This window comes from Brevundimonas sp. UBA7838, assembly GCF_002500885.1.
Classification (GTDB): Bacteria; Pseudomonadota; Alphaproteobacteria; order Caulobacterales; family Caulobacteraceae; genus Brevundimonas; species Brevundimonas vesicularis_C.
Genome location: NZ_DLTK01000094.1, coordinates 1 through 56354, shown reverse-complemented (window position 1 = coordinate 56354; position 56354 = coordinate 1). Strand labels below are relative to the sequence as shown.

General features: G+C 64.9%; 56 protein-coding genes and 3 tRNA genes (1 of these 59 running past the window's edge). 12 read left to right on the top strand and 47 right to left on the bottom strand.

Going from position 1 to position 56354, the window contains the following annotated elements; translation table 11 throughout:
* The 9 genes from dxr to dnaE form a co-directional block, all read right to left on the bottom strand.
* Positions 1-366: the start of a 1-deoxy-D-xylulose-5-phosphate reductoisomerase gene (gene dxr, locus B3T77_RS08300; RefSeq protein WP_292078797.1), read on the bottom strand. 831 nt of this gene lie to the left of the window's left edge; only the first 366 of its 1197 coding nucleotides appear in the window; its start codon is at positions 364-366; its stop codon lies off the left edge, out of view.
* Complete coding sequence (locus tag B3T77_RS08295) at positions 363-1181, bottom strand: phosphatidate cytidylyltransferase (protein WP_292078794.1); 819 nt, start codon at positions 1179-1181, stop codon at positions 363-365. The genes dxr and B3T77_RS08295 overlap by 4 nt, the downstream gene beginning before the upstream one ends.
* Positions 1181-1954 (bottom strand): polyprenyl diphosphate synthase, encoded by a 774-nt coding sequence (uppS, locus tag B3T77_RS08290; protein ID WP_017503963.1) that lies wholly within the window; start codon positions 1952-1954, stop codon positions 1181-1183. Before uppS ends, B3T77_RS08295 begins: the two co-directional genes overlap by 1 nt.
* 37 nt (positions 1955-1991) lie before the next feature.
* A complete protein-coding gene (gene frr, locus B3T77_RS08285) occupies positions 1992-2549 on the bottom strand; it encodes a ribosome recycling factor (protein WP_055809105.1) in 558 nt (185 codons plus the stop codon).
* A gap of 39 nt (positions 2550-2588) precedes the next feature.
* On the bottom strand, positions 2589-3323 hold the full coding sequence (gene pyrH, locus B3T77_RS08280; RefSeq protein WP_045811327.1) for a UMP kinase: 735 nt from the start codon (positions 3321-3323) through the stop codon (positions 2589-2591).
* A 126-nt stretch (positions 3324-3449) separates the two neighbouring features.
* Positions 3450-4391 (bottom strand): translation elongation factor Ts, encoded by a 942-nt coding sequence (tsf, locus tag B3T77_RS08275; protein ID WP_055753506.1) that lies wholly within the window; start codon positions 4389-4391, stop codon positions 3450-3452.
* A gap of 111 nt (positions 4392-4502) precedes the next feature.
* The gene (rpsB, locus tag B3T77_RS08270) at positions 4503-5366 is read right to left on the bottom strand and encodes a 30S ribosomal protein S2 (protein WP_017503967.1); all 864 of its coding nucleotides are present in this window, start codon (positions 5364-5366) and stop codon (positions 4503-4505) included.
* A 228-nt stretch (positions 5367-5594) separates the two neighbouring features.
* A complete protein-coding gene (locus tag B3T77_RS08265) occupies positions 5595-6191 on the bottom strand; it encodes a DUF4142 domain-containing protein (protein WP_292078781.1) in 597 nt (198 codons plus the stop codon).
* An 87-nt stretch (positions 6192-6278) separates the two neighbouring features.
* On the bottom strand, positions 6279-9743 hold the full coding sequence (dnaE, locus tag B3T77_RS08260) for a DNA polymerase III subunit alpha (RefSeq protein ID WP_292078779.1): 3465 nt from the start codon (positions 9741-9743) through the stop codon (positions 6279-6281).
* 385 nt (positions 9744-10128) lie between these two features.
* On the opposite strand from dnaE, the gene msrA reads away from it, so the two are divergent.
* Positions 10129-10752 carry a peptide-methionine (S)-S-oxide reductase MsrA gene (gene msrA / locus B3T77_RS08255; protein WP_292078777.1) on the top strand — a complete coding sequence of 208 codons (624 nt, stop codon included), beginning with the start codon at positions 10129-10131 and terminating at the stop codon, positions 10750-10752.
* Here the strand turns inward: msrA and B3T77_RS08250 are convergent, their stop codons facing one another.
* From B3T77_RS08250 to B3T77_RS08125, 26 genes are all read right to left on the bottom strand, one after another.
* Positions 10753-11457 carry an ABC transporter ATP-binding protein gene (locus B3T77_RS08250; protein WP_292078775.1) on the bottom strand — a complete coding sequence of 235 codons (705 nt, stop codon included), beginning with the start codon at positions 11455-11457 and terminating at the stop codon, positions 10753-10755.
* A complete protein-coding gene (locus B3T77_RS08245) occupies positions 11450-12736 on the bottom strand; it encodes a lipoprotein-releasing ABC transporter permease subunit (protein ID WP_292078773.1) in 1287 nt (428 codons plus the stop codon). The genes B3T77_RS08250 and B3T77_RS08245 overlap by 8 nt, the downstream gene beginning before the upstream one ends.
* Complete coding sequence (proS, locus tag B3T77_RS08240; RefSeq protein WP_292078771.1) at positions 12733-14049, bottom strand: proline--tRNA ligase; 1317 nt, start codon at positions 14047-14049, stop codon at positions 12733-12735. Before proS ends, B3T77_RS08245 begins: the two co-directional genes overlap by 4 nt.
* 77 nt (positions 14050-14126) lie before the next feature.
* Positions 14127-14393, bottom strand: coding sequence for a DUF1467 family protein (locus B3T77_RS08235; protein WP_055753501.1), 267 nt, complete (start codon positions 14391-14393; stop codon positions 14127-14129).
* A gap of 9 nt (positions 14394-14402) precedes the next feature.
* A complete protein-coding gene (locus B3T77_RS08230; RefSeq protein WP_292078767.1) occupies positions 14403-14741 on the bottom strand; it encodes a DUF3088 family protein in 339 nt (112 codons plus the stop codon).
* 40 nt (positions 14742-14781) lie between these two features.
* Positions 14782-15690, bottom strand: coding sequence for a hypothetical protein (locus B3T77_RS08225; RefSeq protein ID WP_292078765.1), 909 nt, complete (start codon positions 15688-15690; stop codon positions 14782-14784).
* Between the two features lie 56 nt (positions 15691-15746).
* Positions 15747-17420: a ribonuclease J gene (locus B3T77_RS08220; protein ID WP_017503979.1), complete on the bottom strand. Its 1674-nt coding sequence runs from the start codon at positions 17418-17420 to the stop codon at positions 15747-15749.
* Entirely contained in the window at positions 17421-18200 is a 780-nt protein-coding gene (locus tag B3T77_RS08215; protein WP_292078805.1) for a type III pantothenate kinase, read from the bottom strand.
* A complete protein-coding gene (locus B3T77_RS08210; RefSeq protein WP_082503565.1) occupies positions 18197-18946 on the bottom strand; it encodes a biotin--[acetyl-CoA-carboxylase] ligase in 750 nt (249 codons plus the stop codon). Before B3T77_RS08210 ends, B3T77_RS08215 begins: the two co-directional genes overlap by 4 nt.
* Before the next feature lie 4 nt (positions 18947-18950).
* Positions 18951-20393 carry an NADH-quinone oxidoreductase subunit NuoN gene (gene nuoN / locus B3T77_RS08205; protein ID WP_292078759.1) on the bottom strand — a complete coding sequence of 481 codons (1443 nt, stop codon included), beginning with the start codon at positions 20391-20393 and terminating at the stop codon, positions 18951-18953.
* A 9-nt stretch (positions 20394-20402) separates the two neighbouring features.
* Complete coding sequence (locus B3T77_RS08200; protein ID WP_165116613.1) at positions 20403-21887, bottom strand: NADH-quinone oxidoreductase subunit M; 1485 nt, start codon at positions 21885-21887, stop codon at positions 20403-20405.
* Positions 21888-21891: 4 nt separating this feature from the next.
* Positions 21892-23979, bottom strand: coding sequence for an NADH-quinone oxidoreductase subunit L (nuoL, locus tag B3T77_RS08195; protein ID WP_292078755.1), 2088 nt, complete (start codon positions 23977-23979; stop codon positions 21892-21894).
* Between the two features lie 2 nt (positions 23980-23981).
* Positions 23982-24287, bottom strand: coding sequence for an NADH-quinone oxidoreductase subunit NuoK (gene nuoK, locus B3T77_RS08190; protein WP_292078754.1), 306 nt, complete (start codon positions 24285-24287; stop codon positions 23982-23984).
* Positions 24287-24913, bottom strand: a complete 627-nt coding sequence (locus tag B3T77_RS08185) for an NADH-quinone oxidoreductase subunit J (protein ID WP_017503986.1) — start codon at positions 24911-24913, stop codon at positions 24287-24289. Before B3T77_RS08185 ends, nuoK begins: the two co-directional genes overlap by 1 nt.
* 73 nt (positions 24914-24986) lie before the next feature.
* On the bottom strand, positions 24987-25478 hold the full coding sequence (gene nuoI, locus B3T77_RS08180; RefSeq protein WP_017503987.1) for an NADH-quinone oxidoreductase subunit NuoI: 492 nt from the start codon (positions 25476-25478) through the stop codon (positions 24987-24989).
* The gene (locus B3T77_RS08175) at positions 25478-25657 is read right to left on the bottom strand and encodes a hypothetical protein (protein WP_165116611.1); all 180 of its coding nucleotides are present in this window, start codon (positions 25655-25657) and stop codon (positions 25478-25480) included. The genes nuoI and B3T77_RS08175 overlap by 1 nt, the downstream gene beginning before the upstream one ends.
* The gene (gene nuoH, locus B3T77_RS08170) at positions 25657-26730 is read right to left on the bottom strand and encodes an NADH-quinone oxidoreductase subunit NuoH (RefSeq protein WP_039247406.1); all 1074 of its coding nucleotides are present in this window, start codon (positions 26728-26730) and stop codon (positions 25657-25659) included. Before nuoH ends, B3T77_RS08175 begins: the two co-directional genes overlap by 1 nt.
* A 3-nt stretch (positions 26731-26733) precedes the next feature.
* Positions 26734-28779, bottom strand: coding sequence for an NADH-quinone oxidoreductase subunit NuoG (nuoG, locus tag B3T77_RS08165; RefSeq protein ID WP_292078748.1), 2046 nt, complete (start codon positions 28777-28779; stop codon positions 26734-26736).
* On the bottom strand, positions 28779-29168 hold the full coding sequence (locus B3T77_RS08160; RefSeq protein WP_292078746.1) for a hypothetical protein: 390 nt from the start codon (positions 29166-29168) through the stop codon (positions 28779-28781). Before B3T77_RS08160 ends, nuoG begins: the two co-directional genes overlap by 1 nt.
* Before the next feature lie 2 nt (positions 29169-29170).
* On the bottom strand, positions 29171-30484 hold the full coding sequence (gene nuoF / locus B3T77_RS08155) for an NADH-quinone oxidoreductase subunit NuoF (RefSeq protein ID WP_039247403.1): 1314 nt from the start codon (positions 30482-30484) through the stop codon (positions 29171-29173).
* 5 nt (positions 30485-30489) lie between these two features.
* Positions 30490-30753 carry a hypothetical protein gene (locus B3T77_RS08150; RefSeq protein ID WP_017503994.1) on the bottom strand — a complete coding sequence of 88 codons (264 nt, stop codon included), beginning with the start codon at positions 30751-30753 and terminating at the stop codon, positions 30490-30492.
* A complete protein-coding gene (gene nuoE / locus B3T77_RS08145) occupies positions 30753-31430 on the bottom strand; it encodes an NADH-quinone oxidoreductase subunit NuoE (protein WP_292078742.1) in 678 nt (225 codons plus the stop codon). The genes B3T77_RS08150 and nuoE overlap by 1 nt, the downstream gene beginning before the upstream one ends.
* Positions 31427-32605: an NADH-quinone oxidoreductase subunit D gene (locus B3T77_RS08140; RefSeq protein WP_156355926.1), complete on the bottom strand. Its 1179-nt coding sequence runs from the start codon at positions 32603-32605 to the stop codon at positions 31427-31429. The genes nuoE and B3T77_RS08140 overlap by 4 nt, the downstream gene beginning before the upstream one ends.
* A gap of 86 nt (positions 32606-32691) precedes the next feature.
* A complete protein-coding gene (locus tag B3T77_RS08135) occupies positions 32692-33321 on the bottom strand; it encodes an NADH-quinone oxidoreductase subunit C (RefSeq protein ID WP_055809080.1) in 630 nt (209 codons plus the stop codon).
* Positions 33318-33947 (bottom strand): NuoB/complex I 20 kDa subunit family protein, encoded by a 630-nt coding sequence (locus B3T77_RS08130; protein WP_087119131.1) that lies wholly within the window; start codon positions 33945-33947, stop codon positions 33318-33320. Before B3T77_RS08130 ends, B3T77_RS08135 begins: the two co-directional genes overlap by 4 nt.
* Complete coding sequence (locus tag B3T77_RS08125) at positions 33917-34294, bottom strand: NADH-quinone oxidoreductase subunit A (RefSeq protein ID WP_017503999.1); 378 nt, start codon at positions 34292-34294, stop codon at positions 33917-33919. The genes B3T77_RS08130 and B3T77_RS08125 overlap by 31 nt, the downstream gene beginning before the upstream one ends.
* 205 nt (positions 34295-34499) lie before the next feature.
* On the opposite strand from B3T77_RS08125, the gene B3T77_RS08120 reads away from it, so the two are divergent.
* From B3T77_RS08120 to B3T77_RS08110, 3 genes are all read left to right on the top strand, one after another.
* Positions 34500-36131, top strand: a complete 1632-nt coding sequence (locus B3T77_RS08120; protein WP_292078738.1) for an AbgT family transporter — start codon at positions 34500-34502, stop codon at positions 36129-36131.
* Between the two features lie 96 nt (positions 36132-36227).
* Positions 36228-36304, top strand: a tRNA-Asp gene (locus B3T77_RS08115).
* Positions 36305-36384: 80 nt separating this feature from the next.
* A tRNA-Asp gene (locus tag B3T77_RS08110) sits at positions 36385-36461 on the top strand.
* Positions 36462-36545: 84 nt separating this feature from the next.
* Here B3T77_RS08110 and B3T77_RS08105 read toward each other — a convergent pair.
* A complete protein-coding gene (locus B3T77_RS08105) occupies positions 36546-37796 on the bottom strand; it encodes a glycosyltransferase (protein WP_292078735.1) in 1251 nt (416 codons plus the stop codon).
* A 311-nt stretch (positions 37797-38107) separates the two neighbouring features.
* On the opposite strand from B3T77_RS08105, the gene B3T77_RS08100 reads away from it, so the two are divergent.
* A complete protein-coding gene (locus tag B3T77_RS08100; RefSeq protein WP_292078733.1) occupies positions 38108-41401 on the top strand; it encodes an autotransporter outer membrane beta-barrel domain-containing protein in 3294 nt (1097 codons plus the stop codon).
* 58 nt (positions 41402-41459) lie between these two features.
* On the opposite strand, the gene B3T77_RS08095 is transcribed toward B3T77_RS08100, so the two are convergent.
* From B3T77_RS08095 to lon, 3 genes are all read right to left on the bottom strand, one after another.
* Positions 41460-41536: transfer RNA gene (locus B3T77_RS08095), tRNA-Val, on the bottom strand.
* Positions 41537-41570: 34 nt separating this feature from the next.
* Positions 41571-41846, bottom strand: a complete 276-nt coding sequence (locus tag B3T77_RS08090; protein ID WP_017504003.1) for an HU family DNA-binding protein — start codon at positions 41844-41846, stop codon at positions 41571-41573.
* Positions 41847-41950: 104 nt separating this feature from the next.
* Positions 41951-44347 carry an endopeptidase La gene (gene lon, locus B3T77_RS08085; protein WP_292078730.1) on the bottom strand — a complete coding sequence of 799 codons (2397 nt, stop codon included), beginning with the start codon at positions 44345-44347 and terminating at the stop codon, positions 41951-41953.
* A 280-nt stretch (positions 44348-44627) separates the two neighbouring features.
* Between lon and B3T77_RS08080 the strand changes: the two genes are divergently transcribed.
* Genes B3T77_RS08080 through B3T77_RS08070 form a run of 3 tightly spaced genes read left to right on the top strand, consistent with a single transcriptional unit; the run spans position 44628 to position 45153 of the window.
* Complete coding sequence (locus B3T77_RS08080) at positions 44628-44756, top strand: hypothetical protein (protein ID WP_255353885.1); 129 nt, start codon at positions 44628-44630, stop codon at positions 44754-44756.
* Between the two features lie 59 nt (positions 44757-44815).
* Complete coding sequence (locus B3T77_RS08075; RefSeq protein WP_292078727.1) at positions 44816-44962, top strand: hypothetical protein; 147 nt, start codon at positions 44816-44818, stop codon at positions 44960-44962.
* Complete coding sequence (locus tag B3T77_RS08070; protein ID WP_292078725.1) at positions 44959-45153, top strand: hypothetical protein; 195 nt, start codon at positions 44959-44961, stop codon at positions 45151-45153. Before B3T77_RS08075 ends, B3T77_RS08070 begins: the two co-directional genes overlap by 4 nt.
* Positions 45154-45224: 71 nt before the next feature.
* Here the strand turns inward: B3T77_RS08070 and clpX are convergent, their stop codons facing one another.
* The gene (clpX, locus tag B3T77_RS08065) at positions 45225-46493 is read right to left on the bottom strand and encodes an ATP-dependent Clp protease ATP-binding subunit ClpX (RefSeq protein ID WP_055755232.1); all 1269 of its coding nucleotides are present in this window, start codon (positions 46491-46493) and stop codon (positions 45225-45227) included.
* Positions 46494-46687: 194 nt separating this feature from the next.
* Here clpX and B3T77_RS08060 point away from each other — a divergent pair, with 194 nt between their 5' ends.
* Positions 46688-47335, top strand: coding sequence for an HAD-IB family hydrolase (locus tag B3T77_RS08060; protein WP_292078723.1), 648 nt, complete (start codon positions 46688-46690; stop codon positions 47333-47335).
* Between the two features lie 3 nt (positions 47336-47338).
* On the opposite strand, the gene B3T77_RS08055 is transcribed toward B3T77_RS08060, so the two are convergent.
* The 4 genes from B3T77_RS08055 to tig form a co-directional block, all read right to left on the bottom strand.
* Complete coding sequence (locus B3T77_RS08055; protein WP_066625462.1) at positions 47339-47659, bottom strand: hypothetical protein; 321 nt, start codon at positions 47657-47659, stop codon at positions 47339-47341.
* Positions 47660-47731: 72 nt separating this feature from the next.
* Positions 47732-48379 (bottom strand): ATP-dependent Clp protease proteolytic subunit, encoded by a 648-nt coding sequence (locus tag B3T77_RS08050; RefSeq protein ID WP_292078719.1) that lies wholly within the window; start codon positions 48377-48379, stop codon positions 47732-47734.
* A gap of 93 nt (positions 48380-48472) precedes the next feature.
* Positions 48473-49378 (bottom strand): hypothetical protein, encoded by a 906-nt coding sequence (locus B3T77_RS08045; protein ID WP_055755228.1) that lies wholly within the window; start codon positions 49376-49378, stop codon positions 48473-48475.
* A gap of 104 nt (positions 49379-49482) precedes the next feature.
* The gene (tig, locus tag B3T77_RS08040; protein ID WP_292078716.1) at positions 49483-50829 is read right to left on the bottom strand and encodes a trigger factor; all 1347 of its coding nucleotides are present in this window, start codon (positions 50827-50829) and stop codon (positions 49483-49485) included.
* Between the two features lie 191 nt (positions 50830-51020).
* Between tig and B3T77_RS08035 the strand changes: the two genes are divergently transcribed.
* Positions 51021-51722 carry an MBL fold metallo-hydrolase gene (locus tag B3T77_RS08035; RefSeq protein ID WP_292078714.1) on the top strand — a complete coding sequence of 234 codons (702 nt, stop codon included), beginning with the start codon at positions 51021-51023 and terminating at the stop codon, positions 51720-51722.
* Positions 51723-51740: 18 nt separating this feature from the next.
* On the opposite strand, the gene B3T77_RS08030 is transcribed toward B3T77_RS08035, so the two are convergent.
* Positions 51741-52034, bottom strand: a complete 294-nt coding sequence (locus B3T77_RS08030; protein WP_292078710.1) for a hypothetical protein — start codon at positions 52032-52034, stop codon at positions 51741-51743.
* A 103-nt stretch (positions 52035-52137) separates the two neighbouring features.
* Between B3T77_RS08030 and B3T77_RS08025 the strand changes: the two genes are divergently transcribed.
* Together B3T77_RS08025 and B3T77_RS08020 are read left to right on the top strand one after the other, a co-directional pair.
* Positions 52138-52299, top strand: coding sequence for a hypothetical protein (locus B3T77_RS08025; RefSeq protein WP_197458470.1), 162 nt, complete (start codon positions 52138-52140; stop codon positions 52297-52299).
* A gap of 116 nt (positions 52300-52415) precedes the next feature.
* Complete coding sequence (locus B3T77_RS08020) at positions 52416-52637, top strand: general stress protein (RefSeq protein WP_039243609.1); 222 nt, start codon at positions 52416-52418, stop codon at positions 52635-52637.
* 83 nt (positions 52638-52720) lie between these two features.
* On the opposite strand, the gene egtB is transcribed toward B3T77_RS08020, so the two are convergent.
* Positions 52721-54880: an ergothioneine biosynthesis protein EgtB gene (egtB, locus tag B3T77_RS08015; protein ID WP_292078800.1), complete on the bottom strand. Its 2160-nt coding sequence runs from the start codon at positions 54878-54880 to the stop codon at positions 52721-52723.
* A gap of 102 nt (positions 54881-54982) precedes the next feature.
* Positions 54983-56194 carry an acyl-CoA dehydrogenase family protein gene (locus B3T77_RS08010; RefSeq protein ID WP_292078702.1) on the bottom strand — a complete coding sequence of 404 codons (1212 nt, stop codon included), beginning with the start codon at positions 56192-56194 and terminating at the stop codon, positions 54983-54985.
* Positions 56195-56354: the final 160 nt, after the last annotated feature.

The following is a 56354-nucleotide window of genomic DNA, read 5'->3' as shown; positions in this document are numbered from 1 at the left end:
GGTCGCGCCCGTTCCCGCCGCCGCCCAGGCGGACTTCAAACCCGCCGCTCCGACGATGGACGCCATGATCCAGTCGGCAGGTCGCGTCGCCGCCTCAACGATGGCGGCGTCGCCGGCGGCGACAGTGACGTCCGTGCCGGACAAGGCGTCGCGCAGTTCGCCCAACCGCGCAGGATCCGCCGTCACGGCCAGCTTGGGCCGCCAGCGTTTGGCCTGCTCGGCCAGTTTGGCGATATTGGCGCCGCCCGTCAGGGCCTCGACCTCGAACGCGCCCGTGCCCGTCGCCTCGGCTTGAGCCATCAGGTCCAGCGTGGAAGCGCCGACCGATCCGGTCGCGCCAAGCACGGTGATGCGACGCCGGATCACGCCCCACGCTCCAGCATCAGGACGATCAGTCGGCCCGCCGCGACGACGACGACCGCGAACATCAAACCATCGACACGGTCCAGCAGGCCGCCGTGGCCGGGAATGGTGTTGCCCGCATCCTTGACCCCGAACCGTCGCTTCAGCGCCGATTCCCACAGGTCGCCCGCCATGGTCGCCAAGGCCGCGGCAAAGCCCAGCACAGCCCCCCAGACGACGCTCAAGGCCCCCATATTGACCCAGGCCGTCATGACGGCGCCCGCAACCGCGCCGGCCGCAACGCCGCCGATGAACCCGGACCAGGTCTTGTTTGGCGAGAAGCGCGGCCACAGCTTGGGGCCGCCAAGGGTGGATCCCGCCAAATAGGCCACGATGTCGGCCGACCAGGCGACGGCGAACACCAGCACGGTCCAGTGCAGTCCGATCAGACTGTCGACGTCACGCAGCCACATCAGCAGGACCGAAGGCCAGCCGAGATAGAGCACGCCATAGGCGGCATCCAGCGCCTCCTGCCCTCGGCTGCGCGCGTAGACCCCGGCCGCGACTGCGCCGAACACCAGCATGATGAAGGCGACGGACATGGCGCCGAAATGGGCGCTGATCACCGCCGCCACAACGCCGAAGCTGACCGCGCCGCCCATCACGCGGCGTGCATGCGGCGCACTCATCGCCGCCCATTCGAACGCGAGGACGACGCTGGCGACGATCATCAGCGCCAGGAACCACACGCCGCCGCCCCACGTCGCAGCGACGGCAGCGGGCGCCAGCACGACGGCGGACGCAGCCCTGAGGGCGATATCCCGACCCTTGACCGCCATCAGGCTGTCGCGCGCTCAGGCGCGATCACGCGTCCGCCGAAACGGCGATCGCGCTGACCAAAGGCCGAGATCGCCTCAGCCAAGGCCTTTGGGCCATAGTCGGGCCACAGAATATCCTGGAAGACGAGTTCGGCGTAGGCGGCCTCCCACAACAGGAAGTTCGAAAGCCGCTGCTCGCCCGACGTACGTACGATCAGGTCAAGCGGCGGCGAGCCCGCCGTGGCCAGGCCCGAGGTCAGGATCGCCTCGTTGAAAGGCTCGACCGTCTCGCCCGCCAGCACCCGCTCCATATGGCGACGCGCCGCGTCCACCAGATCCGCACGACCGCCATAGTTGAAGGCGACCTGCAACAGAAATCGGTCGTTATGGGCGGTCTGGGCCTCGGCCCGTTCGATGATGGCGGCGATGTCGGCCGGCAGTCCTTCGCGTCGTCCCAGGATCTTCAGCCGGACGCCGGCCTTGGTCAGCCTGGCCAAATCGCTGGCGACGTAGGAGCGCACCAGCCCCATCAGGTCCGACACCTCGTCCTCGGGCCGGCTCCAGTTCTCGGTTGAGAAGCCGAACACGGTCAGGCAATCGATGCCGAGATCCGGCGCCGCCTGGATCGTGCGCTTCAGCGCCTGGACGCCTTCGCGATGGCCAAGGGCGCGCGGCAGGCCGCGGGCCTTCGCCCAGCGTCCATTGCCGTCCATGATGATGGCGACGTGGCGCGGGCCGTCCTGACCCTGCTTGTCTGGGCTTTGGCCTGAAGGCGCGGCGCGGTCTGCCGTCATCTGTCGTGCGATCCCTTCCGGACCCAGCCGTTTCGCCTCAGACCTGCATGATCTCTTGTTCCTTGGTCTTCAAGGTCTCGTCGATGCGCTTGATGGCAGCGTCGGTGTCCTTCTGGACCTCGGTCTCCATCTTCTTTTGCTCGTCCTGGCTGATCTCGCCGGCCTTCTCGGCCTTCTTCAGATCGTCGTTGGCGTCGCGGCGGACGTTGCGAACCGATATCTTCTGCTGCTCGGCATATTTGCCGGCCAACTTGACCAGGTCCTTGCGGCGTTCCTCGGTCAGAGGCGGCACCGGAATGCGCAGGGTCTGGCCGTCCACGATCGGGTTCAGGCCCAGATTGGCGTTGCGGATCGCCTTTTCGACGGCGACCACCATGCCCTTGTCCCAGACGCTGACGCTGATCATGCGCGGCTCGGGCACGCTGATCGCGGCGACGGCGGTCAGCGGCGAGGCCGAGCCGTAGGCTTCGACCCGCACGGGCTCCAGAAGACCGGCATTGGCGCGGCCGGTGCGCAGACCGCTGAACTCTTCCTTCAGAGCAGCGACGGAGCGATCCATGCGATCGCGATAGGTCTTCAGGTCAGGCTTTGCCATGGTCTTGGTCTCTCTTGTCTTTCCTGGTCAGGCGAACGTTCAGGCGACGTCCTGAATGACCGTGAACGTGCCTTCGCCGGTCAGGGTCCGGCGCAGCGAATTGTCTTCCCGAATGGAGAAGACCACGATCGGTATGCCCGTGTCGCGCATCATGGCGATGGCCGAGGCGTCCATAACGCGCAGATCCTTGGCCAGCACATCCTGATAGGACAGCGTCTCATACCGCGTCGCGTCGGGATCCTTCTTCGGGTCGGCGGTATAGACCCCGTCCACACTGGTGCCCTTCAGCAGCGCGTCGCAGCCCATTTCCGCCGCACGTAGCGCCGCGCCCGAGTCCGTGGTGAAGAACGGTGCGCCCACGCCGGCGGCGAAGATCACGACCCGGCCCTTTTCCAGGTGCCTCAGGGCGCGACGGCGGATGTAGGGTTCGGCGATGGCCGCCATCGGAATGGCGCTCTGCACGCGGGTCGAGACGCCGATCTTCTCCAGCGCCGACTGCATGGCCAGGGCGTTCATGATCGTCGCCAGCATGCCCATATAGTCGGCCTGGGCGCGCTCCATGCCGGCCGCCGCCTTGGACAGACCGCGGAAGATGTTGCCGCCGCCGATGACCAGGCAGATTTCCACGCCCTCGGCCGCGACGTCCGCGACGGCCTTGGCTACAGCATCGACCGTCTTCATGTCGACGCCGAACGACTGGTCGCCCATCAGCACCTCGCCCGACACCTTCAGCAGGACGCGTTTGTAGCGGAAGGTCGAGGGGGCGTCGGGCATGCGGGAAGGTCCGTTTGACTGCGGCGCCATTGAATCAGGCGGCTTCTTATAGACGAAAGGCGCGCCGGCCATCAAAGCCGAACGCGCCCTTCTGATACAAAACCCTCACGAATGAGGGGAATGTTTTTAGTTGCCGCCCATCATGGAGGCGACTTCCGACGCGAAGTCGGGGCCTTCGACCTTCTCGACGCCTTCACCCAGCGCCAGGCGGACGAAGCCCGCCAGGTGCAGGTTGGAGGAGCCCAGTTCCTTGGCCGAGTTGGCGACCAGTTGTTCGATGGTCACGTCCGGATCCATGACGAACGGCTGCTTGGACAGCACCACGTCCTTCTGGAACTTGTTGATCTGGCCTTCCACGATCTTGGCGATCATGGCTTCCGGGCGACCTTCTTCCTTGGCTTTTTCGGTCAGAACGGTGCGTTCCTTCTCGATGGCGGCGGGGTCCAGGTCGTCGGTGTTCAGCGACAGCGGCGCGGTGGCGGCGACGTGCATGGCGATCTTGCGGCCCAGTTCGCGAAGCGCGGTCTTGTCGCCCTCGCCTTCCAGAGCCACCAGCACGCCGATACGACCGACGCCCGGCGAAACCGCGTTGTGGACGTAGGTCGAGACGACGCCTTCCGACACCGACAGGCGGGCGGCGCGGCGCAGTTGCATGTTTTCGCCGATGGTGGCGATCATGTTGGTCACTTCGTCCTGGACCGTCTTGCCGGCTTCCAGTTCGGCGCCGTGCAGGGCCTCGACCGAGTGGTGCTCCAGACCCAGTTGGGCGAACGACTTGGCGGCGTTCTGGAACAGCTCGTTGCGGGCGACGAAGTCGGTTTCGGCGTTGAACTCGATGGCGGCGGCGACTTCGCCCTTGCCGTCTTCCTTCGACGCGACGGCGACCAGACCCTCAGCGGCGACGCGGTCGGCCTTCTTGGCGGCCTTGGACAGGCCCTTGGCGCGCAGCCAGTCGATCGCTGCTTCGATGTTGCCGTCGTTTTCGACCAGCGCCTTCTTGCAGTCCATCATGCCGACGCCCGAACGCTCGCGAAGCTCCTTCACGAGGGCGGCAGTGATCTCGGCCATGTTCTTCTCCTTGGGGGATTTCGTATGTGGGAACGGCCGGACTGATTTAGCCCGGCCGTGTGTCAGTTCGTCAGGCGGCGCTCAAGAACGCGAACGCCGCCCGGCGGGCGATCAGCCCTCGGCCTTCTCGGTTTCTGCAGCCGGCTCAGCAGCGGCTTCCAGTTCGGCGGCAGCGCCTTCCGTGCCGGCCGGCGCGGCTTCGGCTTCAGCCTTGGGGGCCGAGGCTTCACGCAGCATCGGCTCGACCGGAGCTTCCGAAGCGCCCAGGTCGATGCCCGAGGCCGAAGCGCCGGCGGCCAGACCGTCCAAGACGGCGTCGGCGATCAGGTCGCAGTAGGTCTGGATGGCGCGGGCGGCGTCGTCGTTGCCGGGGACCGGATAGGTGATGCCGTCCGGATCCGAATTGGTGTCCAGGATGGCGATGATCGGGATGTTCAGCTTGCGGGCTTCCTGGATCGCGATCGCTTCCTTGTTGGTGTCGATCACGAACATGATGTCCGGGATCGAACCCATGTCCTTGATGCCGCCCAGCGACAACTCGAGCTTGTCCTTCTCGCGCTGCAGGTTCAGCAGCTCTTTCTTGACGCGGCCTTCGCCGCCGTTTTCCAGAATGCCTTCCAGCTCACGCAGACGAGCGATCGAGCCCGACACGGTGCGCCAGTTGGTCAGCGTGCCGCCGAGCCAACGATTGTTCATGTAGTACTGGGCGCAGCGCTTGGCGGCTTCCGCGACCGGCTCTGCGGCCTGGCGCTTGGTGCCGACGAACAGAACGCGACCGCCCTTGGCGGCGACTTCGCGCACGGCCACCAGAGCCTGGTGGAACAGCGGCATCGTCTGCGACAGGTCGATGATGTGGATGTTCGAGCGCGAGCCGAAGATGTAGCGGTCCATCTTCGGGTTCCAGCGGTGCGTCTGGTGGCCGAAGTGGGCGCCGGCTTCAAGCAGGGTGCGCATCGAGAATTCAGGCAGAGCCATGATCGTTCAGTCCTTTTTCCGATCAAACGTGGCGCGGGGGATTAAAGGTCTGAAAGACCCTCGGAATGGTGCGGATCGGGATGTCTCCCCGAAGCGCGCCTCTCCCGCGTTGCGAAATGCGGGGGCCATGTAGGCCGGATGGGCCGCAATAGCAAGCGCAGCCCTGCAAATGCGGAAAAAGGCGGCCCCTTTCGGGACCGCCTTTAGTCAGCAACGCGACGGCTGCTTTTACTTCATCGCGTCCAGCAGGGTCCGGGCGCGGTCGCGGTGTGCAGTGACGGGCGTCACCAGTTCGCGCGCCAGGGTGGCCAAGGCGGGCGCTTCGGTGTTGTCGGCAAAGCCGTTCAGCAGCGTCAGCGTCTCGTTGTGGGCGGCGACTTGTTGGTCCAGATAGACCTTGTCGAAGTCGTCCGGCGTGGCGGCGTTCAGATTGTCGATCAGGCCCTTGCGGCGTTCGTCCAACGTCGTAGGGATGGCGACGTTCGGCGCAGCGGTCGCCTGAGCGGCGGCCAGTTTCTTGCCGGCGGCGGTGTGATCCTTGGTGATCATGGCGGCCAGAGCCTTCACGTCCGCATTCTTGGACTTGGCTGCGGCGATCTTGGCGGCTTCCAGCTCATACATGTTGCCGGTGCCCAGGCCGGTGACGAAACCGTCGACGGTGTTGGCGCCCATGGTTATGGCCGAGGTCTGGCCCACGACACCGGACGTGGCGTCTTGGGTGGCGTTGACCGCTTCGCCGGTGTTCTGGGCGGCGCTGTCGCCACCCTGGTTGCAGGCGGCGAGAAGGGCCAGCGAGGCGACGCTGGCGATGGCGAGATATTTCATTGGAACAGTCTCCCTATGGACTGACCAAACCCATCACGCGTCCGTGAGGTTCCGAAAAATCAAAAGCTTGACCATATCCGCGAGGGTTTAGGCGTCCTCCAGCATGACGACGCCCGGCGCTGACTTCAACGCGCCGCGCAGGGCGCCGTCCAGGCGATAACGACCGGGGATCTTGACCTCCACCTCGCGCCCCTGCTCGAGGCCTGCGATCATCAGCGACACCTCCCCGCCCTTGCCGATCGCGCCTGATCGCGCGCGTTCCAACCGCGCCTTCAGCGCCTCGGCGTCAGCGCTGCGAGCCGAGACATGGATGCGAAGGCCGATGTTGGCGTCGTCCAGCAGATTATCCATCTGGGACGCGTCGTCGCCGAAGAAGCGCACCTCCCCCTCCGACGACTTGGCGCGCACCCGCACCATGACCGAGGCGCCGGGCTCCAGCACCTCGCGGCATTTGCGCAGTTGTTCGGGCGGGAACAGGCATTCGAACTCGCCAGTCGGATCCGAGAAGGTCACGAAGGCGAACTTCTCGCCCGTCCGCGCGCTGGCCCGCTCCTGTTTGCGACGAACGACACCCGCCATCTGGAACGCCTCGTGTCCGGACTCAGCCAGCGGAATCGCTTCGGCGACGAAGGTGACGCGCTTGCGCTTTAGGGCTGAGGTCATCTCGTCCAGGGGGTGGCCCGACAGATAGAAGCCGACCGCCGACAGTTCGTGATCCAGCCGCTCCGGACCGACCCAGGGTTCGACGCTCTTCAGACGCGGGCGCGCGGCATGGGCCTGGTCGCCGCCGAACAATGACACCTGAGACGAGGCGCGTTCGGCCGCCACGCTCTGGCAATAGGCCATCAGCACGTCGGCCTGTTCCAGCAACTGACGCCGGTTGGGGTGGATGCTGTCGAAGGCGCCGGCCTTGGCCAGACCTTCCAGCGCGCGCTTGTTGACGCTGCGCGGATCGACGCGCTCGAGGAAGTCGAAGATGTCGGCGAAGCGGCCGCCCGTCTCGCGCACCTCGATGACGTGTTTCATCGCCTCGAGACCCACGTTTCGGATCGCGCCCAAGGCGTAGAGCACCGCCCCCTTGTCGTCGTCCCAGGCCACGTCGAAGTCGGCCGATGAGCGATTGATGTCGGGCGCCAGGACCGGCACGTCGAACCGTTTGGCGTCCTGATAGAAGACCGCCAGTTTGTCGGTGTTCGACAAGTCCAGGCTCATGGACGCCGCGAAAAACTCGACCGGCTGATTGGCCTTCAGCCACCCCGTCTGGAACGAGATAAGAGCATAGGCGGCGGCGTGGGACTTGTTGAAGCCGTATCCGGCGAACTTGGCGACCAGGTCGAAGATGGAGCCGGACTGGGTCTCCGGCACGGCCTTCTCGGCGGCGCCCTTGACGAAGCGGAGGCGCTGGAAATCCATCTCCTCCTTCTTCTTCTTACCCATTGCCCGGCGCAGCAGGTCGGCCTCGCCCAGGCTGTAGCCCGCCAGGATTTGGGCGATCTTCATCACCTGTTCCTGGTAGATGATGACGCCGTAGGTCTCGGTCAGCACCTCTTTCAGACTGGGGTGCAGATAGTCGACCTCGGCGCGCCCGAACTTGCGGTCGATATAGGTGTCGATCATCTCCATCGGCCCGGGCCGATAAAGTGAAATCAGGGCGGTGATCTCTTCGATGGAGCCGCAGCGCATCTTGCGCAGGGTGTCGCGCATGCCCTGGGATTCCAGCTGGAACACCCCGACCGTCTGACCAGAGGCCATCAGTTCATAGGTGCGCGCATCATCCAGCGGCAGGCTGTTCCAGTCCCTGGCTGCGCCACGCCGTTCGAGATAGCCGCGCGCCCGATCCAGCACCGTCAGCGTCTTCAGGCCCAGGAAGTCGAATTTCACCAGACCCGCCGGCTCGACCCATTTCATGTTGAATTGGGACGCCGGAATGGTGGAGCGCGGATCCTGATACAGCGGCACCAGTTCCGTCAGCGGCCGGTCGCCGATGACGATGCCGGCGGCGTGGGTCGAGGCGTTGCGGTAAAGCCCCTCCAACTCCAGCGCGGTTTCCAGCAAGGTCTTCACCGCCGGCTCGGCGTCGCGCGCCTCCTTCAGGCGCGGCTCGATGTCGATGGCCTGGGCCAGGGTGACGGGCGCGGCCGGATTGTTCGGCACCATCTTGCAGAGCCGGTCGACCTGACCCAGTGGCATCTGCAGCACCCGACCCACGTCGCGCAACACGGCCCGCGCCTGCAAGGTGCCGAAGGTGATGATCTGGGCCACCCGGTCCTTGCCGTAGCGGTCCTGAACATAGTCGATCACCTCTTCGCGCCGCTCCTGGCAGAAGTCGATGTCGAAATCGGGCATGGAGACGCGTTCGGGGTTCAGGAACCGCTCGAACAGCAGGCCGAACCGCAGCGGGTCCAGATCGGTAATGGTCAGGGACCAGGCGACCAGAGAGCCCGCGCCGGAGCCCCGCCCCGGCCCCACGGGAATACCGTGGGTCTTGGCCCATTTGATGAAGTCCGACACGATGAGGAAGTAGCCGGGGAAGCCCATCTGCTGGATGATCCCGACCTCCCATTCCAGGCGGGTCCAGTATTCCTCTTCGGGAACGGCCGGCGTGACCTCGGTCAGGCGGATCTTCAGCCCCTCGCGCGCCTGGTGGGCCAGTTCATCGGCCTCGGAGCGCCCGGCACCTGTATCGAAACGCGGCAGGATGGGCGCGTGAGTATTGACCAGGAAGGCGCAGCGCCGCGCGATGTCGATGGTGTTGTCGCAAGCCTCGGGCAGGTCGGCGAACAACTCGCGCATGACGGCGGCGGGCTTGAACCAGTGTTCGCCGGTGATGCGGCGGCGATCCTCCTGGCCGGTGAAGGCGCCGTCGGCGATGCACAGCAGGGCGTCGTGGGATTTGGCCTGCGCCGCCTTGGCGTAATAGACGTCGTTGGTGGCGACCAGCGGCACGTCGTTGACGTAGGCCCATTCGACCAGCCCCGGCTCGGCGCGCTTTTCGTCCTCCAGCCCGTGGCGTTGCAGTTCGACGTAGAAGCGGTCGCCGAACGCCGCCTTCATCGCCGCCAGAGCAGCGGCGCCTTCGGCCTTCTTGCCTTGGGCGAACAGCGGATCGACCGGGCCGTCCGGGCCACCGGACAGCAGGATCAGGCCTTCGGAGCGGGCGACGACCTGCTCCCAGGCCACGCCCGGCTCGGCCATTTCTCCGGCGTCCAGATAGGCGGATGACGAGAGGGCGCACAGGTTCAGCCATCCGGCTGTATCCTGGGCCAGCAGAACCACGGTCGGAACCTTGGCCCAGCGCGCGTTGATCTGGCCGCCGATGCCGAAGACCGGAAGAGCGCAGGCCACGAGCGGCTGAACGCCTGCATCCTTCGCCGTCTGGCTGAACTCCAGCGCGCCGAACAGGTTGGCCCGGTCGGCCACCCCGACCGCCGGCATTCCGGAGTCGGCCGCCAGCTTGCCGACCTTGGCCGCCTTGATCGCGCCTTCCAGCAGCGAATAGGCCGAGCGGACCCGCAGATGGACAAAACCCTGACTGTTCACCGGCTCGTTCACGCCTTCTTCGACCCTGGCCCGCTGAAGAGCCCTGCTCTACCCTGAGTCTCATATCGGGCGGCGCGCGGCCATCGCAAACCGGTCGCCCCACGGATCGGCTGTGGATCGCTGGCTTCGGACGGTCCTCGAAAAAACACCGTCTAAAGTGTCTAATTCGTCTGATCTCAGGCGGTGACGCTGATCGCCACGGTCCAGACCATCCAGACGAAACCGCCGCACGACGCCAGCGACAGCATATCCCTCATCAAACGCGGCATGACCTTGGCTCCGAGACATCCGTTATGTTCTGCTAATGTTCTATGTTGGCGTTTTGTTCCGGTCAAGTCGTTCTCGGTGAAACCGTTTGCGCGTCGCCGTCGTAGTCATTGCAACAGGAGATGAGACCATGTCCCCTCGCACGACTGCCCTCGCCGCCGTTGCATCCTTGACCGCCGCTGCGCTGGCGATCGGAGCGCCCCTGGCCCGTCAGGCCGAGGCGCAGACGGCGTTTCAGACCGCGATCTTCGCCGGCGGCTGCTTCTGGTCGGAGGAGAAGGCGTTCGACGACCTGCCAGGCGTGCGTTCAGCGGTGTCCGGCTTCGTCGGCGGCCATACCGCCAATCCGACCTACGAACAGGTGGTGCGAGGCGGCACGGGTCATATGGAGGCCGTTCAGGTCACGTTCGATCCGCAAGTCGTCAGCTATCGCGCCCTGGTCGATCGCTACTGGCGCACCATCGATCCGACCGACCCGAACGGTCAGTTCTGCGATCAGGGGCCGTCCTATCGGGCCGCTGTTTTCGCCACGGGCGCCCATCGCGCGGACGCAATCGCCTCACGCGATGCGGCCATGCGGATTTTGAGAAAGAGCTTCACGACCCCGGTCGTCGGCGTTCAGCGGTTCTGGCCGGCGGGAGCGGAGCATCAGGACTATGCCAAGCGACACGCCGCCAGCTATCAGGCCTATCGGGTCGGTTGCCGCCGCCCCGAACGCCTGCGGGCGATCTGGGGCGACGCCGCCGTCAGCTGATCAGTAGGCTTGGCTCTGGGCCGCGCGCTGTTCCAGATGACCGTCCTTCAGGGCGAAGACACGGTCCATATGGCCGGCCAACTCCATATTGTGGGTGGCGATCAGGGCGGCGACGCCCGTGGTCTTGGCTAAGTTGCGCAGGGATTCGAACACGGATTGGCTGGTGGTCGGATCCAGATTGCCGGTCGGCTCGTCGGCGAGCAGCAGGCGTGGGCCGTTGGCCAGCGCGCGACCGATGGCGACGCGCTGCTGTTCACCGCCAGACAGCTGCGCCGGCTGGTGCGTCAGGCGTTCGCCTAGACCCAAGGCCGTCAGCGTGACCGCGGCGCGTTTGCGCGCCTCGTCCTGGGCCACCCCGGCGATCCGCATCGGCAGGGCGACATTGTCGCGCGCGTCGAACTCGGGCAGCAGGTGGTGAAACTGATAGACGAAGCCGATTCGGCCCAGGCGCAGGCGTGTGCGGGCGCGCTCGTCCAGATCACCGACCTGTTCGCCGTCGATGGCGACCGTGCCGCTGGTGGGCTTCTCCAACAGGCCGGCGGCGTGCAGCAGCGACGACTTGCCAGAGCCCGACGGTCCGATCAGTCCGACCAGTTCGCCGGGATAGACGTCCAGATCCACGCCCTTCAGCACGGTCAGGCCGCCTTGGGCGGTGTCATAGGTGCGGGTCAGGCCGCGCACCGAAAGGATGGGAGCCTTACTCATAGCGAAGCGCCTCCACGGGATCGATGCGAGACGCGTTCCAGGACGGCGGCAGGCTGGCGATACAGCTCATCAACAGAGACCAGAAGGCCACCCAGGTCACGTCCACCGGATCGACCAGGGCCGGGATGGCGTCCAGCATATAGACGTCGGAATCGAACAGCTTGGTCTGCAGCACGAACTCCAGGAAATGCTGGATCGAACCAATATTCCAGCAGAACAGCAGACCCAGGATCAGCCCCGCGATGGTGCCCGCGACCCCGATCATGGCGCCGGCCATGAAGAAGACGCGCAGGATCGCCGAGGGGCTGGCGCCGATGGTGCGCAGGATGGCGATGTCGCGGCCCTTATTCTTCACCAGCATGACGATGCCGGAAATGATGTTCATGGCGGCGATGGCCACGACGAGGCCCAGGATTATGCTCATGGCCACGCGTTCGACCTTCAGCGCGCCGTAGAAGGCGGCGAGCCGCTCTCGCCAGTCGCTGACGACCGAGCCGGGACCGGCGGCGTCGCGGATGGCGGCGGTCAGGGCGCCGACCTGATCGGGGTCGTCGACCTTGATCTCGATCGCGTCCCAGACGCCTTCCTTGCCGAAGAAGAGCTGCTGTTGCTCTAGAGGCATGAAGATGAACGCGCGGTCGTAATCGGCGGCGCCCGAGCGGAACAGGCCGCCGACGAAATAGGTCTTCTCAAGTCCGCCGAGGTTGCCGAAGGCGCTGTCGGCCCCGGTCGGCGAATACAGGGTCACAGGATCGCCGACGCGCAGGCCCATGGAGTTGGCCAGGGCCGCGCCGACCAGAATGCGGTCGCCGCCATAAGGGCCCTTGCCGAAGCTGGCGCGCTCCTGCGGGCTTAAGCTGTCGAAGACATACTGGGTCTTCGCCAGATCCTCTGGGCGGATGCCCTTAACGATGGCGCCGGTCGTATAGCTGCCGACGCGGATCAGGCTTTGCGCCTCGTTCAGCGGACTGGCGCTGGCGACGCCCGGCACGGCCTGGATGCGTTTCAGCGCGGCTTCCCGATCCGGCGAGGTCAGGACCTGCCCCTGCACATACATATGGCCGTTAAAGGCCAGCATGCGCCCCAGCAGTTCGCTGCGGAAGCCGGACATGATGCTCATCACGCTGATCAGGACGGCGACGGCCAGCATGATGCCGATGAAGCTGATCACCGCGATGGTGGCGACGCCGCCTTCCTTGCGCTTGGCGCGCAGGTAGCGCAGGGCCAGGCCGATCTCCCACGAGGAGAAGGCGCCGGACGGACGAGACGGCAGGCTCAAGCGGTCAGCCTTTCAATAGCTTCGGCGAGCGGCACGGAGACCTTCTCGCCGGTGGCGCGGCGTTTCAGTTCGACCACGCCGTCCGCCAGACCCTTGGGACCGATGGTCAGCTGCCACGGCACGCCGATCAGGTCGGCGGTGGCGAACTTGCCGCCGGGACGTTCGTCGGTGTCGTCGTAGAGGACGTCCTTGCCGAGCTTTTCAAGCTGGGCCACCGCGTCCTCGCAGGCCGCCGAGACGGCCTCGTCATTGGCGCGCAGATTGATCACGACCACGTCGAAAGGCGCGACCGCATCGGGCCAGATGATGCCGCCGGCGTCGTGGCTCGCTTCGATGATCGCCCCCAGCAGGCGCGACACGCCGACGCCATAGCTGCCCATGTGGACCTCCGCGTCCTGACCGTCGGGCCCGGCGACCTTGGCCTTCATCGGGGCGGAGTATTTGGTGCCGAAGTAGAAGATGTGGCCGACCTCGATGCCGCGCGCCGACAGGCGGTCGCCCTCGGCGGTCTTGGCCTCGAACTGCGCCGGATCGTGCATCTCTTCCGTGGCGGCGTATAGGGCGGTGCGTTCGTCGAAGACGGCCTGCACAGTCTCCGCGCTGAAGTCGTCGCCGGGCGCGGGCATCTCGACCAGTTTGCGGTCGCAGAAGACCTCGCTCTCGCCGGTTTCAGCCAGAACGATGAACTCATGGCTCAGATCGCCGCCGATGGGGCCGGTGTCGGCGCGCATCGGAACAGCCTTCAGGCCCATGCGAGCGAAGGTGTTCAGATAGGCGACGAACATGCGGTTGTAGGCGACCCGGGCCGCGGTCTCGTCCACGTCGAACGAATAGGCGTCCTTCATCAGGAACTCGCGCCCGCGCATCACGCCAAAGCGCGGACGGCGCTCGTCGCGGAACTTCCACTGGATGTGAAACAGGTTCAGCGGCAGCGACTTGTAGGACTTCACATAGGCCCGGAAGATGTCAGTGATCATCTCCTCGTTGGTCGGTCCGTACAGCAGCTCGCGCTCATGCCGGTCGGTGATACGCAGCATCTCGGGGCCGTAGGCGTCATAGCGGCCGCTCTCGCGCCACAGGTCGGCCAGTTGCAGCGTTGGCATCAACAGTTCGACCGCCCCGGCCCGCATCTGCTCCTCGCGCACGATCTGCTCGATCTTGCGCAGCACCTTCAGACCCAGCGGCAGCCAGGCGTAGATGCCGGCGGCCTCCTGCTTGATCATGCCGGCGCGCAGCATCAGCTGATGCGAGACGATCTGGGCGTCCGAAGGAGCTTCCTTCAGCGTGGGCAGGAAAAAGCGCGACAGGCGCATGGTCGGGAATCCTAGGCGTAGAGACGGAACAAGGCTTTAGCCGCTCGGACGGGGCGAAAGCTAGGCCGATGCGTCGTTTAGACAGCCGGGCCGCTGGCGAAGTTCGGCAGGGGCAGCCAGCCCGTGAAGATCAGCACCATCACGAACACCCAGACCAAGGCCGAGACCCAGGTGGTCGTCAGGAACTTCTTCTTCAGATTGGGCGTCTTGGGCGCGCCCCATTGTGAGCCGTCGGTCGGCGGCTCGTGCGTCTCGCTGGCCGTGCCCAGCGGCAGCACGGCGAACAGCACCGTCCACCAGGCGATGATGTAGATGCCGACCATGGTGAAGACGCCGATGGGCATGACGGACCTCTAGGGATGGGGCCGGCCGACGCCGTAGCGGGCCGCCAGATAGGGAGCGATGGCGTGATCCTGAAGAAACCGCCGTCCGGTCGTTTCGCTGACCTCGGCCTCGGGCCAATCCAGCTCGCCGTCCAGGATCAGGATGGGGCAGCTTTGATGCGCCTCGCCAACTTGGTCGATGACCGGCTGGCGTGGGCGCGGATGGTCCAGATAGACGACGTCGAGCGCATCGCGAAGCTGAGGATAGAAGGCCAGGACACCCTCGATATAGGCCCCGGGCGGGCAGAACCACGGACCGCCCTGGTCGTCGTACCAGTCGGGGTTCAGCAAGAAGAGTCGCTCGGTCATCGGCGTGGATATATCCGAGTTGAGGCCGTCGGCGCGACCGCTATTCGCATGATGCGCCAAACCCCGGCGCCCGTAGCGCAAGAAGGATCGAAGAGCGCGCCTGCTGCGTGATCGCCCCGGCGCCTTGCAGCACGCAGCCGACGGCGGTGTTCGAGTTCGGCGCCAGAAGGCCGTAGGTCAGACCCTCCTGCGCCAGCCGCGCCTGGGCGCCCTTCAGCGTTTCGACGGCCGTCGCGACGCGCGCCGGGTCATTGGTGATGCGCGTCATCTCGTGCAGCGCCTCGCCCGAACTGGGGAAGTCATAGGCGTTCGGATCGAACGGCGCGATCTCGGCCGACAACCGCTCGGGATGAATGTCGATGCCGAACTTGGCGTTCTGACTGGCGGAGAAGGCGATGGCCGGTCCGTTTTCAGGCACCACCAGAATATAGGCATGGCGCGGAAACAGCAGATATTGCGCCATGAACTTGGTCACCGGCACCAAAGGCATCCCGTCTGGTCCCAGGGCATGGGCGCCGACATAGACGCCCGACGGCACGCTGCGCGCATCGATCCGACCGTTCAGCTTCAGGATACGATCGACCATGACGTGGTCGAGCAGAAAGACGCCGTCCTCCGCCTCGCGCTCCAGATACGCATGGATGGCGGCGGTGTCGGGCGCTGGTCCCAGATCGCGACCATAGACGGTCGGAAAGGCGGTCGGCGACATCGGTTGGCCATCGGGCGGGCTGAACCACAGCACGCGCAGTTCGTGAACCGTCCGCGCCAAAGGGTCTTCGCCCCGGAAGGTCGACAGGCTGAGCACCAGATTGACCACGGCGAACAGGGCGACGAAGCCGACCAGCCCCTGCCCCGCAATCACCGCCCACCGCCGCCAACCGCGCAGCGGATGGCGGGCGTGCCGGATCCGCTCCAGCAGGCGGCGCGCACGGGCAGGCTTTTTCGACATGCGTTTCCCCGACCGTTCAGGCGCACGACCAATGCGCCCAAACGGTCAAGGTTGCATCAGACGCGCAGGACGACCGTCTCGACGATGGGACGACGATCCCAGATCTGCTGGCTGGCCTTTTTCAGCACGCGGGCGACGGCCTGTTCGATAACCATTTCGTCGTCCAGCGCATCGCCTTTCAGGCCCTTGACCACCTGTTCGACGCGCTCGGCCAGTTTGTCCAGCGCATCGCCGAGCGGCGTGGCGGTATCGCCGGGCAGGCCGACGCTGCGGATGTCGATGTCGCTGGCGATGCGACCGCGCTTGTCCAAAGCAAAGCTGACGATCAGCACGCCGTTGGTTGAGGCGTGACGACGCTCCTTCAGAGCCTCGCCCTGCTCGGTCACCAGCATGCCGCCGTCGACGTACAGGCGACCGTTCGGCACCTCGTCGATGATCTTGGCCGGGCCAGGGGCCAGGCGGACCATGTCGCCGTTGCGTGGCGTCACCGTTTCGGGAACGCCCATGTCCTTGGCCAGGTTGGCGTGTTCCAAGAGGAAGCGACGCACGCCGTGGGTCGGCACCGCGATCTGCGGCCGGGCCCATTCGTACATCTGCTTCAGCTCGTCACGGCAGGGGTGGCCCGAGACGTGGATGCCGGGGTGATCTTTCTCGGTGTAGAGGCGCACGCCGCGGTCCGCGAGGCGGTCCTGAAGATTGCCGATCGCCAGTTCGTTGCCGGGGATCTGGCGCGACGAGAAGATGCAGTGGTCGCCCAGACCCAGTTTCACGACAGGGTGGGTGCCGTCGGCGACGCGCGACAGCGCCGCCCTCGCCTCACCCTGGCTGCCCGTGCACAGGTACAGGATTTCATCGGCGGGCCAGACGCGGGCCTCCTCGTCCGACAGGAAGGGCTTCACGTCCTTCAGCATGCCGACGTGCTTGGCCGCCGCCGTGATCCGGTGCATTGACCGGCCGGCCAGGGCCACGCGACGCCCGCAGGCCTCGGCCGCACGGATCACGCTGTCCATACGGGCGACGTTGGAGGCGAAGCAGCCGACCGCAACACGCCCCTTCAGGCTGGCGATGAGCTTGGAGATGGCGACGGCGACATCGCCCTCGGACCCGGCGACGCCCGGCACGAAGACGTTGGTCGAATCGCAGACCATGGCCAGCACGCCTTCGTCGCCTAGGGCGCGGATGACGGGGGCGTCGGTCTTCGTCCCGATCACCGGCTGGTCGTCGATCTTCCAGTCGCCGGTGTGGAACACCATTCCCAGCGGCGTATCGATGGCCAGGCCGCTGGGCTCGGCGATCGAGTGGGTCATGTTGACGAAGGTCACGCCAAAGGTGCCGATGTCCACGGTCCCGCCCAGCGGCACCTCGATCAGTTCGACCTCGTCCAGAATGCCGCGCTCGCGCAGCTTGTCGCGGATCAGATAGGCGGTGAAGGGCGTGGCGTAGATCGGCGCCTTGATGCGCGGCCATAGCCAGCCCAGAGCGCCGATGTGATCTTCGTGCGCGTGGGTCAGCACGATGCCCTTGATGTTCTCACCCTCCAGGAAGGTGGGATCCGGCACGATCACATCCACGCCTGGCGTGGACAGGTCGCCGAAGGTGACGCCGACATCGACGATCAGCCATTCACGGTTCGCCTCTGGGCCGAAGCCATAGGCGTTCAGGTTCATACCGACCTCGTCCGAGCCGCCGAGCGGCAGGAAAACGAGTTCGTCTTGGGTTTGCTTTTTCATTCAATCAGTCAAATGGGCGTTACGACGCCAGATTTCGAGGAGGCCGCGAATAGTCAGGTCGGGATCGAAGTGATCGATGCTGTGGGTCGCGCCTTCGAACAGGCTGGCGACCCCGCCGGTGCCGACGACGGTCATGGGCTTGCCCCACTCCGCCTTGATGCGCCCGACCAGGCCTTCGATCAACGAGATATAGCCCCAGAAAACGCCGGACTGCATGGCCTCGACCGTGCCCTTGCCGATGACGTTCTCGGGTTTCTGGATGGCGATGCGCGGCAACTTGGCGGCTGCTTCATGCAGCGCCTGAAGCGACAGATTGATGCCGGGCGCGATCAGGCCGCCCTCGAAGGCGCCGTCGCCCGAGACGATGTCGAAGGTCGTCGCCGTGCCGCTGTCGATCAGCAGAAGGTCGCCCGGATACATCAGCGAGGCCCCCACAGCGTTGACCAGTCGGTCGGCTCCCGCCTCGCTGGGCTTGGCGATCCGCACCTCGATGCCCAGTTCGGCGTTCTCGCCGATGACCAGCGGTTCGATGTTCAGATAGCGCCGCGCCAGATTGCGCAGGTTGAAGATCGACTGGGGCACGACGCTGGAGATGATGCAGCCGCCGAGGGCGTCGAACTTCAGCCCCTTCATCACCATCAGCTGGTTCAGCCAGACGGCGTATTCGTCGGCCGTGCGACTGGCCTCGGTCGCGGCCCGCCATTGGGCGATCCAGTCCGAACCGTCGTGAACGGCGAACAGCGTGTTGGTATTGCCCTGCTCGATGGCGAGAAGCATCAGGCGGCTTTCCCGAAGAAGACATCGCCGGCCGAAATCAACCGCACTGAGCCGTCGGCCAGACGCAGGCGCAGGGCGCCATCCGGCTCCACGCCCTCGGCCAGTCCTTCCAGCGTCTCATTGTCCAGACGCGCGACGCACGGTCCGTTGAGCCCCGTCAGGCGGCTGGTCCAGGCGTCGAGCACGGGCTCGAAGCCCATCGTCTGCCAACGCCCCCACCAGACGGCGAAGGTCTCGGCCAGGATTTCGGCAGCGGCCTCGATCGGCGGCACATAGGCCAGGTCGGCGCGCAGACGTTCGGCAACCGAGGTCGCCCCCCGCTCGGTGCCCTCGGGCGCATGGGCAAGGTTCACGCCGATGCCGACCGCCAGCCAGAGGTCGCCGTTCGCGTGCCGGCCGGATTCGACCAGGATGCCCGACACCTTGACCCCGTCCAGCAGGACGTCGTTGGGCCACTTGATCGAAACGAGCGCGGGCGAGACGAAGACGTCCAGCAGGTCTGCGACGGCCAGGGCCGCGATGAAGGTGGCCTGGGCCGCCTCGGCCGCCGACTTGGGCGTGGTGATCAGAAGGGTGGCGGCCAGATTGCCCTGATCGGTGTCCCACTTGCGACCCCGCCGACCGCGGCCAGCGGTCTGGCGGCGTGCCACGATCCAGCGCGGCCCCGCCTCTCCGGCTTCGGCGAGACGGCGCGCCTCGGCGTTGGTCGAGTCGATCTCGTCGAGGATGACCAGTGGGACGGGCGCCAACGCCCTACCCGTTCCCGAAGCCGGCGCTCGCAGCCTTGGTCAGCGGCTCCAGCCAGGTCAGACCGACGATCACCAACGGGAAGGCGAAGGCGGCGCAGGCCCAACCGATCCACTTCGCCTCGACCGGCGCGGCGTCGGTGGCGATGTCGTCCACCGGCGCATCGAACCACATCAGCTTGAGGATGCGCAGATAGTAGAAGGCGGCGACGACCGAGGCGACCAGGCCGGCGGCCGCGACGGGCCACAGTCCTGCATCGGCGGCTGCGCCGAACACATAGTATTTGCCCCAGAAGCCCGAGAACGGCGGCATGCCCAGGACCGACAGCGACAGGATGGTCAGGGCCACGGCCGTCAGCGGCCGATCCTTCTTCAAGCCAGCCAGATCGGCGATGCGGCGGATCGGACGGCCCGACTTGGACAGGCTGAGCAGGATGGCGAAGAAGCCCAACTGATCGATGACATACAGCGTCATGAACATCAGCATGGCCTGCAGGCCCTCGTCCGTGCCCGCCGCAATGCCCAGCAGGGCGTAACCGATGTTGGCGATCGAGGAATAGGCCAGCAGGCGCTGGATGTCCTTTTGCGCCAGACCGCCGAAAGCGCCGACGACGAAGCTGATCAGGGAGATGGCGATCAGGACCTGCGACCACTGCGCGTGGGCGTCGCCGAAACCGTTTTCCAGCGCGCGGGCGATCAGCACCATGGCAGCGACCTTGGGCGCCGTGGCGAACAGCGCCACGACCGGCGTCGGCGCGCCTTCATAGACGTCGGGCGTCCACATGTGGAACGGCGCGGCCGAAACCTTGAACGCCAGGCCGCAGATCAGGAAGACCAGGCCGAAGACCAGGCCCGGGCCGGGATTGTCGGCGGCGACGGCGGCGATGTCCTCGAACCGCATCGAGCCGGCGAAGCCGTAGATCAGGCTGGCGCCATACAGCAGCAGGCCCGACGACAGCGCGCCCAGGACGAAATACTTCAGGCCTGCTTCCGACGCCTTGACGTCGTTGCGGTGGAAGGCGGCGAGCACATACAGGGCCAGCGAGTGCAGCTCGATCCCGACGTACATGGAGATTAGGTCGCCCGAGGACGCCATCATCCCCATGCCGGCCGAGGCCAGCACGATCAGGACCGGATATTCGAACTTGGCGATGCGCGTGCGCTTCATCCAGCCGTCACCCAGCACGACCGCCACGGCGGCCGACAGATAGATCAGGCTCTTGGCGTAGATGGCCAGAGGATCGGCGACATAGGCGCCGTTGAAGGCGACGCCCCACGGTCCGACGATCGAGATGACCGACGCGGCGATCAGCAGCAGGACCGACAGGATCGAGACCAGACGAGCGCTCTTGTCGCCCATGAAGGCGCCGACCATCAGCAGGACCAGGGCGCCGACCGCGAGGGTGACTTCCGAGGCGGCGAGATGCAGGGCGGAGGATAGATCAGGCATCTGTAAGTCTCACCCGCCGATCGCGGCGCGATACGCGCTGGTCAGGGCCTCGACGGCAGGCCCGGTGTAATCGAGGACGGAGGCCGGATGGACCCCCAGCCAGATGGTGCCGACGATCAGGGGCACGAACAGCAGCAGTTCGCGCTTGTCGATGTCGGTGATGGTCTCAAGCTTCGGATTGGTGATCTCGCCGAACATGACCGCGCGGTACAGGGTCAGGGCATAGACCGCCGAGAAGATGACGCCCGAGGCCGCGACCAGCGCCGCCCAGGTCGAGGCGTTGTAGGCCCCCGTCATGGTCAGAACTTCGCCGATGAAGCCCGAGGTGCCCGGCAGGCCGACGTTGGCCATGGTGAACATCAGGAAGATGGCGGCGTACCACGGCATCTTGGAGGTCAGGCCGCCGTAGAAGGCGATCTCGCGGGTGTGCATCCGGTCGTAGACGACGCCGACGCACAGGAACAAGGCGCCCGAGATCAGGCCGTGGCTGATCATCTGGAAGATGGCGCCCTGCATGCCGATGTCGTTGCCGGCGAAGATGCCCAGGGTCACAAAGCCCATGTGGGCCACGGACGAATAGGCGATCAGCTTCTTGATGTCCGTCTGACGCCAGGCGACCAGCGACGTATAGACGATGGCGATCACCGACAGGGTGAAGACCAGCGGCCGGAACATCTCCGACGCCATCGGGAACATCGGCACGTTGAACAGGATGAAGCCGTATCCACCCAGCTTCAGCAGGATGCCGGCCAGGATGACCGAACCGGCCGTCGGCGCCTGGACGTGGGCGTCGGGCAGCCAGGTGTGGACCGGCCACATCGGCATCTTGACCGCGAACGAAGCGAAGAAGGCCAGCCAAAGGATCGGCTGGACGGCCGGATCGAAGGCGAAACGCTTCAGCTCAGGAATGCTGGTGGTGCCCGCCTCATGCGCCATCCACAGCATGGCCAGCAGCATCAGGACGGACCCCAGCAGGGTGTAGAGGAAGAACTTGTAGGCCGCGTAGATGCGGTTCTGACCGCCCCAGATGCCGATGATCAGGAACATCGGGACCAGCGTGCCTTCGAAGAAGATGTAGAAGAGGAACAGGTCCAGCGAGGTGAACACCCCGATGACCAGCGTCTCCAGCACCAGGAAGGCGATCATATATTCGACGACGCGCGTCTCGACCGACTTCCAGCTGGCCAAGATGCAGATCGGCATCAGGAAGGCCGTCAGGAGCACGAACAGGATCGAGATCCCGTCGACGCCCAGGTGATAGCTGGCGCCCGCGAACCACGGGACCATCTCCACGAACTGATAGCCGGTGTTAGCGGGGTCGAAGCCGGCGACCAGCACGACCGACACCGCCAGGGTCACCAGGGTGGTGATCAGCGCGATCCAACGCGCGGCCGGCGCGGTCGCGTCGGCCGACTTTGACGTCAGCCGAGCGGCGAAGATCGCCAGGGCCCCGACCAGGGGCAGGAATGTAACGAGGCTCAGGATGTAGGGCACGAGATCAGGCTCCCCACGCGAGGATGGCGAAGGTGAGCAGACCAGCCACCCCGAGCAGCATCACGAAGGCGTAGTGATAGACATAGCCGGACTGGATCTTGCCCAGTCGAGCGGCGGATTTCAGCGACACCCAGGCGGCGCCGTTCGGGCCCAGACCGTCGATGATCTTCACGTCGCAGATCTTCCAGAAGAAGTTCCCGATGGCGCGGAAGCCGCACACGAAGACGAAGTCGTACAACTCGTCGAAATACCACTTGTTGTAGAGGAAGCGGTAGATGGCGCCGTTCCGCTCGGCCATGCGACGGCCCATGCCCTCGCGAGCCACGTAGATCCAATAGGCGAAGGCGGTGCCGATCAGCGTCAGGATCAGCGGCGACCATTTCACCCAGGTCGGAACGCCGTGGCTTTCGTGCAGGACGTGGTTGTTTGCACCGGTGAAGATCGCGCCGCGCCAGAACTCGCCCTCATGGTGGCCGATAAAGTGCGGCGCGAAGACGAAGCCGGCGGCGACGGCGCCGACCGACAGCAGGATCAGCGGAACCAGCATGACCAGCGGGCTCTCATGCGGCTTCAGCGGACCATGATGACCGTGGTCGTCATGCGCATGATCTTCGTGATGATCGCCGACCGGCTCGGAATGGGTTTCCAGCTGGGCGTGGGAAGCGTGGTCGTCAGCATGATGGGCGTCGCCCTCTTCCTTCCACACCGGCTTGTTGTGGAAGGTCATGAAGACCAGGCGCCACGAATAGTAGGCCGTCAGACCGGCGGCGATGATGCCGACGAAGAAGGCGAACAGACCGATGGCCGAGTGACCCGAGGCCGCCGAGGCATAGGCGCTCTCGATGATAGAATCCTTGGAGTAGAAGCCGGCGAAGCCGCCGACGCCGGGGATGCCCAGGCCGGTGATGGCGATGGTGCCGATGGTCATCACCGCATAGGTGACCGGCAGCAGCTTCCACAGGCCGCCCATCTTCCGCATGTCCTGCTCGTGGTGCATGCCGTGGATCACCGAGCCGGCGCCCAGGAACAGCAAGGCCTTGAAGAAGGCGTGCGTGAACAGGTGGAACATGGCCGCCTGATAGGCGCCGACGCCCGCCGCGAAGAACATGTAGCCCAGCTGCGAACAGGTCGAATAGGCGATGACCCGCTTGATGTCGTTCTGGGTCAGGCCAACCGTGGCGGCGAACAGGGCCGTGATCGCGCCGATGATGGCGATGATCTGCGACGCGCCCGGCGCGTACTCATAGATGGGGCTCAGCAGGCAGACCATATAGACGCCGGCGGTGACCATGGTCGCGGCGTGGATCAGCGCCGACACCGGTGTTGGGCCTTCCATCGCGTCCGGCAACCAGGTGTGCAGGAAGAACTGGGCCGACTTGCCCATGGCGCCGATGAACAGCAGGAACCCGGCCAGATCCAGCGCGGACCACTGGACGCCCAGGAACTCCCACGTCGTGCCGGCCTTGGTGGCGATCAGCGGGAACAGTTCGGCGAAGTTGATGGTGCCGTACATCCAGAAGATCGTCATGATCCCCAGCACGAAACCGAAGTCGCCGACGCGGTTGACGACGAAGGCCTTGATGGCGGCGGCGCTGGCCGTCGGCTTCTTGAACCAGAAGCCGATCAGCAGATAGGACGCCAGGCCCACGCCTTCCCAGCCGAAGAAGATCTGCATGAAGTCGGCCGCCGTCACCAGCGCCAGCATCATGAAGGTGAACAGCGACAGATAGGCGAAGAAGCGCGGCCGGCTGTCGTCCTCGGCCATGTAGCCCCAGGAATACAGGTGAACCAGCGAGGACACGCTGGTGACCACGATCAGCATGGTCGCCGACAGGGCGTCGATACGGATCGACCAGGCCGACTGGAAGTCGCCCACGTTGATGAAGGGCGCCAGGCGAATGGTGAAGGGCTCAAGATGGCCCCAGGTCCACTGGCCGAACACCGTCCAGGCCACGGCACACGAGAAGAACAGCAGGCCGGTCGTAACGGCTTGCGACGGGATGGAGCCGATCCGGCGTCCGAAGAAGCCGGCGATGGCCGCGCCCAGCAGCGGGGCGAAGATCCCGAGAATGACGAGGGTATGGAAAGTCACGCTCAGCCCTTCATCACGGAGGCGTCGTCCACGGCGATGTCGCCGCGGTTACGGAAGAAGGTCACCAGGATCGCCAGGCCGACGGCGGCCTCGGCCGCGGCGACGGTCAGGACGAACATCGCCATGATCTGCCCGCTGATCTCGTTCAGATAGGCCGAGAAGGCGACGAAGTTGATGTTCACCGCTAGCAGGATCAGCTCGATCGACATCAGGATGATGATGACGTTCTTGCGGTTCACGAAGATGCCGAACACCCCGATGGTGAACAGGATCGCGGCGACCGTCAGATAGTGGGCCAGACCGATCATCAGAGTAGCTCCTCGGCGCTGACGCCTTCGCCCGTGGCGGCGGACTTGATCTCGACCGACTTGCGACGGTCGCGGTTCACCTGGTCGCCGGGGTTCTGGCGTTTGATGTGCGGCTTGTGGCGCAGGGTCAGGGTGATGGCGCCGATCATCGCGATCAGCAGCACGATCCCGGCCGCCTGGAAGAAGTAGACATAGTCTGTGTAGAGCACGCGGCCGATGGCCTCGACGTTGGTCACGCTGGCGTCCGGCGCGCCCGGCGCCGGCAGGCCTGCAGCGGCGCCGCCCTGAACCACGGCGACCGAGACGATGATCATCTCCACCAGCAGCACGGCGGCGATGATGGCGCCCAGCGGCAGATAGCGCGCGTAGCCTTCGCGCAGCTTCAGGAAGTCCACGTCCAGCATCATGACGACGAACAGGAACAGCACCGCGACCGCGCCCACATAGACGACGACCAGCAGCATCGCCAGGAACTCGGCGCCCAGCAGCACGAACAGACCCGCCGACGAGAAGAAGGCCAGGATCAACCACAGCACGCTGTGCACCGGGTTGCGCGCGGTCACGACCAGAAGGCCGGAAACCGTGGCGACCGCCGCCAGCAGATAGAAGGCTATGCCTTGCAGCATGTCGGGACGAAGCCCCTTTCGTATCGGCCGCGACCCCGTTCAGGAATCGCCGACCCGTTTAGCGAGATGCGCCTTAGCGGTAAGGCGCGTCGAGTTCCAGATTCTTGGCGATCTGCCGTTCCCAGCGATCGCCGTTATCGAGCAGGCGTTGCTTGTCGTAGAGCAGCTCTTCGCGCGTCTCCACGGCGAACTCCGAGTTCGGCCCTTCCACGATGGCGTCCACCGGGCAGGCCTCCTGGCACAGGCCGCAGTAGATGCATTTGACCATGTCGATGTCGTAGCGGGTCGTGCGGCGGCTGCCGTCGGCGCGCGGCTCGGCCTCGATGGTGATGGCCTGGGCGGGGCAGATGGCTTCGCACAGCTTGCAGGCGATGCAGCGTTCCTCGCCGTTCGCATAGCGACGCAGCGCGTGCTCGCCACGAAAGCGCGGGGACTGCGGATTGCGCTCGAACGGATAGTTCACCGTCATCTTGGGACGGGCCATATATTTCAGCGACAGACCGATGGCGCCGATGACGTCCAGCATCATCGCGCCCTTGGTCGCCTGGACGATACGGGTGAACATCAGGGCTTATCCTTGGGGGCGGGCGTCGTCTTGGGAGCGGTCTGGCTGGCGCGCCAGTCCTGTTCGATGCGGTCCTGGCGTTGCTGCCATTGATAGCTCGACTCGGGCATACGCGAAGCGTCGGGCGCGCAGGCGGCGGTCATCGTCACAAGACCGAGGCCGATGGTGAGGCCGCGCATCACGACCCCACAACGAAGACGCGCCACGCCGACACGATCACAACCGCGACCAGCGACGTCGGCAGGAAGATCTTCCAGCCCAGACGCATCAGTTGGTCATAGCGATAGCGCGGCACGAAGGCCTTCACCATCGAGATCATGATGAACCAGAAGACCGTCTTGGCCATGAAAGTCAGCAGATAGATCGTATAGGCGATCCAGGCCGGCAGCCCATCCATCCAGGCCTGCGGCACGCCGGGGTTCCAGCCGCCGAAGAACAGCAGGCTGATCATCGCCGACATGAAGACGATGTTGACGTACTCGCCCATCATGAACAGCAGATAGGGCGTCGAGCTGTATTCGACCTGATAACCGGCGACCAGTTCGGATTCGGCCTCGGGCAGGTCGAATGGCGGGCGGTTGGTCTCGGCCAGGGCCGAGATGAAGAAGATGATCGACATCGGGAAAAGGATCACCACCAGCGGCCAGGTATCGGCGCCGCCGCCGAAGCCGTACCAGTTCCAGAACATGCCCTTTTGGCTGTCGACGATGGCCGACAGGTTCATGGTGCCGGCCAGCAGGATCACATTGATGATGATCAGGCCCAGCGAGACTTCATAGGACACCATCTGCGCCGCCGAACGCAGCGAGCCCAGGAACGGATACTTCGAGTTCGAAGCCCAGCCGCCCATGATGATGCCGTAAACGCCCAGCGACGACACCGCGAAGATGTACAGGATGCCGACGTTCAGGTCCGACACGACCCAACCGGGCGCGAACGGAATGACCGCCCAGGCCATGAAGGCCAGGATGACGGTGATGATCGGCGCGATGATGAAGACCGCCTTGTCCGCGCCGGCCGGGATCACGACCTCCTTCAGCACGAACTTGATCATGTCGGCGAAGGATTGAAGCAGGCCGAAGGGGCCGACGACGTTCGGACCCTTGCGCATCTGCACGCCGGCCCAGACCTTGCGGTCGGCCAGCAGCAGGAAGGCGACGGCGATCAGCACGCCGACCGTGATCAGCAGGACCTGACCGACGGTGATCAGCGTCCAGCCCAGAGGCGTGGCCCAGAAGGAAACGGGGTCCATGGCTTACTCCGCCGCCATTGCGACCGACTGGATCCGCAGGGCGGACAGCTCGGCCATCGTCGCGCTGGCGCGCGCTATCGGATTTGAAAGATACGGGTCGGCCACCGCCGAGACGAAGGCGCGGTCGCCCAGATCGCCCTTGGCGCCCAGGGCCGCCACGTCGAACGCCGCCGACGCGGGCAGACAGTCGATCCGGCCAAAGGTCGGGTGATCGCCCATCAGCTTGGCGCGCAGTTGCTCCAGCGTGTCGTAAGGCAGGGTCTTGTCGACGCGCGCCGACAGGGCGCGGATGATGGCCCAGTCTTCCTTCGCCTCGCCCTTGGGGAAGACGACGCGTTCGGCCATCTGCACCCGGCCCTCGGTGTTGACGTACAGGCCGGCCTTCTCGGTATAAGCCGCGCCCGGCAGGATCACGTCCGCGCCATGCGCGCCGCGGTCGCCGTGGCTGCCCAGATAGACGCGGAAGGCGTTCGAACCGGTCGGATCGATCTCGTCGGCGCCCAACAGGAACAGCACGTCCAGCGCATCTGGCTTCAGCATTTCGGCGACAGTCAGGCCGCCCTCAGCCGGCACGAAGCCCATGTCCAGACCGGCCACGCGCGAGGCGGCGTGGTGCAGGACGTTGAAGCCGTTCCAGCCTTCGGCGACGACGCCGACCTTCTTGGCCAGGGCGCCGAGCGCGTTCAGGACGGCCGGGCCGCCCTCCCCGCCCAGCGCGCCCGAGCCGACGATGATCGCCGGACGCTCGGCCTTCGTCAGGAAGTCCAGCGCCGACTTCGGCAGCTTGGCCAGAGTCTGCGTGCCTGCGCCCAGATAGGCGTAGTCGAACGTCAGGTCGGCCTGTTCGCCGATCAGACCGATCTCCACGTCGCCCTTCAGCCAGGCCTTGCGAAGGCGCGCATTCAGCAGCGGCGCCTCGGTGCGGGGATTGGCGCCGACGATCAGAACGGCGTCAGCCTTTTCAATGCCTTCCAGGCCGGAGTTGAACAGCCATCCCTCGCGAGGGCCATAACCCACGGCGGCCCCGTCCTGGCGGCAGTCGGTGTTGTTGGAGCCGAGCGCGCGGAACAGATCCAGCGTCGCCTTCATCGACTCGGCGTCCTGCAGGTCGCCGGCGATCACGCCGACACGGTCGGCCGGCGCGGCCTTCAGCTTGGCGGCGACGGCGTCCAGCGCCTCGTTCCATGACGCGGCGCGCAGCTTGCCGTTCTCACGGATCCACGGACGGTCCAGACGACGCGCGGTCAGGCCGTCGACGACGTAGCGGCTCTTGTCCGACAGCCACTCCTCGTTAATGCCCTCGTTGACACGCGGCAACACGCGCATGACCTCGGACCCGCGATAGTCGGCGCGGATGTTCGAGCCCAGGGCGTCCATGACGTCGATGGTCTCGGTCTTCTTCAGTTCCCACGGACGATAGTGGTACTGCCAAGGACGGTGCGTCAGGGCGCCGACCGGGCACAGGTCATTGACGTTGCCTGACAGTTCCGAGGCGACCGACTTCTCCAGATAGGTCGTGATCTCGGCGTCCTCGCCGCGCGATATCATGCCGATGTCCGGCACGCCGGCGACTTCGGTGATGAAGCGGACGCAGCGCGTGCACTGAATGCAGCGCGTCATGAAGGTCTTGATGGTCGGACCCATCGCCTTTTCTTCGACCGCGCGCTTGTTCTCCGAATAGCGCGAGCCGTCGCGGCCATAGCCGACCGACTGGTCCTGCAGGTCGCACTCGCCGCCCTGGTCGCAGATCGGGCAATCCAGCGGGTGGTTGATCAGCAGGAACTCCATCACCCCTTCGCGAGCCTTCTTGACCATCGGCGTGTCGGTGAAGATTTCCTGACCGTCGGCGGCCGGAAGCGCGCACGAAGCCTGCGGCTTCGGCGGTCCAGGCTTCACCTCGACCAGGCACATGCGGCAGTTGCCGGCGATGGACAGGCGCTCGTGATAGCAGAAGCGCGGAATCTCGTGTCCCGCGCGTTCGGCGACCTGGAGCACGGTCATGCCGGGCTCAAACTCGGTTTCGACGCCGTTGACCTTGGCGATAGGCATCAGCGGGCCTCTTGCTTGGCGGCGGGAGCCGCCATTTGTACATCCACGGACATCCGCTGACCGTCGCGGAACAGGCCCGCACCGTCGGCTTCCGCCCGGCATTCAAATTCCAGCCTGCCGCCATCGACCGGCGCGCGCCACGACACCTGGGCCGTGCGTTCGCCGGTGGCGGTGAAGACGACGGCGTCGCCTTCTTGGCCATACATGCGGTTCACCACATCGCGGCAAGCCGCTTCGAGGTTCGCCGGAGCCGCCGCCGTCGCGACAGGCCCGACTTCAGCAGGAGCCGCCGTCGCGGGCGCGGTCGACGCTTCAGGCGCAGCCTTTTCCCGCTCGCCGCAAGCGGCGAGGATCGGAAGCGTCAGCAACAGGGCGACGGCGAGGCGCATCTCTACTCCGCCGCGATCGCGTGGCCGGCGAAGTTCGCGCGGCGGCTGCGATAGTTGGCGATCCGCTCTTCGATCTCGTGACGGAAATGACGGATCAGGCCCTGAACCGGCCAGGCGGCGGCGTCGCCCAGGGCGCAGATGGTGTGGCCTTCAACTTGTCCGGCGACGTCCAGCAGCAGGTCGATCTCCGACGGATCGGCCTCGCCCACAGCCATCCGTTCCAGCACGCGCCACATCCAGCCGGTGCCTTCGCGGCACGGCGTGCACTGGCCGCAGCTCTCGTGCTTGAAGAAGTAGCTGATGCGGGCGATCGCCTTCACGATGTCGGTGGATTCGTCCATCACCGTCACGCCGGCGGTGCCCAGCGACGAGCGAACCTCGCGCATGGAATCGAAGTCCATCAGGACCGTCTCGGCCTGTTCGCGCGTGATGACCGGGCAGGACGCGCCGCCCGGGATGATGGCCTTCAGATTGCTCCAGCCGCCGCGCACGCCGCCGCCGTGATCCTCGATCAGCTGACGCAGCGGGATCGACATGGCCTCTTCGACCACGCAGGGGGTGTTCACGTGGCCGGACAGCGACATCAGTTTGGTGCCGGTGTTGTTCGGACGGCCGAAGCTGGCGAACCAGTCGGCGCCGCGACGCAGGATCGTGCCGACGACGGCGATCGACTCGACGTTGTTCACCGTGGTCGGGCAGCCGTAGAGACCCGCGCCGGCCGGGAACGGCGGCTTCAGACGCGGTTGACCCTTCTTGCCTTCCAACGATTCCAGCAGAGCCGTCTCTTCGCCGCAGATATAGGCGCCCGCGCCGTGGTGGATATAGACGTGGAAGTCCCAGCCGTGGACGTTGCCGTCGCCGATCAGCTTGGCCTCATAGGCCTGCTTGACGGCGGCTTCCATCCGCTCGCGCTCCAGCACGTATTCGCCGCGCAGATAGATGTAGCAGGCGTGGGCCTGCATCGCGAAGCTGGCGATCAGCGCGCCTTCGATCAGCAGGTGCGGATCATGGCGCATGATCTCGCGGTCCTTGCAGGTCGCGGGCTCGGATTCGTCGGCGTTGATAACCAGGTAGTGAGGACGATCCTTCACTTCCTTGGGCATGAACGACCACTTCAGGCCGGTCGAGAAGCCCGCGCCGCCACGGCCGCGCAGACCCGAGGCCTTGACGTTGTTGATGATCCAGTCGCGGCCAAGGTCCAGCATGTCCTTGGTGGCGTTCCAGGCGCCGCGGTTCTTCGCCCCATCCAGCGTCCAGTCGTGGAAGCCGTACAGGTTGGTGAAGATGCGATCCTTGTCTTCGAGAATGCCGACCATGGCCCTCAGAGTCCTTCCGCCAGACGGCGCTTGTGGTGGCGCGTGCGCATCCAGATGGCCGCGATGACCATCACCCAGCCCGCCGCCAGCATGAAGTAGGAGAGATTGACCGCCCACGGTCCGACTGCGCCCTGACGCGAGATCAGGATCAGAACGGCCGCGCCGACGACCATAGCCAGGCCGCCCGCGCGCAGCGGACGCCCGACGTTGCGCAGTTCCTTGCGGTAGGCTGCGCGGCCCTCCTCGGTGTTCAGATCCGGCGGCGACATCAGGCTGGGGCCTTCTCGACCGGCGCGGGATCGCTGTTTGGCAGCTTCTTGATCGGCTTGGCGGCCGAGCCGTCATACAGCGTCGCGTCCAGCAGGGTCTTGGCCCCGCCTTCCGGCGCCGCATTGGTGCGACCGATGTAGGAACCCCGCTCGGGCGTCTTGCCGGCGGCGAAATCGTCGATGATCTGGCCTATCGTCTCGGGCGTCAGGTCCTCGAAATAGTAGTCGTTGATCTGGGCCATCGGCGCGTTGGAGCAGGCGCCCAGGCACTCGACTTCCTGCCAGGTGAAGCGGCCGTCTGCGGACAGATGATCCTTGGGACCGATCTTCTCCTTGCAGACGCGCATCAGCTCATTGGCGCCGCGCAGCATGCAAGGCGTGGTGCCGCACACCTGGATCAGCGCCGTCTTGCCGACCGGCTCCAGCATGAACATGGTGTAGAAGGTCGCGACCTCCAGCACCCGGATGTAGGCCATGTCCAGCAGCTCGGCGATCGCGCGGATAGCGGGTTCGGACACCCAGCCTTCCTGCTTCTGCACCAGCCACAGGATCGGGATTACCGCCGACTGACGACGGCCATCCGGATATTTCTTGATCCACCATTCGGCCTTGGCCGTCGTATCGGCCGAGAAGGCGAACGAGGCGGGCTGTTCCTTGGCGAGACGACGAACGCTCATCGGTCCACTTCTCCGAAAACGATGTCGAGCGAGCCCAGGATGGCGGACACGTCGGCCAGCTGGTGGCCACGGTTCATCCAATCCATCGCCTGCAGCGAGCGGAAGCCCGGCGCCGAGATCTTCACGCGATAGGGTTTGTTGGTGCCGTCCGACACCAGATAGATGCCGAACTCGCCCTTGGGCGCCTCGACCGAGGCATAGACCTCGCCCTCGGGCGTCTTGAATCCCTCGGTGTAGAGCTTGAAGTGGTGGATTAGCGACTCCATCGAGCGCTTCATCTCGCCACGGCGCGGCGGGACGATCTTGTTGTCCTCGACCATCACCGGCTCGCCGGGGCAGTTGCGCAGCTTGTGGATGCACTGCTCCATGATCCGCACCGACTGCTTCATCTCCTCGATGCGCACCAGATAGCGGTCCCAGCAGTCGCCGTTCTTGCCGACGACCACGTCGAAGTCGAGCTCGGCATAGCACTCATAGGGCTGCGACTTGCGCAGGTCCCAGGCGATGTTAGAGCCGCGCAGCATCACGCCGGTGAAGCCCCATTCCAGAGCTTCCTGCTTGGACACCACGCCGATGTCGACGTTGCGCTGTTTGAAGATGCGGTTCTCGGTGACCAGGCTTTCGATGTCCTTCAGCGCCGGCGGGAACTCGTGGCACCAGCGGCCGATGTCGTCGATCAGGTCCATCGGCAGGTCCTGGTGGACGCCGCCGGGACGGAAGTAGTTGGCGTGCAGACGGGCGCCGCAGGCGCGCTCGTAGAACACCATCAGCTTTTCGCGTTCTTCAAAGCCCCAGAGCGGCGGCGTCAGGGCGCCGACGTCCATGGCCTGGGTCGTCACGTTCAGCATGTGCGACAGGATGCGGCCGATCTCCGAATACAGGACGCGGATCAGCTGCGCCCGGTACGGAACCTCGATGCCCAGCAGCTTCTCGATCGCCAGGCAGAAGGCGTGCTCCTGGTTCATCGGCGAGACGTAGTCCAACCGGTCCAGATACGGCACGTTCTGAAGGTATGTGCGGGCCTCCATCAGCTTTTCGGTGCCGCGGTGCAGCAGGCCGATGTGCGGATCGACGCGCTCGACGATCTCGCCGTCCAGCTCCAGCACCAGGCGCAGCACGCCGTGCGCGGCCGGGTGTTGCGGGCCGAAGTTGATGGTGAACTTGCGGTCTTCCATTTCGCGCGCATGGGCGGTGCGGGTGTCGAGATCGTCCTCGAACACATCGACGCCCAGCGGCGGCAGGGTGGGGTTTCCGTCAGCCATTACGCCTGGCCTCCCGCCTTCTCGTCACCGGGCAGGACCGGCGCGGGGTATTCGGCGCCCTCCCAGGGCGACAGGAAATCGAAGGTGCGGAACTCTTGGGTCAGCTTGACCGGCTCATAGACCACGCGGCGCTGTTCCTCGTCGTAGCGGACCTCGACATAGCCCGTCATCGGGAAGTCCTTGCGCAGCGGATGGCCTTCAAAGCCGTAGTCCGTCAGCAGGCGACGCATGTCCGGGTGGCCCGAGAACAGCATGCCGTACATGTCGTAGGCTTCACGCTCGAACCAGTTGGCGGCCGGATAGGCCGAGATGACCGAGGGCACCGGCTGGGTCTCGTCGGTCGAGACCTTGACCCGCAGGCGCGCGTTCCGCGTCATCGACAGCAGGTGATAGACCACCTCGAACCGCTCCTTGCGATCCGGATAGTCCACGCCGCACAGGTCGAGCAGCTGCTGGAAGCCGAACTGATCGCGCAGCGCCGTCAGCACCTCGACGATCCGCTCGCGCGGCGCGACCAGCGTCAGTTCGCCGAACGCCACCTGGGCCTCGACACCCAAGGCGCCGACCATCTCGGCGCCCAGCGGCGTCAGGGCGGCTTCGTGTTGCGCTTGAACAGCCAGAGAGGTCATCGGTCGATGGTCCCCGTGCGACGGATCTTCTTCTGCAGTTGCAGCAGGCCGTACAGCAGCGCCTCGGCCGTCGGCGGGCAGCCGGGCACATAGACGTCCACCGGCACCACGCGGTCGCAACCGCGCACGACGCTGTAACTATAGTGGTAGTAGCCGCCGCCGTTGGCGCAGCTGCCCATCGACACGACATAACGCGGATCGGGCATCTGGTCGTAGACCTTGCGGATGGCCGGGGCCATCTTGTTGGTCAGGGTGCCGGCGACGATCATCAGGTCCGACTGACGCGGGCTGGCCCGCGGCGCCATGCCGAAGCGCTCGACATCGAAGCGCGGCATCGACATCTGGATCATCTCGACCGCGCAGCAGGCCAGGCCGAAGGTCATCCACATCAGCGAGCCCGTGCGGGCCCAGTTGATGACGTCGTCGGCGGCAGCGACCAGATAGCCGCGCTCGCCGAGCTCCATGTTCACGGCCTCGAAGAACTTGTCGTGGACCTTGGGGTCATAACCCTCGACGGTCGAACGCGCGCCGGCGCCGGCCGGAACCAGCGGCGCGCCCGATGCAGACACCAGGCCTGCGGGCTTGGAAGCGGCGACTACTCCCATTCCAGGGCTCCCTTCTTCCATTCGTAGATGAAGCCGATGGTCAGCACGCCCAGGAAGACCATCATCGACCAGAAGGCGAAGACCATGCCGGCGTGCGACAGATCGAACATCGACACCGCCCACGGGAACAGGAAGGCGACTTCCAGGTCGAAGATGATGAACAGGATCGACACCAGATAGAAGCGGATGTCGAACTTCATCCGGGCATCATCGAAGGCGTTGAAGCCGCACTCATAGGCCGACAGCTTCTCGCTATCGGGGCTCTTCGGCGCCAGCAGCAGCGGCAGCACGATGAAAAGAATGCCGATGAAGGCGGCCACGCCGGCGAAGACCAGGACCGGAAGATATTCGAGAAGGAATGCGTTCATTCGAAGAACCTCGTCCGCCGGGGAGAGGCGGGATTCGGCGCTTCTTAGACCCAAGACCGCCGCCGTTCAAACCCCTGCGGCCATTGGATTTTCATTGAGAACGGCTCGCAACTTTGCGCGCCATATGTCGCAGGGCCGACGCTTGCGCGTCGCCGGGCTGCAAAGGCCTATTGGCGAGCCGATCGCGTAACCGAAAGTCATCCGAATGAGCCTAGCCAGCCGCGCCCTGAACGCTGTCGAGCGGATCGGCAATCGACTGCCCGATCCCGTCTTCCTGTTTCTGTGGCTGATCGGCGGTCTGATCGTGCTCAGCATGGTCGGCGCCGGCTTGGGCTGGTCGGCCGTCAATCCGGTGACCGGCGATCAACTGGTCGCCAAGAGCCTGTTGTCGGCCGGGAATCTGGAACAGCTGATCATCGGCATGCCGCGCACCCTGGCGGACTTCCCGCCTCTCGGGATCGTCATCACCATCATCTATGGCGCTTCAGTCGCCGAACGCACGGGGATGTTCGCCACCGCCATTCGCGGCGCCCTGCTGAACGCCCCGCGTTCCATACTGACGCCCGTCGTCGTGATCACCGGCATGGTGTCCCATCACGCGTCGGACGCCTCCTATGTCGTCGTCATCCCGCTGGCGGCCGTCATCTTCGCCGCAGCGGGCCGCCATCCGCTGGCGGGTCTGGCCGCAGGCTTCGCCGCCGTGTCCGGCGGATACGCCGGCAACCTGTTTCCCGGCGCCAGCGACGCCTTGATCCTAGGCATCACCGAGCCGGCCGCCCGCCTGATCGATCCGTCCTATTCGGTCAACATCGCCGGCAACTGGTTCTTCATCGTCGGCGTCGTCTTCGTCTTCACCCCCATCGTCTGGTTTCTGACCGACCGGGTGATCGAGCCGCGCCTCGGCGTCTGGAAGCCGTCAGAGGGGGTCGCCGCACCGAACGCTTCGGAAAAACAGCCCCTGACCGCCGCCGAAAAGCGCGGCCTGAAGTTCGCCGGCCTGGCGCTTCTGGGCATGATCGCGCTCTGGGCCCTGCTGACCTTCATACCGGGCTCGCCGTTCGTCGATCCCGAGGTGGACCCGGAGCAGAAGTTCAATCCGCTCTACAAGTCCCTGGTCGCCTTCTTCGCCATCACCTTCTTCGTCACCGGCGGCGCCTATGGTGCGGGAGCCGGCACGATCCAGTCGCATCGCGACATGGTCACGATGATGCGCGACGGCATCGCCCAGTTGGCGCCCTATATCGTGCTGGCCTTCTTTGCCGCCCACTTCGTGGCCATGTTCAACTGGTCGGGCCTGGGGCCGATCCTGGCGGTCAATGCGGCGGCGGGTCTGAAGACCCTGGCCCTGCCCGCCCCGCTGCTGCTGATCTGCGTCGTCTTCGTCTCCTGCTTCTTCGACCTGTTCATCGGCTCGGCCTCGGCCAAGTGGTCGGCCCTGGCGCCCATTGTGGTGCCGATGTTCATGCTGCTGGGCATTTCGCCGGAGATGACGACCGCCGCCTATCGCATGGGCGATTCCGTCACCAACATCGCCACGCCGTTGATGAGCTACTTCCCGCTGATCCTGACCTTCGCGCAGCGCTGGGATCCACGATTCGGTTTGGGATCGCTGATGGCGACTATGCTGCCGTATGCCGGAGCCTTCCTGGTCGCGGGTCTAGCGATGGTGGCGGCCTGGGTCGCCTTCGACCTGCCGCTGGGGCCGGGCGTCGGCGTCCACTATGAGCCGCCGTCTCCCGCCGAGGCGGCCCATGAGCCGGCCGACGGCGGCGTAGCGGGTCCGCACAGCCCGCCCCAGGCGGCGATGGTCGCACCGTCCACAGCCCCGTCGCGCTGAGGGGCGCGTTTCTCCGAAAAGGTCGCTTGACGCGATGTGTCAGCCCGCCTAAACGACGCCCCTCGCCGGGGCGCACAGCCGCTTCGGCCGGGAAACGCGGGTGTAGCTCAGTTGGTTAGAGTGCCGGCCTGTCACGCCGGAGGTCGCGGGTTCGAGCCCCGTCACTCGCGCCACTCTTTCTAGAAATAGAAGAGTGGCGCACACCGCCTTCCCAAAAAGCTTTCGAAACAGCTCAAAAGTTTCGACCTGATACGCGGGTGTAGCTCAGTTGGTTAGAGTGCCGGCCTGTCACGCCGGAGGTCGCGGGTTCGAGCCCCGTCACTCGCGCCACTTCTTTTCAAGACATCGATAAAAGAAGTGGCGCGCTCCCGTTTTCGGAAACGCGCCATTCGAACACGTCGTGGCCCTGGCCGCTCAGTGCAGCGGCAATGCAATATCCGGGTTCACGAACGCCGCTTCACCCGTCAGCTCGCCATAGACCACGCAGAGGTCTTCGAAGACGCGGTTCCAGGCGAACTGGCTGACCGCCTTCTCGCGCGCCGCCCGACCGATCGCTTCGATGTCGCGCGTGAACAGGGCCTCGACCGCCTGGGCGTAATCGTCGGCGTCCGCGCTGGCGGCCAGTTGCCCCACGCTTTCGTCGACGGTTTCGGCTACCCCGCCCGCGTTGACCCCGACGACGGGCCGGCCGCAGGCCATGGCCTCCAGCACGATCAGCCCGAACGGCTCTTTATCATTGGCGTGAACGAAGGCGTCGCAGCTGGCGATGATCTTTGCGACTGCCTTGGGATCGCTTTCATAGGGCATGGAGATGACGCGATCCTCTTCAGGCATCCCCGCGCCTGCGCCTACAAGAACCAGATGATAGGGCGCCCCCAGCTTCTGGACCGCCTCGATCAGCACATCGACGTTCTTTTCCTTGGCCGGACGACCGGCGAAGCACAGCAGCCGCGCGTCATCGCCCAGACCCAGCTGTTTCAGCAGCCACTGCCGATCACGACGTTCCGGCCGGAAGGTGTCGATCTCCACGCCCAGAGGTCGAATGACGATGTTGTTCACACCGGCCTCTTCCAGGCGCCGTGCGATAAAGCGGCTGGGCGACACGACCCGATCAAACTGTGAAAACAGCTTCGCCCAGCGCTTCTCCACCGGCTTCTTGGCCCATTCGCCGAAATGCAACGCCGCCAGACCGGCCGGATCGGAGTGGCAGAAGCCGACGACCGGGCATCCGACCCGCTGACCGGCCTCCAAAGCCCCCTGCCCCGGTGTGTAAGGGTCGCCGGCCTCGATGATCGACGGCTTCATCGCCGCCACCCAGGCGCTCCAGCGTTTGACTGAACTGGGCCAGCGATAGCCGTCGCCGAACGGCAGCTTGGTCGCCCTAAGCTGTACGATGCCGTCGGCGCGCGCCTTGTGACGCGCGCCGGGGACGATCAGCGAATGACTGATCCCCGGCCGATTGGCCTCGATCCATGCCTTCTTGGACAGGATATAGCGCTTCACCCCGCCTGAGCGCGGCGCATAGAGCATTGTAGTGTCCACCAGGCGAGGTCGCTCGTCCATCGCCGCCGCCTTTAGGGCCCGCAGCGTTTCGGCGACTTCCACGTCCAGCCCCGGAATCAGTCGGAGTTCGCTTTCCTGGACGTCGAGGTCTGTCATGCTCATGGAGTGTTCTCGCCTGGTCTGGGCTGTCGAACGCCGAAGGGGTTCGATGGATGCGTCCACGGGACGCGGCCTTTGGACCGTTCGACGCCCGTAGACCCGGGCGCGGCAAAGCTCAAGTGCGCGCCGTCGCGATTTCCTCCGCATTCGCCCTATCGGGCATCGACGAGCGAACACGGGTCGTCTTACAGGATTGGCTCAAGACCATCACGGCCTTGCATTCGCCTCAAATTCGATAAACTTGGAACGCTGGCGCGGACCCTGCTAAGGGGTCTCCCGTAACGTGACGCGTGACCACCAGGGGTTTCTACCGAATGCGTATTTTGCTCGCGACCGCCGTGGCGATCGCCCCCTTGATGGTCGCCACAGGATCCCAGGCCGAGATCGTGATCTCAAACGCCCGGACGACGCCGATCCAGACGTCCAATGCGACGGGCACGGCCGCCGACAACATCCGCATCGCCAGCGGCGGCAGCGTCGCCGTCGCCTCGGGCGCGGCGGTGACCCTGAACAGCAACAACACGGTCGATCTGGACAGCGGCGGTTCCATCACGATGGACAAGTCGGCCGACGGCTCGACGGGTCTTCTGGTCAATGGCGGTAACACCGGTTCGGTGATCGTCGGCGGCTCGATCACCGTCAACGACACGCTGGAAACTGCGGACATCAAGGACACCGACGGCGACGGCGACCTGGACGGTCCCTTCGCCACCGGGACCGGTCGTTACGGCGTGCGGGTCACCGGCGCCTCGCCCTTCACTGGCAACATCCTGGTCGAGGGCACGGGCGCGATCGCGGTCGAGGGCAACAACTCCTACGGGCTGTCCGTCGAATCCGCCCTGAACGGCAAGCTTCAGAGCCTGGGCAACGTCCGTGTGACCGGCAACGACAGCGCCGCCATCCGCACCACGGGGCCGATTTCCGGCAATGTCGATCTTGCAGGCTCCATCTCGGCGCTCGGCGCCAATGCGACGGGCGTTTCCATCGAAGGTGACGTCGGCGGCGCGCTCAAGATCCACTCCTCCGTGGTCGCCACGGGCTATCGCTACACCACCCCGCCGCCGGTACGTCCGACGACCGGCACGTTCGATAACGCCACGACCCTGTTCCTCGACGAACTCGACGCAGACGATCTGCTGCAAGGCGGACCGGCCGTGCGCGTCGGCGCCAATGTCGCCGGCGGCGTGCTGCTGGACAAGGCGCTCGCCTATTCCGAGGCGGGCATCGAGGGCGACGACGACAAGGACGGCGTCAAGAACGGCGACGAGGATGATGACGGCGATGGCGTCAAGAACCGCGACGACACCGATCGCGACGGCGACGGCATCCCGGACGCCAGCGAGACAGCCGCCTCCATTACGTCATTGGGCGGCGCGCCTGCGCTGTTGATCGGTTCGACGACACAGGCGGTGACCCTCGGCGCCGTCGGTACAGGCGATGCGGCCTATGGCCTGATCAACCGCGGCACTATTGTCGGCTCCGGCCTCTATTCCGGCGTGGAGTTCCGCGCCGTGCAACTCGGCGTGACCGGCGGCCAGGCCGTCAACGTCGTCGGCGGCGTGCGCAACGAGGGCGGCATCTCATCGACCGCCGTCGATGCCAACGCCACGGCTCTCTGGATCGGCTCGGGCGTGACCGCTCCGACGATCAACAACTCGGGCGCCATTCAGGCCGTCGCCTCGGGCAAGCAGGCCCAAAGCGCGACCAGCATCCTGATCGGTGCGGGCGCCAACGTCGGCTCCCTGACCAACACCGGCAATCTCGTCGCCTCTTTCGGCGGCAATCAGGGTTCGGCCACCGTTATTCGTGACCAGTCCGGCAGCCTGACCCAGCTGAACAACGCCGGTTCGATCATCGGCTCGCTCACCCCTAACACCGACGATACAAATCCGGTGACTGGCAAGGTGACCGCCATCGACGTCTCGGCCAACACGACCGGCGTCACCCTGCGGCAGTACGGCATTCCCGCCGCTGCCGGCAGCACCGCCACGGACACGGACAAGGACGGCGTGCCGGACGCGAACGAACCGGCTATCGTCGGCGCGATCAAGCTGGGCTCGGGCGCCGACACGCTCAATATCGAGAACGGCGTCGTCAACGGCGACATCGATTTCGGCGCCGGCGCCGACCGGCTGAACATCAGCGGCGGCGCGGTTGTGACCGGCACCATCGCCAACAGCGACGGCCTGCTGGACATCAACGTGTCGAAGGGCACCCTGGCCGCCACCCAGACGGGCGCCACGGCGATCTCCAACCTGAACATCGGCGCCGAAGGGACATTGCTGGTCAATCTTGACCCCGCCAACGACCGCGCCGGCGGCTTCAATGTCAGCGGCAATGCGACCCTGGCGACAGGCTCCACTCTGGGCGTCCGCTTCTCGTCGCTGATCGATCAGCCTGAGCGGTTCAACGTCATCACGGCCGGCACGCTGAATGTGGGTCAGATCAACCAGACCCTGCTGTCGGACAACTCGCCCTATCTTTACGTCGTGCAGGGCGGCGTGGCCGGCAACACCGTCTATGTCGACGCGCGTCGCCGTACGGCCTCCGAGGCCGGGTTGATCCCGGTCGAGGCGTCCGCCTACGACGCCGTCTACGGCGCGCTGGGGTCCAATGAGGCCCTGCGCAACCTGTTCCTGTCGCAAACGTCGCGCGACGGCTTCATCGACGCCTACGAGCAGATGCTGCCCGACCACTCCGGCGGGCCGCTGATGTCGCTGTCGGCCGGCGTCGATGCGGTCACCCGCGCGCTGACCGGCCGCAACGCCGCCGCTGCGCCGGGTGAAACCAGCGCCTGGGTCCAGGAGATCAACTTCTACGCCGACAAGGACAAAACCGACTCCTACGGTTTCCGCTCGGAAGGCTTCGGCGTCGCCGGCGGCGTCGAAAAGGGCACCAGCCTGGGCGCCGTCGGCATCTCGGCCGCCTTCACCTCGTCCGACATCAAGGATCCCGAGGCCGAGGCCGAAGAGGTCCTGTCCGCCAACCTGCTGGAGTTGGGCCTCTACTGGCGCGCTCAGGGTCAGTACTGGACGACCTGGGCCCGTGCGGCGGGGGGCTACGCTTCCTTCAGCGCCGATCGCTCGCTGGTCGCTACCGGCGTCTATCTGAACAACAAGTCCGACTGGCATGGCTGGACGGCGGCGGTCGCCGGCGGCGCTTCTTACGAGCGCAACTTTGGCCGCCTGAACATTCGCCCCGAAATCTACGGCGAGTATTTCAGCCTGTCGGAGGGCTCGCGCAGCGAGAAGGGCGGCGGCGACGGCTTCGATCTCAACATCGATTCGCGCGACAGCCACATCTTCTCGGCGGTGGCGGCGATGAACGTCGGCTATGGCTTCGGCCGCAACGGCTGGATTCGTCCGGAACTGCGCGTCGGCTATCGCCAGAATATCTCGGTCGACGCCGGCGAAACCATCGCTCGCTTCGCCAGCGGCGGCCCGGACTTCATTCTGTCGCCGGACGCCATCGAAGGCGGCGGGGCGATCCTGGGCTTCCGCCTGAACTTCGGCAACGAACTGGGCATGCTGTCGCTGACCGGCGACGCCGAGCTGCTGGAAGACTACGTCCGCTACTCGCTGCTGCTGCGGGCCAGCTTCCGCTTCTGATCGCAGCCCGATCCAGACAAACGAAAGGCCGCCGGAGCGATCCGGCGGCCTTTTTGTTTGGTAGGCGGCGACGGGTTCGAACCGCCGACCCTCTCGGTGTAAACGAGATGCTCTGACCAGCTGAGCTAGCCGCCCCCAAGGGCAGAGACGGGCTTATGCCCGTCGCGCCTCAACCGTTCAAGGCGCTTTTCAAACCTTCTCCTGGGCGAAAGCGCGCGGTGCGCGAGGCCGGGCGTGCGACCGCCGCGCCGGTCTGCGGATTGCGCGCAACGCCAGCCTTGCGGTCCACGGCGACGAAACTGCCGAAACCGATCAGCTTCACATCCGCGCCCCGCGTCAGCGACTCGGTCACGCCGTCGGTAAACGCTTCCAGCGCCGTCTTGGCCTGGTCGCGGCTAATGTTCGCCGCGCTGGCCATCCGGCCGATCAGTTCCGCCTTGGTCATCCGTCCCCTCCAGAACGAACCACTAAAGGACAGATCGGCGGTTGCGTCAAAAACGAAAACGCCGCCGGTGGGATCACCGGCGGCGCTCGATGTTCAACTCGGCGTTAGTGGCTGACCGCCGCCGCCGGTCCTTCCGGAGCCACGACCGGGGCCGGCAGGGGTTCGGCCGCCTCGTCCCACTCCACCGGCGTCAGGGTGCCGACAAGCGCCCACTTCAGCGCCTCGTCCGCCGTGGAGATCGGCACGATCTCCAGCGCCGACTTCACATTGTCCGGCACGTCAGCGAGATCCTTCTCGTTCTCCTGCGGGATCAGCACCGTCTTGACGCCGGAGCGCAGGGCCGCGAGCAGCTTCTCCTTCAGGCCGCCGATGGCGGTGACCCGGCCGCGCAGGGTGATCTCGCCGGTCATGGCGATATCCTTGCGGATCGGAATGCCGGTCAGGACAGAGACCATCGCCACCGTCATGGCCACGCCGGCGGACGGGCCGTCCTTGGGCGTCGCGCCGTCCGGCACGTGGACGTGGATGTCGGTCTTCTCGAACACCGGGGGCTTGACGCCGAAGGCCAGGGCCCGCGAGCGGACGTAGGATGCCGCCGCCGAGATCGACTCCTTCATCACGTCCTTCAGATTGCCGGTCACGGTCATGCGCCCGCGGCCCGGCATCTTGATGGCTTCGATGGTCAGGATGTCGCCGCCGAACTCGGTCCAAGCCAGACCGGTGACGATGCCGACCTGATCCTCCTCGTCCGTCTCGCCATAGCGGAACTTCTTGACGCCCGCATAGTCGGCCAACTTGGCCTCATCGACCGTGATCGACTTGGCGCCCGTCTTGGCCATTTCGCGCACGGCCTTGCGGGCCAGACCGCCCAGAGCGCGCTCCAGCGAACGCACGCCGGCCTCGCGGGTGTAATAGCGGATCAGATCGCGGATCGTGTCTTCCGGCACGATCAGTTCGCCGTCCTTCAGGCCGTGGTCCGCCAACTGCTTGGGCAGGACGTGGCGCTTGGCGATCTCGACCTTCTCATCTTCGGTATAGCCCGAGACCCCAATGATCTCCATCCGGTCCATCAGCGGCTGCGGCATGTTCAGGCTGTTCGCGGTCGTCACGAACATCACCTGGGACAGGTCGTAGTCCACCTCCAGATAGTGGTCGCCGAAAGTCGAGTTCTGCGCCGGGTCCAGCACCTCCAGCAGGGCCGACGACGGATCGCCGCGCCAGTCGGACCCCAGCTTGTCGATCTCGTCCAGCAGGACGAAGGCGTTGGTGGTCTTGGCCTTCTTCATCGACTGAATGATCTTGCCGGGCATGGAGCCGATGTAAGTCCGGCGGTGACCCCGGATCTCGCTCTCGTCGCGCACGCCGCCCAGCGACATGCGGACGTACTCACGCCCTGTCGCCTTGGCGATGGACTTGGCCAGCGAGGTTTTGCCGACACCGGGAGGGCCGACCAGGCACAGGATCGGCCCCTTCAGGCTGCCGGTGCGGGCCTGGACCGCCAGATACTCAATGATCCGTTCCTTGACCTTCTCCAGGCCGAAGTGATCCTCTTCCAGGATGTCCTCGGCCTTGGCCAGATCGATCGGCTTCTGCTTGGCCTTGCCCCACGGCACGGACAGCAGCCAGTCGAGATAGTTGCGCACGACCGTCGATTCCGCCGACATCGGGCTCATGTTGCGCAGCTTCTTGACCTCGGCCTCGGCCTTGGTCCGCGCTTCCTTCGACAGGCGCGTCTTACGGATGCGCTTCTCCAAATCCATGATCTCGTCGCGCGCATCGTCGGTCTCGCCCAACTCGCGCTGGATCGCCTTCATCTGCTCGTTCAGATAATATTCGCGCTGGGTCTTCTCCATCTGGCGCTTCACACGCGAGCGGATCTTCTTTTCGACCTGAAGGACCGAGATCTCACCCTCCATCAGCCCATAGACCTTCTCCAGCCGCTTGGGCACGTCGAAGGTTTCCAGCAGGCCCTGCTTATCGGCGATCTTGACCGAGAGATGGGCCGCGACCGAGTCCGCCAGCTTGGAGGCGTCGGTGATCTGGGGGATGGAGCTGAGGGCCTCGGGCGGAACCTTCTTGTTCAGCTTCACATAGTTTTCGAACTGCTCGACCACGGCGCGCAGCATGGCTTCGGCCTGCGAGGCGTCGCCGGCTTCGTCCTCGATCTCGACGGCCTCGGCCTCGAAATACTCCTCACGGTCGGTGAAGCGGGTCAGGCGCGCGCGACCCTTGCCCTCCACCAGCACCTTGACCGTGCCGTCGGGCAGTTTCAGCAGTTGCAGCACCGAGGCCAGCACGCCGATGGGATAGATGGCGTCAGGCGACGGATCGTCGTCGACGCTGTTCTTCTGGGTCGCCAGCAGGATCTGCTTTTCGCCCTTCATGATCTCGTCCAGCGCCTTCACCGACTTTTCGCGTCCGACGAAGAGCGGCACGACCATGTGCGGGAAGACGACAATATCTCTCAGCGGCAGGACGGGCAGGATTTTTGGTTCAGTCATGATGCGTACTCCTGGGCCATTGATCATCTCCGGCCCGCCGCCAGGGTCCGCCGGGCAAGAGGCCCGACCGGCGCATGACGGCCCGTCGATTCCGACGGCGTTCGGATGAGTATGTGGTTTGAAAGACCCGCGGTTCAAGCGTGACCGCGGAACGGCCCACACCTGCGTGGCGACAAAGCCGCCGATCGCGCCGCTTTAGGTCCGCATTACGCCCGGCGACGCTTTCGACATGGCCGCTTTACGGGGATCGGGCGTCTTCTGCGGCTCCAAGGAGATGACCATGAGCCGTTCGCACCTGTTGGCCGAGACCCTGAAGCGTCCAGCGCCGGCGCCGACAACCCTTCAAATGGCGATGACCTTCATCGGCGCCCTGTTCGGCGCCCCAATCCGCAAGGGCCGCGCGCGATGATGCAGGGCCATATCGAGGGCGGCGTGACACGCGCCGCCCCTCCCAGACGATACAGGGTCGTGCCTCGCGCCAGCGGTTGGGCCGTGGCGGTCAACAACGCCTGCACCCGCCCCCTGCCCGATCGCATCTCGGCCGAACGCCTCGCCGCTCGACTTCAGGCCGAGGCCGACCGCCTGAACCGCGACCAACATCGCCGCACCCAATGATTACGCCCCTAGCCTCACCACCCGCCGTCGAAAGCCTGACGATCCAGCCCGTCGGCGATCGCTGGCGCATCACATCAAGCGACGGCCTGTTCGAAGACGTCTTCACCGACGCCAAAAGCGCCGTCCGCTGCGCCAAGGCCGAGGCCGAGGCGCATCCAGGGCATGTCCTGATGCTGACCGAGTTCGTTTGACGCCTTGAGTTCACGAAAAAGGCCGGAGCAAAAACGCTCCGGCCTTGATCAGTTCAGGATTTTTCATCGGCTCAGGCGGCGCCGTCGGCCTTTTTCTTGGAGGCTTCCGAGTAGATCAGCAGGGGCTGAGCCTTGCCGTCGATGACTTCCGCATTGACCACCACCTCTTCGACGCCTTCGAAGGTCGGCAGTTCGAACATGGTCTCGAGAAGGATGCCTTCCAGGATCGAGCGCAGGCCGCGCGCGCCGGTCTTGCGGGTGATGGCCTTCTTGGCGACGGCGATCAAGGCGTCGTCGGTGAAGGTCAGTTCAACATTCTCCATCTCGAACAGACGCTTGTACTGTTTGACCAGGGCGTTCTTGGGCTCGGTCAGAATTGTGACCAGCGCCGTCTCGTCCAGGTCTTCCAACGTCGCCAGCACGGGCAGACGACCGATGAACTCGGGGATCAGGCCGAACCGCATCAGGTCGTCTGGCTCGACACCCTTCAGAATGTCGCCGGTGCGACGTTCATCGATCTCCTTGACCTGGGCGCCAAAGCCGATCGAAGCCCCTGCCCCGCGCGCCGAGATGACCTTCTCCAACCCAGCGAAGGCGCCGCCGACGATGAACAGGATGTTGGCGGTGTCGACCTGCAGGAATTCCTGCTGCGGATGCTTGCGACCGCCTTGCGGCGGCACGGAGGCGACGGTGCCTTCCATGATCTTCAGCAGGGCCTGTTGCACGCCTTCGCCCGACACGTCGCGCGTGATCGAGGGGTTGTCCGACTTGCGCGAGATCTTGTCGATTTCGTCGATATAGACGATGCCGCGCTGGGCCCGCTCGACGTTGTAGTCGGACGCCTGGAGCAGCTTCAGGATGATGTTCTCGACATCCTCACCCACGTAACCGGCTTCGGTCAGGGTCGTGGCGTCGGCCATGGTGAAGGGCACGTCGATGATGCGCGCCAGCGTCTGGGCCAGCAGCGTCTTGCCCGAGCCCGTCGGCCCGATCAGCATGATGTTCGACTTGGCCAGTTCGACGTCGTTGTTCTTCGTCGCGTGGTTCAGGCGCTTGTAATGGTTGTGGACGGCGACCGAGAGCACCTTCTTGGCGTGCGCCTGGCCGATGACATAGTCGTCCAGCACGTCGCGGATTTCCTTGGGCGTAGGCACGCCGTCGGTCGTCTTCTTGAAGCCGATCTTGTGCTCTTCGCGGATGATGTCCATGCACAGTTCGACGCATTCATCGCAGATGAAGACGGTCGGGCCCGCGATGAGCTTGCGGACCTCGTGCTGGCTCTTTCCGCAGAACGAGCAGTAGAGGGTGCTTTTGGCGTCGGTGCCGGCTGCTTTGGTCATAGACCCTTATCTCACTCCCGCGGGCCGGACCGAAATGGCCCGAAACGCGCTTCCCTCACATTGATTCCAGCACTCTGGATGCGAAGGTCTTCAAAAAATGACAATCACCCATCACACGTTCCGGAACAACCCCGAAGGCGGCAGGGGATTGTTGCAGTGCGTGGATGGATCAGTGTCGACGGGGATCAAGGCGAATGTCTGACATGGGTATTGTGCAGGAAATACGCCAGTCCACGGGGAATGGACCTGCCATCGTCGCCTTCGATTTCGACGGCACGCTGACGATTCGAGACAGCTTCACCGAGTTCCTGCGCTGGCGCGCCGGTCCGGGCGCCTGGGCGCTGGGGTTGGTCAAGCTGGCTCCGGCCCTCGCCGCCTACGCGAAGGATCGCGACCGGGGCCGGATCAAAGCGGCCTCCGTCAGGGAGTTCCTGCTTGGCGTGAGCCGTCAGACACTGGAAGTGGAAGCCGCAGCCTTCGCCGAAGAGATCTGGCCGCGGTTCATGCGACCCGATGCGCTTGAGGTGTGGAACAGCTGGGGCCAACGCGGCGCGCACCGCGTCATCGTGACCGCGTCTCCTACGACGACCGTCGCGCCGTTCGCCCGCAAACTGGGGGCCGAGGCCCTGCTGGGCACCGAGTTCGTCTTCGACGCCAACGATCGAATCACCGGCGACTTCGCCGGCCCCAACTGTCGGGGTGAGGAGAAGGTGCGGCGGCTGAAGGCGGCCTATGGCGAGAACATGACCCTGACTGCCGCCTATGGCGACACCTCGGGTGACACCGAGATGCTGGCGATGGCCCAGCAGCCCGGCTTCAGGATCTTCCGCCAAAAGCCCTGAGGCTCAGTTGCCGTCGGCGTCCACATCGAACACCATCGCCTTGCCGCGCGAGGCCGGATCCCAGCCGGCCTCGATCGCCGAGGCGATAGCGGTGCGGACAGCGTCGACGTTGACGCGCTGCTTCTCCACATCCGGTCGTCCGTTGGGCCGAAGCGGCGGCGGAAACTGTACAATCGCTTCACGCTTGAAGTCCGCGTGGCGAAGGGACACAGCCATCCCCTCCCAGACGTTGCCGCCCTTGGGCTGAGGTTGGCGACGAAGCTCCCAGACGTAGCTTTCGCCATCGACATCGACCGTGCCGCTTTGATCTCGTGTGAACTGCATGACGGTTCCGATAGCACAAAATGAAAAGGGCGCGCCGCAACGGGCGCGCCCTTTCGTCTTTCGACAGCTGTCTTAGTTGCCGGGCGTCTTCGCGCCGTCGGCGTCAGCCTGCTCGCGGCGATCGTAAACATGGTCAACGATGCCCCATGCCTTGGCTTCCTCGGCTGACATGAAGTGGTCGCGATCCAGGGTCTTTTCGACCTCCTCATATGTCCGACCGGTGTGGTGGACGTAAATCTCGTTCAGACGACGCTTGGTGTAACGGATGTCGGCGGCATGCAGTTCGATGTCCGACGCCTGACCCCGGAACCCGCCCGAGGGCTGGTGCACCATGACGCGGGCATTCGGCAGGGCGATCCGCTGACCAGCGGCGCCCGCCGTCAGGATCAGCGAGCCAGCCGAAGCCGCCATACCCATCACTACAGTCGAAACCGGGCTCTTGATGTATTGCATGGTGTCATAGATCGCGAGCGCCGAGGTCACCTGACCGCCGGGGCTGTTGATATACATGCTGATTTCCTTCTTGGGGTTCTCCGATTCAAGGAACAGCAGCTGGGCGCAGATCAGCGACGCCATCCCGTCCTCGAACGGTCCCGTCAGAAAGATGATTCGCTCACGCAGCAAGCGCGAGAAAATGTCGAAGGAACGCTCACCGCGGCTGGATTGCTCCACCACCATCGGCACCAGGTTCATGTTCATCAGTTCGATCGGATCGCGCATTTAGCCTTCTCGGATGCAGTGGCGACGATTCAGCGTCGTCAGCCGGTTATGCTGCATATCGCGTTCGATGACACCCTGCGCAAGACGCCGGGTTCAATCGGACTGCGCGTCTTGCTGGTTCGCCGCTGCACGACGTCCTTTCTGTAGTCGTTCCGCGACCGCCGCCTCCTGCGCGGCGGCGGATGCGCGATCGGGCTCCGCTTCATATAGCGCTTGCAGATAGGCGCGGTCCCAGTCCGTGAGGCCGGTCACGTTCTGAGGATCACCAAATAAATTCAGCACAGTGGGCTGATCGGAGTAGTCGGCGCGGGGATCGACCTGCGCCAAGACGACCATCGCGGCGTAGTCCATCAGAGCCGGCAAAAGGACGCCACTGGCCTTGGTCATATCAATGACGACGGTCGCTGAGTTCAGGTCGTACCGCAGTGGCGACCTCATGCGGCTGACGGCCCGCGATCCAATCGAGGGCGGCTCTCCACCGGCGACACGGGCCGCCAGTTGGCCAGTGTCTGCTGAGACTGGCAGGGAAATGTGCCACCATCGCACTGGCGCATCGCTGGTTTTGAACCGTTCCAGCGCCGCCAAACCCATGTTCGTGTTGTCGATCGGAGGACGGAAACGACGACGCCAACCTTCCACCAGCGCAGATGCGACACTGGGACCATCCTCCGTGGCGATTATGAGCACATTGGCCGAGCAGCCAGGCTCGCCCACTCGAATTTCAAGATCATGAGCGATTTCGCCGATGCGATCTGCAAGCATCTGACCGTAGGGCGCCTTCAATCCGGCGACGCTGACGCAAAGCGGCGTATTCCACCGTCCAAGCCGCGCACCGGCGGGCGCGGTCGCAACACGCTGGACAAATTGGCGCGCAGCCTGCCGCGGCGACTGACCCTCGACCGTGATCTCCTCCAGATCTGTCGGGGGCGGCTGTGCCGGATCTTGCGCCTGCGCGCCTGCGGTGATGAGGGCGGCCAGAGCGACAGCGGAAAAAGACATTGGAGACATACCTGAAAAGCAAAATGGGCCCGCACTGCGGACCCATTCGACTTACAATCCAGGCGCCACAACCGCCAGTTACTGTCGCGTAATCGAGCGGAAAATCAGCCCTCGTCCTCGTCTTCCTTCAGCAGCTCTTCCTTCGTGATCGGTTTGTCGGTCACGTCCGCGACGCCCACGATCAGGTCGACGACCTTTTCTTCGTAGATGGGCGCGCGCATCTGGGCGGCGGCGTTGGGGTTCTGGCGGTAGAAGTTCAGGACGGCCTGTTCCTGGCCCGGATAGTTGCGGGCTTCCTGCAGGATGGCGGCGTTCAGTTCCTGGTCGGTGACCTGGACGTTGTTGGCGCGACCGATTTCGGCCAGCACCAAGCCCAGACGCACACGGCGTTCGGCGATCTTGCGGTATTCAGCCTTCAGATCTTCGTCCGACTTGGCGGCGTCTTCTTCCGGCAGACGACCAGCGGTCTTGTCAGCCTCGACCTGCTGCCAGATGCCGTCGAACTCGGCGTCCACCATCTTCGGCGGCAGCGGGAAGTCGTGGGCCTCATCCAGCTGGTCCAGCAGGGCGCGCTTCAGCTTGAAACGGGCGGCGCCGGCGTACTGCTGGTCCAGGTTGGACTTCAGCAGTTCCTTCAGCTTGTCCAGCGACTCCAGACCGATGCGGGTGGCGAAATCGTCGTCGATCTTGGATTCGGCTTCCGCCTTGATGGCCTTCACCTTGATGTCGAAGGTGGCCTTCTTGCCGGCCAGATGAGCGGCTTGATAGTTCTCGGGGAAGGTGACTTCGATGGTCTTCTCTTCGCCGACCTTGGCGCCCGTCAGTTGCTCTTCGAAACCGGGAATGAAGCGGCCCGAGCCGATCACCAGGTCCGCGTCCTCGGCGGCGCCGCCTTCGAAGGGCTCGCCGTCCAGCTTGCCCAGGAAGTCGATCGTCAGCTGGTCGCCCTCGGCGGCCTTGACGGTCTTGCCCTTCTTGTCTTCGTAGCTCTTGGCCTGACCGGCCAGTTCCGTCAGGGCCTCGTCCAGATCGGCGTCAGACGCTTCATAGGTCGGGCGCTCCAGCTTCAGGGTCTTGGGATCGACCGGCTCGAAGTCCGGCATGATTTCCAGCGACATTTCATAGGCCAGGTCTTCCTGACCAGCGATGACCTTGTCCATGTCCGAGGTCAGCTTCATCTCGGCCGGCGCGGCGGGACGGATCTTGGCCTCGTCGAGCGCCTTCTGGCTGGTTTCGTTCAGCTCGGCGTTGATGATCTCGCCCATGAACTCACGGCCGAAGGTCTTCTTGACGTGGGCGACCGGCACCTTGCCCGGACGGAAGCCCTTCAGCTTCACCTGCGGGGCGACTTCCTTGACGCGGGCTTCGAGCTTTTCATTCAGCTCCGCGACGGGAATGGTGACCGCGATCACGCGGCTGAGGCCTTCGTTCGACTTTTCGACGACTTGCATGGTCGGGATTCTGACGCTCTGGGGCGCATGAGCCATCGAGACGGCCGGCGCGGAATGGATAAAGCAAGAAGGCCGCCCCGTGTGGAGCGGCGCCTCGAAGCCCGCCCTTATGTCGAGAAGGGCCCGAAAGGTCAACGCGGGCGTAGTCAGAGCCGGTGGTTTCGCGGCCTTTGCGTGGCTATGTTGACCAAATGAGCCAACCCGCCTCCCCCATCGGCGTCTTCGTCACGCCCGTCACCCCGCTTCAACAGAACTGCACGACCGTCTGGTGCACCGCCACCAACAAGGCCGCCGTGATCGATCCCGGCGGTTCGGTCGATGCGGTCCTGGGCGAGGTTGCGCGACGCGGCCTGACGCTGGACCAGATCTGGATCACCCACGGCCATCTGGATCACGCGGGCGGCGCGGCCGAAATGCAGGAGAAGACCGGCACCCAGATCACCGGCCCTCAGAAGGCCGACCAGTTCTGGATCGACCGAATCGTGGAGAGCGGCCGGATGTACGGCCTGCCCGACGCCCGCCCCTTCACGCCCGACCGCTGGCTGGAGGATGGCGACACGGTATCGTTGGGGGAAACGATCTGGGAGGTGCGTCACTGCCCCGGCCATACGCCCGGGCACGTCATCTTCTTCAATCGCGCGGCGCGATTCGCTCAGGTCGGCGACGTTCTGTTCAAGAGTTCGGTCGGTCGCACCGACTTCCCGATGAGCGATCCGCCCGCACTGATCCGCTCCGTGATCGAAAAGCTTTGGCCGCTGGGCGACGACGTCACCTTTGTGCCGGGCCACGGGCCGATCTCCACCTTTGGTGAAGAGCGACGGACCAATCCGTTCGTGTCTGACGCCGCAATGCGACAGGCCCCGATCCAGCGTGAGCCGTCGGGGCCTGCCTGAGCCTGCTGATCGCGTGGTTTATCGGCGCAGGATCATGCCGATGATGACGCCGATGCCCAGTGCATAGAGCGTCGCCTTCATCGGATTGTCCTGAATGTCTTCCTGCACGCGATGAACGCGTCCGGAAATCTTCTCACGCACCAGGCCCGCATCTTCTCTGACGGCCTGACGGACTGAAGTGGTCTTGCCAAAGCTGCGGCCCTCGCCTTGGGCGAGAATTGCGTCGGCCTGTCGGTCCAGACGTTGGGTCAGATCATTGTCCTCCAGGACGATGTCGTCGGGTGATGTCGCGCCTATCGGGGTGTTGGTCATCTCGATCTCCGTGGTTCGCTGAACAAACCGGTGTTGCGACTCATGGTTCCTTTTTGAACGCGGGCGATCAGGGTGCGTTGGTTGATCGCACAAGGAGCCGCTCATGACCTATATCGAACCCACTCCGACCACGCCGCAACCCGAGATCCAGCCTGAGCCGGCGCAGCAGCCGGAAATACAGCCTTCAGACACGCCCGATGAAGTTCCGCCGATGGAACCGGATGTTGGCGGCGAAGGTGATTCGCGACCTTACGGTGCTGGGTAAAGTCAAACTCACGAACCCTTGAGGATCGTGACAGTAAAACAGAGTTCCCGACGGAACCGTCACCGAGTCACTGGGTTCACTTCAGCAAGCGCAACGGCAGCACTGAAAGGAACACGATGGACAGCCAACCCACACGCCCCTCCGGCGTTTCCAAGCGAGGTTTCGCCTCCATGGATCCCGAACGTCAGCGCGAAATCGCGCGCAAAGGGGGCGCAAGCGTCCCCAGCGAAAAACGCAGCTTCTCCCAAGACCGCAGCCTCGCCGCACAGGCGGGCCGCAAGGGTGGAGAAGCGTCGCACGGAACCAAGAAAGACGCGGACGCCGCCGACGGGCAATAGTCGGCGGAACTCGATACAAACAAGGGCGGCCCATCAATCGATGCGCCGCCCTTTTTCTTGCCGCGATCAGCCGCGCATTCGGCTCAGGCGCGCAGGACTGCCAAGGCGACGCTCGGCGCCGGAGAAGTATCAATGCGGACAACCGTCCAGCCGGAGGCGGCCGCCATGGCTTGGATCGATCCACGCGTGAACTTGCGCGAGCTTTCGGTGTGGATCGTCTCGCCGGTCACGAAGCGGAATGTCCGATCTCCGATGCGCGCGGTCGTCGGCGCGATCGCTTGCAGATGCATTTCCATGCGCGAGGCGTCCGGGTTCCACACGGCGCGGTGAACAAAGGCGTCCACATCGAAATCAGCATCCAACTCTTGATTGGCGCGGATCAGAACATTGCGATTGAAGGCCGCCGTGACGCCTTGGCTGTCGTCATAGGCGGCGACCAGGATCGCAGGGTCTTTGACCAGATCGACGCCCAGAATGAACAACGCCCCCTCGCCCAGCATCCGACGCGCCGCCGCCAGGAACTGCTCGGCCTCGTCCGGTTGCAGATTACCGATGGTCGAGCCGGGGAAGAAGCCGATTCGCCGTCCCGACGGCAGGTCTTCGGGCAGCGGCGCCAAATGCTCGAAGTCCCCCAAAACCGGCTGCACGCGCAGCGTCGGATAGTCATCGCGGACGCGAATGGCGGCGTCCATCAGAGCACTCTCGCTGATGTCGAGCGGAACGTAGGCGCCGAGGTCGGTGGCGGCGTCCAACAAAATCCGCATCTTCTCGCTGGCGCCGGATCCGAATTCGACCAGCACCGCGTCGGGGCCAAAGTCGGCTGTCAACTCTGCTGCGCGATCGCGCAACAGCGCCATTTCCTGCCGGGTCGGATAGTATTCGGGCAGCACGGTGATGTCTTCGAACAGGCGCGACCCGTCCGCGTCATAGAACCACTTCGGCGGCACGGCCTTTTGCGCACGCGACAGCCCTTCGATCATATCCTTTCGAAAGGCGGCGGTTTGGGCGTCGTCCGCTGCGGCGTCTCGCGCCACGGTCCGATCTTCAGCCAGTCTCAAACCCATGAAGGCCCACCTCTGTTGGGGATAGAAGAAGTTGCGATAGGTGATGCGGTCATGGCCCGGCGGTGTGGCTAACGATCCGCCTCGCAGCACCATCTGATTGGCCATGAACTTGCCGTTGTATTCGGCGGCGGTGCCCGGCGTCGGCTGAAAACCGGGATAGGGCGCATAGGCGCTGGACGTCCACTGCCACACTTCGCCAGCCAGGTTCGAGAACGCAACAGGCGAAGAGGCGGCGGCATGTTCCCATTCCGCCTCGGACGGCAGTCGCTTGCCGGCCCAACGGGCAAAGGCGTCGGCCTCATAAAAGCTGATGTGGCGAACCGGCGCAGCAGGATCGACAGGTTTACGCCCCGTCAGACCCATCACGGTCCAGTCGCCATCCGCCAAACGCCAATACAGCGGCGCGGTCCAGCCCTCTGCCTTGACCGTCGCCCAGCCGTCCGACAGCCACAGCTCGGAACGCGAATAGCCGCCATCCTGGATGAAGGCGATCCAGTCGCCGTTGGTCACCAGATCCGCAGCCAGAGCGAACGGCTCCAGCCAGACACGGTGCGCAGGCCCCTCATTATCGAAGGCGAAGCCCGCTTGGTCGTGGCCGATCGTCACCAGACCGCCGTCGAACGCCACCGTTCCACCGTGCCTGATCTGGAGCGTCTCGGCTCTGGGCTCGATCTCATAGGCGGCCGGGTCGAGCGGAGAGCGCGACATCAGGTTCAGCACATCCATCAGGAAAAGCTCCTGATGCTGCTGGTCGTGGTGCAGACCCAGCTCGAACAGATAGCGTTGATGGCCGCTGGTCTCGCCCTGCGCCAGCCAGGCGACCATGCGGCGGTCGATCTCTCGGCGATAGGCCAGGACCTCATCGACGGACGGGCGGGTCATCAACCCGCGCTGGTCCCGCCTGACCCGCTCCCCCAAAGCCTCATAGTAGGAGTTGAACAGCTGCTGAAAACGCGGATCGACGGGCTGGTATCCGGGATCGGACGACAGGATCATCGCCTCGAAAAACCAGCTGGTGTGCGCCAGATGCCATTTCCCTGGGCTGCAATCCGCCATCGACTGGGCTGACAGATCCTCGGCAGACAAACCTTCAGCCAAAGCGATCATGCGCGCGCGAACGGCCTTGAACTGCGCCACGTCTGACGCAACCCGCGGGTCGGGCTCGGAGCGCGCATTCATGTCAGCTGTCCCGTCCGACACCAGCCCCAGCGCCTTGTCAGTGCCGAACAAACGCACCAACAAGGCCAAGGTTCCCAACCACTTGGCGTTCGCGATCACGCATCAGAGCATCGGGCGGCCGCCATGTTTAGCGTATTCCAACCGCGCGATGGTGCGATTATGGACCTCGTCCGGGCCGTCGGCGATTCGCAAGGTGCGGACACCCGCGTAAAGCTCGGCCAAAGGCGTGTCGCCCGAAACACCGGCGCCGCCGAACGCCTGAATGGCGTCGTCGATGATCTGTAAAGCCATCTTCGGCGCGGCGACCTTAATCTGGGCGATCTCAGAGCGGGCGTTCTTGGCTCCCGCCTGATCCATCATCCAAGCCGCCTTCAGCACCAGCAGGCGGCACATCTCGATGTTGGTGCGCGCCTCCGCGACGCGCTGTTCCCAGACCGAATGCTCGGCCAACTGCTTCTTGAACGCCGTCCGGTTCAGCAGCCGCGTCACCATCAGTTCCAGCGCCCGCTCGGCCGCACCGATCGTGCGCATGCAGTGGTGAATACGGCCCGGGCCAAGCCGCCCCTGAGCGATCTCGAAGCCCCTGCCCTCGCCCGCGATCAGGTTCTCGACCGGCACGCGGACGTTCTCCAGCACGACCTCGGCATGGCCGATCGGCTTTTCATCATAGCCGAATACCGACAGCATCCGCTCGACGCGGAATCCAGGTGTGTCAGCCGGCACGATAATCTGCGACTGCTGGGCGTGGGATGCGGCGTCTGGATCTGTCTTGCCCATGACGATTGTCACGGCCAGATTCGGATGGCCCATATTGGTCGACCACCACTTGCGGCCGTTAATGACATAGTGATCGCCGTCCCGCTCAATCCGGGTCTGGATGTTGGTGGCGTCGGACGAGGCGACCTCAGGCTCGGTCATCAGGAAGGCCGAACGGATTTCGCCGGCCATCAGGGGCTTCAGCCAGCGCGCCTGCTGCTCGGCGTTCCCATACATATGGAGCACCTCCATATTGCCGGTGTCGGGGGCGTTGCAGTTGAACACCTCGGCCGACCACAGATGCCGCCCCATCATCTCGGCCAGCGGCGCGTATTCCAGATTCGTCAAACCCGCCCCGTGTTCGCCGGGCAGGAACATGTTCCACAGCCCGGCCTCCTTCGCGGCCGCCTTCATCGTCTCCATGACCGGCGGCTGACGGTTCGAATCCTCGCGCACCTGGGCGAAATATTCGGCTTCGCGCGGGATGACCTGCTCGTCCAGGAAGCGACGGACGCGGGCGTGCCAATCCAGGGCGCGGTCGGAATGTTTGAAGTCCATGTCGTTTCCTCTTTCCCGTTCGCGCTTCTATCGAGCGCTCGATACGAAAACGGCGCGGCCCCTGATCGGGAGCCGCGCCGCCATAACTGGTCGTTCAGACCGGCATCAGCGCTTCAGCAGCGGAGCCAGTTTCTGGGCGATCATCATATCGCCAGCGATC

Excerpts from the sequence above, each read along its gene's own strand:
- pyrH (WP_045811327.1), bottom strand. The coding sequence starts at position 3,323 with ATGCCCGACGCCCCCTCGACCTTCCGCTACAAACGCGTCCTGCTGAAG.
- B3T77_RS08295 (WP_292078794.1), bottom strand. The coding sequence starts at position 1,181 with ATGGCGGTCAAGGGTCGGGATATCGCCCTCAGGGCTGCGTCCGCCGTC.
- B3T77_RS08090 (WP_017504003.1), bottom strand. The coding sequence starts at position 41,846 with ATGACCAAGGCGGAACTGATCGGCCGGATGGCCAGCGCGGCGAACATT.
- nuoN (WP_292078759.1), bottom strand. The coding sequence starts at position 20,393 with ATGCCTGATCTATCCTCCGCCCTGCATCTCGCCGCCTCGGAAGTCACC.
- B3T77_RS08025 (WP_197458470.1), top strand. The coding sequence starts at position 52,138 with ATGACCTATATCGAACCCACTCCGACCACGCCGCAACCCGAGATCCAG.
- nuoE (WP_292078742.1), bottom strand. The coding sequence starts at position 31,430 with ATGAGCGTTCGTCGTCTCGCCAAGGAACAGCCCGCCTCGTTCGCCTTC.
- B3T77_RS08045 (WP_055755228.1), bottom strand. The coding sequence starts at position 49,378 with ATGTCTTTTTCCGCTGTCGCTCTGGCCGCCCTCATCACCGCAGGCGCG.
- B3T77_RS08175 (WP_165116611.1), bottom strand. The coding sequence starts at position 25,657 with ATGCGCGGCCTCACCATCGGCCTCGGTCTTGTGACGATGACCGCCGCC.
- tig (WP_292078716.1), bottom strand. The coding sequence starts at position 50,829 with ATGCAAGTCGTCGAAAAGTCGAACGAAGGCCTCAGCCGCGTGATCGCG.
- B3T77_RS08265 (WP_292078781.1), bottom strand. The coding sequence starts at position 6,191 with ATGAAATATCTCGCCATCGCCAGCGTCGCCTCGCTGGCCCTTCTCGCC.
- lon (WP_292078730.1), bottom strand. The coding sequence starts at position 44,347 with ATGACTGAACCAAAAATCCTGCCCGTCCTGCCGCTGAGAGATATTGTC.
- B3T77_RS08150 (WP_017503994.1), bottom strand. The coding sequence starts at position 30,753 with ATGTCGCCGCCGGATCTGAACACCGAGGAGGGCCGCGCAGCCTACCGC.
- frr (WP_055809105.1), bottom strand. The coding sequence starts at position 2,549 with ATGGCAAAGCCTGACCTGAAGACCTATCGCGATCGCATGGATCGCTCC.
- B3T77_RS08080 (WP_255353885.1), top strand. The coding sequence starts at position 44,628 with ATGAGCCGTTCGCACCTGTTGGCCGAGACCCTGAAGCGTCCAGCGCCG.
- egtB (WP_292078800.1), bottom strand. The coding sequence starts at position 54,880 with ATGAATGCGCGCTCCGAGCCCGACCCGCGGGTTGCGTCAGACGTGGCG.
- B3T77_RS08060 (WP_292078723.1), top strand. The coding sequence starts at position 46,688 with ATGTCTGACATGGGTATTGTGCAGGAAATACGCCAGTCCACGGGGAAT.
- B3T77_RS08010 (WP_292078702.1), bottom strand. The coding sequence starts at position 56,194 with ATGGACTTCAAACATTCCGACCGCGCCCTGGATTGGCACGCCCGCGTC.
- nuoF (WP_039247403.1), bottom strand. The coding sequence starts at position 30,484 with ATGGTCGGCATTCTCGAAGACAAGGATCGCATCTTCACCAACCTGTAC.
- uppS (WP_017503963.1), bottom strand. The coding sequence starts at position 1,954 with ATGACGGCAGACCGCGCCGCGCCTTCAGGCCAAAGCCCAGACAAGCAG.
- nuoG (WP_292078748.1), bottom strand. The coding sequence starts at position 28,779 with ATGCCTATCGCCAAGGTCAACGGCGTCGAAACCGAGTTTGAGCCCGGC.
- rpsB (WP_017503967.1), bottom strand. The coding sequence starts at position 5,366 with ATGGCTCTGCCTGAATTCTCGATGCGCACCCTGCTTGAAGCCGGCGCC.
- B3T77_RS08125 (WP_017503999.1), bottom strand. The coding sequence starts at position 34,294 with ATGAACGCATTCCTTCTCGAATATCTTCCGGTCCTGGTCTTCGCCGGC.
- B3T77_RS08070 (WP_292078725.1), top strand. The coding sequence starts at position 44,959 with ATGATTACGCCCCTAGCCTCACCACCCGCCGTCGAAAGCCTGACGATC.
- B3T77_RS08100 (WP_292078733.1), top strand. The coding sequence starts at position 38,108 with ATGCGTATTTTGCTCGCGACCGCCGTGGCGATCGCCCCCTTGATGGTC.
- B3T77_RS08235 (WP_055753501.1), bottom strand. The coding sequence starts at position 14,393 with ATGCCCATCGGCGTCTTCACCATGGTCGGCATCTACATCATCGCCTGG.
- B3T77_RS08160 (WP_292078746.1), bottom strand. The coding sequence starts at position 29,168 with ATGCGCCTCGCCGTCGCCCTGTTGCTGACGCTTCCGATCCTCGCCGCT.
- B3T77_RS08130 (WP_087119131.1), bottom strand. The coding sequence starts at position 33,947 with ATGGAAGAAGGGAGCCCTGGAATGGGAGTAGTCGCCGCTTCCAAGCCC.
- B3T77_RS08035 (WP_292078714.1), top strand. The coding sequence starts at position 51,021 with ATGAGCCAACCCGCCTCCCCCATCGGCGTCTTCGTCACGCCCGTCACC.
- nuoK (WP_292078754.1), bottom strand. The coding sequence starts at position 24,287 with ATGATCGGTCTGGCCCACTATCTGACGGTCGCCGCGATCCTGTTCACC.
- B3T77_RS08020 (WP_039243609.1), top strand. The coding sequence starts at position 52,416 with ATGGACAGCCAACCCACACGCCCCTCCGGCGTTTCCAAGCGAGGTTTC.
- B3T77_RS08230 (WP_292078767.1), bottom strand. The coding sequence starts at position 14,741 with ATGACCGAGCGACTCTTCTTGCTGAACCCCGACTGGTACGACGACCAG.
- B3T77_RS08030 (WP_292078710.1), bottom strand. The coding sequence starts at position 52,034 with ATGACCAACACCCCGATAGGCGCGACATCACCCGACGACATCGTCCTG.
- B3T77_RS08105 (WP_292078735.1), bottom strand. The coding sequence starts at position 37,796 with ATGAGCATGACAGACCTCGACGTCCAGGAAAGCGAACTCCGACTGATT.
- B3T77_RS08135 (WP_055809080.1), bottom strand. The coding sequence starts at position 33,321 with ATGACCTCTCTGGCTGTTCAAGCGCAACACGAAGCCGCCCTGACGCCG.
- B3T77_RS08050 (WP_292078719.1), bottom strand. The coding sequence starts at position 48,379 with ATGCGCGATCCGATCGAACTGATGAACATGAACCTGGTGCCGATGGTG.
- clpX (WP_055755232.1), bottom strand. The coding sequence starts at position 46,493 with ATGACCAAAGCAGCCGGCACCGACGCCAAAAGCACCCTCTACTGCTCG.
- tsf (WP_055753506.1), bottom strand. The coding sequence starts at position 4,391 with ATGGCCGAGATCACTGCCGCCCTCGTGAAGGAGCTTCGCGAGCGTTCG.
- nuoI (WP_017503987.1), bottom strand. The coding sequence starts at position 25,478 with ATGTTCACCCGTATCGTCCAGGCGACCAAGGGCGCGATGATGCTGGAC.
- B3T77_RS08250 (WP_292078775.1), bottom strand. The coding sequence starts at position 11,457 with ATGAGTAAGGCTCCCATCCTTTCGGTGCGCGGCCTGACCCGCACCTAT.
- proS (WP_292078771.1), bottom strand. The coding sequence starts at position 14,049 with ATGCGCCTGTCGCGCTTTTTCCTGCCCACGCTGAAGGAAGCTCCTTCG.
- B3T77_RS08225 (WP_292078765.1), bottom strand. The coding sequence starts at position 15,690 with ATGTCGAAAAAGCCTGCCCGTGCGCGCCGCCTGCTGGAGCGGATCCGG.
- B3T77_RS08055 (WP_066625462.1), bottom strand. The coding sequence starts at position 47,659 with ATGCAGTTCACACGAGATCAAAGCGGCACGGTCGATGTCGATGGCGAA.
- B3T77_RS08185 (WP_017503986.1), bottom strand. The coding sequence starts at position 24,913 with ATGCTGCAAGGCATAGCCTTCTATCTGCTGGCGGCGGTCGCCACGGTT.
- B3T77_RS08120 (WP_292078738.1), top strand. The coding sequence starts at position 34,500 with ATGAGCCTAGCCAGCCGCGCCCTGAACGCTGTCGAGCGGATCGGCAAT.
- msrA (WP_292078777.1), top strand. The coding sequence starts at position 10,129 with ATGTCCCCTCGCACGACTGCCCTCGCCGCCGTTGCATCCTTGACCGCC.
- B3T77_RS08220 (WP_017503979.1), bottom strand. The coding sequence starts at position 17,420 with ATGAAAAAGCAAACCCAAGACGAACTCGTTTTCCTGCCGCTCGGCGGC.
- B3T77_RS08140 (WP_156355926.1), bottom strand. The coding sequence starts at position 32,605 with ATGGAAGACCGCAAGTTCACCATCAACTTCGGCCCGCAACACCCGGCC.
- nuoH (WP_039247406.1), bottom strand. The coding sequence starts at position 26,730 with ATGGACCCCGTTTCCTTCTGGGCCACGCCTCTGGGCTGGACGCTGATC.